This is a genomic window from Cohnella sp. LGH (genome assembly GCF_017671885.1).
Taxonomy (GTDB): Bacteria; Bacillota; Bacilli; order Paenibacillales; family Paenibacillaceae; genus Cohnella; species Cohnella phaseoli.
In genome coordinates, this window is sequence record NZ_CP072117.1 from 8643182 (window position 1) to 8700088 (window position 56907).

61 protein-coding genes and 1 pseudogene (2 of these 62 only partly in view) are annotated in these 56907 nt (G+C 48.9%); 26 read left to right on the top strand and 36 right to left on the bottom strand.

Features of this window, described 5'->3' with window-relative positions; all coding sequences use genetic code 11:
- Positions 1-798, bottom strand: partial view of an ABC transporter permease gene (locus tag J4772_RS35615; protein ID WP_209073511.1) — the 5' portion only. Its footprint begins 147 nt before the window's first position; 798 of the gene's 945 nt are visible here — the first part of the coding sequence; it begins with the start codon at positions 796-798; the stop codon falls past the left edge of the window.
- Between the two features lie 327 nt (positions 799-1125).
- Between J4772_RS35615 and J4772_RS35620 the strand changes: the two genes are divergently transcribed.
- A complete protein-coding gene (locus J4772_RS35620) occupies positions 1126-1356 on the top strand; it encodes a hypothetical protein (RefSeq protein ID WP_209073512.1) in 231 nt (76 codons plus the stop codon).
- A 168-nt stretch (positions 1357-1524) separates the two neighbouring features.
- Here the strand turns inward: J4772_RS35620 and J4772_RS35625 are convergent, their stop codons facing one another.
- From J4772_RS35625 to J4772_RS35655, 7 genes are all read right to left on the bottom strand, one after another.
- A complete protein-coding gene (locus tag J4772_RS35625) occupies positions 1525-2604 on the bottom strand; it encodes an NAD(P)H-dependent flavin oxidoreductase (RefSeq protein WP_209073513.1) in 1080 nt (359 codons plus the stop codon).
- A 21-nt stretch (positions 2605-2625) separates the two neighbouring features.
- Complete coding sequence (locus J4772_RS35630) at positions 2626-3252, bottom strand: DUF4304 domain-containing protein (RefSeq protein WP_209073514.1); 627 nt, start codon at positions 3250-3252, stop codon at positions 2626-2628.
- A gap of 167 nt (positions 3253-3419) precedes the next feature.
- Entirely contained in the window at positions 3420-4121 is a 702-nt protein-coding gene (locus tag J4772_RS35635) for a hypothetical protein (protein WP_209073515.1), read from the bottom strand.
- The gene (locus J4772_RS35640) at positions 4121-4672 is read right to left on the bottom strand and encodes an Imm44 family immunity protein (RefSeq protein ID WP_209073516.1); all 552 of its coding nucleotides are present in this window, start codon (positions 4670-4672) and stop codon (positions 4121-4123) included. The genes J4772_RS35635 and J4772_RS35640 overlap by 1 nt, the downstream gene beginning before the upstream one ends.
- Positions 4673-4897: 225 nt before the next feature.
- A complete protein-coding gene (locus J4772_RS35645; RefSeq protein ID WP_209073517.1) occupies positions 4898-5500 on the bottom strand; it encodes a class I SAM-dependent methyltransferase in 603 nt (200 codons plus the stop codon).
- A complete protein-coding gene (locus tag J4772_RS35650; RefSeq protein ID WP_209073518.1) occupies positions 5484-6332 on the bottom strand; it encodes a hypothetical protein in 849 nt (282 codons plus the stop codon). Before J4772_RS35650 ends, J4772_RS35645 begins: the two co-directional genes overlap by 17 nt.
- A 67-nt stretch (positions 6333-6399) precedes the next feature.
- A complete protein-coding gene (locus tag J4772_RS35655; protein WP_116065468.1) occupies positions 6400-7707 on the bottom strand; it encodes a vWA domain-containing protein in 1308 nt (435 codons plus the stop codon).
- Positions 7708-7960: 253 nt separating this feature from the next.
- Here J4772_RS35655 and J4772_RS35660 point away from each other — a divergent pair, with 253 nt between their 5' ends.
- The gene (locus tag J4772_RS35660; protein WP_209073519.1) at positions 7961-8368 is read left to right on the top strand and encodes a hypothetical protein; all 408 of its coding nucleotides are present in this window, start codon (positions 7961-7963) and stop codon (positions 8366-8368) included.
- A 121-nt stretch (positions 8369-8489) separates the two neighbouring features.
- Here the strand turns inward: J4772_RS35660 and J4772_RS35665 are convergent, their stop codons facing one another.
- The 10 genes from J4772_RS35665 to J4772_RS35710 form a co-directional block, all read right to left on the bottom strand.
- Complete coding sequence (locus tag J4772_RS35665) at positions 8490-8933, bottom strand: SMI1/KNR4 family protein (protein WP_209073520.1); 444 nt, start codon at positions 8931-8933, stop codon at positions 8490-8492.
- Between the two features lie 79 nt (positions 8934-9012).
- Positions 9013-9399 (bottom strand): hypothetical protein, encoded by a 387-nt coding sequence (locus J4772_RS35670; RefSeq protein ID WP_209073521.1) that lies wholly within the window; start codon positions 9397-9399, stop codon positions 9013-9015.
- A gap of 20 nt (positions 9400-9419) precedes the next feature.
- Complete coding sequence (locus J4772_RS35675; RefSeq protein ID WP_209073522.1) at positions 9420-10628, bottom strand: hypothetical protein; 1209 nt, start codon at positions 10626-10628, stop codon at positions 9420-9422.
- Between the two features lie 153 nt (positions 10629-10781).
- Entirely contained in the window at positions 10782-12359 is a 1578-nt protein-coding gene (locus J4772_RS35680) for a sigma-70 family RNA polymerase sigma factor (RefSeq protein WP_209073523.1), read from the bottom strand.
- 152 nt (positions 12360-12511) lie between these two features.
- Positions 12512-13111, bottom strand: coding sequence for a PBECR4 domain-containing protein (locus J4772_RS35685; protein ID WP_209073524.1), 600 nt, complete (start codon positions 13109-13111; stop codon positions 12512-12514).
- Positions 13112-13499: 388 nt separating this feature from the next.
- A complete protein-coding gene (locus J4772_RS35690) occupies positions 13500-14438 on the bottom strand; it encodes a VanZ family protein (protein ID WP_209073525.1) in 939 nt (312 codons plus the stop codon).
- Positions 14439-14448: 10 nt separating this feature from the next.
- On the bottom strand, positions 14449-17037 hold the full coding sequence (locus J4772_RS35695; protein WP_209073526.1) for an ABC transporter permease: 2589 nt from the start codon (positions 17035-17037) through the stop codon (positions 14449-14451).
- Positions 17034-17717, bottom strand: coding sequence for an ABC transporter ATP-binding protein (locus J4772_RS35700; RefSeq protein WP_116060773.1), 684 nt, complete (start codon positions 17715-17717; stop codon positions 17034-17036). The genes J4772_RS35695 and J4772_RS35700 overlap by 4 nt, the downstream gene beginning before the upstream one ends.
- A gap of 100 nt (positions 17718-17817) precedes the next feature.
- Positions 17818-18819 (bottom strand): sensor histidine kinase, encoded by a 1002-nt coding sequence (locus J4772_RS35705; protein WP_209073527.1) that lies wholly within the window; start codon positions 18817-18819, stop codon positions 17818-17820.
- Positions 18820-19503, bottom strand: coding sequence for a response regulator transcription factor (locus J4772_RS35710; protein ID WP_209073528.1), 684 nt, complete (start codon positions 19501-19503; stop codon positions 18820-18822).
- A 154-nt stretch (positions 19504-19657) separates the two neighbouring features.
- On the opposite strand from J4772_RS35710, the gene J4772_RS35715 reads away from it, so the two are divergent.
- Positions 19658-20911: a DUF5050 domain-containing protein gene (locus J4772_RS35715; protein WP_209073529.1), complete on the top strand. Its 1254-nt coding sequence runs from the start codon at positions 19658-19660 to the stop codon at positions 20909-20911.
- A 146-nt stretch (positions 20912-21057) separates the two neighbouring features.
- Here the strand turns inward: J4772_RS35715 and J4772_RS35720 are convergent, their stop codons facing one another.
- Together J4772_RS35720 and J4772_RS35725 are read right to left on the bottom strand one after the other, a co-directional pair.
- Positions 21058-21921 carry an aldo/keto reductase gene (locus J4772_RS35720; protein WP_209073530.1) on the bottom strand — a complete coding sequence of 288 codons (864 nt, stop codon included), beginning with the start codon at positions 21919-21921 and terminating at the stop codon, positions 21058-21060.
- Positions 21922-22070: 149 nt separating this feature from the next.
- Positions 22071-22619, bottom strand: a complete 549-nt coding sequence (locus tag J4772_RS35725) for a pyridoxamine 5'-phosphate oxidase family protein (protein WP_209073531.1) — start codon at positions 22617-22619, stop codon at positions 22071-22073.
- Positions 22620-22808: 189 nt separating this feature from the next.
- Between J4772_RS35725 and J4772_RS35730 the strand changes: the two genes are divergently transcribed.
- Positions 22809-23744 (top strand): ATP-dependent DNA ligase, encoded by a 936-nt coding sequence (locus J4772_RS35730; protein ID WP_209073532.1) that lies wholly within the window; start codon positions 22809-22811, stop codon positions 23742-23744.
- 39 nt (positions 23745-23783) lie between these two features.
- Here the strand turns inward: J4772_RS35730 and J4772_RS35735 are convergent, their stop codons facing one another.
- The 3 genes from J4772_RS35735 to J4772_RS35745 form a co-directional block, all read right to left on the bottom strand.
- Complete coding sequence (locus J4772_RS35735; protein WP_209073533.1) at positions 23784-24350, bottom strand: hypothetical protein; 567 nt, start codon at positions 24348-24350, stop codon at positions 23784-23786.
- A gap of 63 nt (positions 24351-24413) precedes the next feature.
- Positions 24414-25226 (bottom strand): AAC(3) family N-acetyltransferase, encoded by an 813-nt coding sequence (locus J4772_RS35740; RefSeq protein WP_209073534.1) that lies wholly within the window; start codon positions 25224-25226, stop codon positions 24414-24416.
- A 392-nt stretch (positions 25227-25618) separates the two neighbouring features.
- Positions 25619-26302 (bottom strand): TetR/AcrR family transcriptional regulator, encoded by a 684-nt coding sequence (locus tag J4772_RS35745; RefSeq protein ID WP_209073535.1) that lies wholly within the window; start codon positions 26300-26302, stop codon positions 25619-25621.
- A 132-nt stretch (positions 26303-26434) separates the two neighbouring features.
- Between J4772_RS35745 and J4772_RS35750 the strand changes: the two genes are divergently transcribed.
- The 7 genes from J4772_RS35750 to J4772_RS35780 all read left to right on the top strand — a co-directional run bounded on the left by J4772_RS35750 (position 26435) and on the right by J4772_RS35780 (position 31897).
- Positions 26435-27787 carry an MATE family efflux transporter gene (locus J4772_RS35750; protein WP_209073536.1) on the top strand — a complete coding sequence of 451 codons (1353 nt, stop codon included), beginning with the start codon at positions 26435-26437 and terminating at the stop codon, positions 27785-27787.
- A 129-nt stretch (positions 27788-27916) separates the two neighbouring features.
- Positions 27917-28363: a DUF2178 domain-containing protein gene (locus tag J4772_RS35755; RefSeq protein ID WP_209073537.1), complete on the top strand. Its 447-nt coding sequence runs from the start codon at positions 27917-27919 to the stop codon at positions 28361-28363.
- Between the two features lies 1 nt (position 28364).
- Complete coding sequence (locus tag J4772_RS35760) at positions 28365-28583, top strand: helix-turn-helix transcriptional regulator (RefSeq protein ID WP_209073538.1); 219 nt, start codon at positions 28365-28367, stop codon at positions 28581-28583.
- 55 nt (positions 28584-28638) lie between these two features.
- Positions 28639-29322 (top strand): DUF4386 domain-containing protein, encoded by a 684-nt coding sequence (locus tag J4772_RS35765; protein WP_247740943.1) that lies wholly within the window; start codon positions 28639-28641, stop codon positions 29320-29322.
- An 18-nt stretch (positions 29323-29340) separates the two neighbouring features.
- On the top strand, positions 29341-29961 hold the full coding sequence (locus tag J4772_RS35770) for a class I SAM-dependent methyltransferase (RefSeq protein WP_209073540.1): 621 nt from the start codon (positions 29341-29343) through the stop codon (positions 29959-29961).
- A gap of 153 nt (positions 29962-30114) precedes the next feature.
- Complete coding sequence (locus J4772_RS35775; RefSeq protein WP_209073541.1) at positions 30115-31032, top strand: PadR family transcriptional regulator; 918 nt, start codon at positions 30115-30117, stop codon at positions 31030-31032.
- Between the two features lie 172 nt (positions 31033-31204).
- Positions 31205-31897 (top strand): YetF domain-containing protein, encoded by a 693-nt coding sequence (locus J4772_RS35780; protein ID WP_209073542.1) that lies wholly within the window; start codon positions 31205-31207, stop codon positions 31895-31897.
- A gap of 7 nt (positions 31898-31904) precedes the next feature.
- Here the strand turns inward: J4772_RS35780 and J4772_RS35785 are convergent, their stop codons facing one another.
- The 8 genes from J4772_RS35785 to J4772_RS35820 all read right to left on the bottom strand — a co-directional run bounded on the left by J4772_RS35785 (position 31905) and on the right by J4772_RS35820 (position 40789).
- The gene (locus J4772_RS35785) at positions 31905-32486 is read right to left on the bottom strand and encodes a YkoP family protein (RefSeq protein WP_247740944.1); all 582 of its coding nucleotides are present in this window, start codon (positions 32484-32486) and stop codon (positions 31905-31907) included.
- Between the two features lie 22 nt (positions 32487-32508).
- Positions 32509-33195 (bottom strand): ABC transporter permease, encoded by a 687-nt coding sequence (locus J4772_RS35790; RefSeq protein WP_209073543.1) that lies wholly within the window; start codon positions 33193-33195, stop codon positions 32509-32511.
- Entirely contained in the window at positions 33188-34111 is a 924-nt protein-coding gene (locus J4772_RS35795; RefSeq protein ID WP_209073544.1) for an ABC transporter ATP-binding protein, read from the bottom strand. The genes J4772_RS35790 and J4772_RS35795 overlap by 8 nt, the downstream gene beginning before the upstream one ends.
- Positions 34112-34273: 162 nt before the next feature.
- Entirely contained in the window at positions 34274-35065 is a 792-nt protein-coding gene (locus J4772_RS35800) for a sensor histidine kinase (protein WP_371822808.1), read from the bottom strand.
- Positions 35066-35208: 143 nt separating this feature from the next.
- A complete protein-coding gene (locus tag J4772_RS35805; RefSeq protein WP_305827840.1) occupies positions 35209-35919 on the bottom strand; it encodes a response regulator transcription factor in 711 nt (236 codons plus the stop codon).
- 317 nt (positions 35920-36236) lie between these two features.
- Entirely contained in the window at positions 36237-36974 is a 738-nt protein-coding gene (locus tag J4772_RS35810) for a hypothetical protein (RefSeq protein WP_209073545.1), read from the bottom strand.
- 107 nt (positions 36975-37081) lie between these two features.
- Entirely contained in the window at positions 37082-39349 is a 2268-nt protein-coding gene (locus tag J4772_RS35815; RefSeq protein WP_209073546.1) for a glycoside hydrolase family 3 N-terminal domain-containing protein, read from the bottom strand.
- A 129-nt stretch (positions 39350-39478) separates the two neighbouring features.
- Entirely contained in the window at positions 39479-40789 is a 1311-nt protein-coding gene (locus J4772_RS35820) for an ISL3 family transposase (RefSeq protein ID WP_247740839.1), read from the bottom strand.
- Positions 40790-41090: 301 nt separating this feature from the next.
- Here J4772_RS35820 and J4772_RS37275 point away from each other — a divergent pair, with 301 nt between their 5' ends.
- The 4 genes from J4772_RS37275 to J4772_RS35840 all read left to right on the top strand — a co-directional run bounded on the left by J4772_RS37275 (position 41091) and on the right by J4772_RS35840 (position 43707).
- Positions 41091-41330, top strand: a complete 240-nt coding sequence (locus J4772_RS37275; protein ID WP_256442666.1) for a YciI family protein — start codon at positions 41091-41093, stop codon at positions 41328-41330.
- Positions 41331-41337: 7 nt separating this feature from the next.
- Positions 41338-42552 carry an RNA polymerase sigma factor gene (locus J4772_RS35830; protein ID WP_209073547.1) on the top strand — a complete coding sequence of 405 codons (1215 nt, stop codon included), beginning with the start codon at positions 41338-41340 and terminating at the stop codon, positions 42550-42552.
- Between the two features lie 105 nt (positions 42553-42657).
- A complete protein-coding gene (locus J4772_RS35835) occupies positions 42658-43239 on the top strand; it encodes an SUKH-4 family immunity protein (RefSeq protein ID WP_209073548.1) in 582 nt (193 codons plus the stop codon).
- 111 nt (positions 43240-43350) lie between these two features.
- The gene (locus J4772_RS35840) at positions 43351-43707 is read left to right on the top strand and encodes a YrdB family protein (RefSeq protein ID WP_247740946.1); all 357 of its coding nucleotides are present in this window, start codon (positions 43351-43353) and stop codon (positions 43705-43707) included.
- Here the strand turns inward: J4772_RS35840 and J4772_RS35845 are convergent.
- From J4772_RS35845 to J4772_RS35855, 3 genes are all read right to left on the bottom strand, one after another.
- Complete coding sequence (locus J4772_RS35845) at positions 43676-44161, bottom strand: EVE domain-containing protein (RefSeq protein WP_247740947.1); 486 nt, start codon at positions 44159-44161, stop codon at positions 43676-43678. The two genes, J4772_RS35840 and J4772_RS35845, sit on opposite strands and share 32 nt — an antisense overlap.
- Positions 44162-44191: 30 nt before the next feature.
- A complete protein-coding gene (locus tag J4772_RS35850; RefSeq protein WP_371822927.1) occupies positions 44192-44734 on the bottom strand; it encodes a DinB family protein in 543 nt (180 codons plus the stop codon).
- 67 nt (positions 44735-44801) lie between these two features.
- Positions 44802-45749 carry a helix-turn-helix transcriptional regulator gene (locus J4772_RS35855; RefSeq protein WP_209073551.1) on the bottom strand — a complete coding sequence of 316 codons (948 nt, stop codon included), beginning with the start codon at positions 45747-45749 and terminating at the stop codon, positions 44802-44804.
- Between the two features lie 368 nt (positions 45750-46117).
- Here J4772_RS35855 and J4772_RS35860 point away from each other — a divergent pair, with 368 nt between their 5' ends.
- From J4772_RS35860 to J4772_RS35875, 4 genes and pseudogenes are all read left to right on the top strand, one after another.
- Positions 46118-46687, top strand: coding sequence for a dihydrofolate reductase family protein (locus J4772_RS35860; protein ID WP_209073552.1), 570 nt, complete (start codon positions 46118-46120; stop codon positions 46685-46687).
- A gap of 357 nt (positions 46688-47044) precedes the next feature.
- Positions 47045-47716: a GNAT family N-acetyltransferase gene (locus J4772_RS35865; protein ID WP_247740948.1), complete on the top strand. Its 672-nt coding sequence runs from the start codon at positions 47045-47047 to the stop codon at positions 47714-47716.
- A 59-nt stretch (positions 47717-47775) separates the two neighbouring features.
- Positions 47776-48102 (top strand): annotated as a pseudogene (locus J4772_RS35870) (DUF2441 domain-containing protein); the annotation flags it as partial.
- 14 nt (positions 48103-48116) lie between these two features.
- The gene (locus J4772_RS35875) at positions 48117-49097 is read left to right on the top strand and encodes a HEAT repeat domain-containing protein (RefSeq protein ID WP_209073554.1); all 981 of its coding nucleotides are present in this window, start codon (positions 48117-48119) and stop codon (positions 49095-49097) included.
- A gap of 57 nt (positions 49098-49154) precedes the next feature.
- Here J4772_RS35875 and J4772_RS35880 read toward each other — a convergent pair whose 3' ends face one another.
- Positions 49155-49862, bottom strand: coding sequence for a MerR family DNA-binding transcriptional regulator (locus J4772_RS35880; RefSeq protein WP_209073555.1), 708 nt, complete (start codon positions 49860-49862; stop codon positions 49155-49157).
- Between the two features lie 151 nt (positions 49863-50013).
- Between J4772_RS35880 and J4772_RS35885 the strand changes: the two genes are divergently transcribed.
- From J4772_RS35885 to J4772_RS35910, 6 genes are all read left to right on the top strand, one after another.
- Positions 50014-50514, top strand: coding sequence for a DUF6022 family protein (locus J4772_RS35885; protein ID WP_209073556.1), 501 nt, complete (start codon positions 50014-50016; stop codon positions 50512-50514).
- 134 nt (positions 50515-50648) lie between these two features.
- The gene (locus J4772_RS35890; RefSeq protein WP_209073557.1) at positions 50649-51560 is read left to right on the top strand and encodes a hypothetical protein; all 912 of its coding nucleotides are present in this window, start codon (positions 50649-50651) and stop codon (positions 51558-51560) included.
- Positions 51557-52189: a DUF4129 domain-containing protein gene (locus J4772_RS35895; protein WP_209073558.1), complete on the top strand. Its 633-nt coding sequence runs from the start codon at positions 51557-51559 to the stop codon at positions 52187-52189. Before J4772_RS35890 ends, J4772_RS35895 begins: the two co-directional genes overlap by 4 nt.
- Before the next feature lies 1 nt (position 52190).
- Positions 52191-53336 (top strand): DUF4350 domain-containing protein, encoded by a 1146-nt coding sequence (locus J4772_RS35900; RefSeq protein ID WP_209073559.1) that lies wholly within the window; start codon positions 52191-52193, stop codon positions 53334-53336.
- Between the two features lie 17 nt (positions 53337-53353).
- Positions 53354-54274 carry an AAA family ATPase gene (locus tag J4772_RS35905; protein ID WP_116060996.1) on the top strand — a complete coding sequence of 307 codons (921 nt, stop codon included), beginning with the start codon at positions 53354-53356 and terminating at the stop codon, positions 54272-54274.
- Positions 54225-55643: a DUF58 domain-containing protein gene (locus tag J4772_RS35910; protein WP_209073560.1), complete on the top strand. Its 1419-nt coding sequence runs from the start codon at positions 54225-54227 to the stop codon at positions 55641-55643. Before J4772_RS35905 ends, J4772_RS35910 begins: the two co-directional genes overlap by 50 nt.
- Here the strand turns inward: J4772_RS35910 and J4772_RS35915 are convergent.
- Positions 55603-56580, bottom strand: a complete 978-nt coding sequence (locus tag J4772_RS35915) for a stage II sporulation protein M (RefSeq protein ID WP_209073561.1) — start codon at positions 56578-56580, stop codon at positions 55603-55605. The two genes, J4772_RS35910 and J4772_RS35915, sit on opposite strands and share 41 nt — an antisense overlap.
- Before the next feature lie 61 nt (positions 56581-56641).
- On the opposite strand from J4772_RS35915, the gene J4772_RS35920 reads away from it, so the two are divergent.
- Positions 56642-56907: the 5' end (the start) of an RDD family protein gene (locus J4772_RS35920; RefSeq protein WP_209073562.1), read on the top strand. Its footprint extends 502 nt past the window's final position; only the first 266 of its 768 coding nucleotides appear in the window; its start codon is at positions 56642-56644; its stop codon lies off the right edge, out of view.

The window sequence follows — 56907 nt, forward strand, 5'->3', positions numbered from 1 at the left end:
AATGGTCGTCGCGACATTGAACAACGAGTTGGAATCCCGCGGAACTTGGAAGAACAAGCCGAAATCGGTGTAGAAGATGCGGCCTACGGCCAAGATAAACATCATAACGATGACCAGCTTCATGAGCGGCAGCGTAATAAATCGCGCTTGCTGCCACTTGGAAGCGCCGTCAATGACGGCCGCCTCGTAATACGTGCTGTCGATGCCTGTGATGGTGGCTAGATAGACGACCATTCCGTAGCCAAGCCCCTTCCACACATTCATGAAGATAAGAAAGTAAGGCCAATATTTAGGCTCCATATACCAGTTCACGGGGTCCGAACCCAGGCCGGCCAGGAATTGATTGATGATCCCTTTATCGAAGCTTAGGAACGACCACACAATAGCGGAAACGACGACCCAAGACAGGAAATACGGCAGAAACATCAACGTCTGATAGATTTTGCCGGCCTTGCCGCTGTGCAGTTGACCGATCATCAAGGCCAAGATGACGGGAATGACGATGCCCAGCACGATAAAGATCATATTGTAGCCCAACGTATTGCGGATCACGACCCAGGCGTCGTTCGACTTGAACAGAAATTCGAAGTTTTTGAATCCGGTCCATTTGCTGTGGATGACGTTGCTTAGGAACCCCCCGTGAATCTTGAAATTCTTAAAAGCAATCACGAGACCGAACATCGGCAGGAAACAGAACAAGATATACCAGATCGTTGTCGGCAAGGCTAGAAGCGTTAGCTCGGTATCCTGTGTGCGCCAGCGCGTTCTCACGCGTTTTCTTCCGCTCTTCATGTCCATGTTAGCCACCCCTTGCAATTGATCGCGGTCCATTTGTACACGCTTTCAGCGTTTTCGTAAACGCATTCATTTTACCTCTGCTTCATCCGATTGATGCCATTGTATAGAAAATCCCCGACCCCGTTCTAGACAACAAACATAAGAACGTAGTCAACAAACGTTAGATTGCTTGAATTAAGAGGAGGGCGAGTGCTCGGTTTTGGCGCGGGAGGGTCTGGCAGGCCGTTAGAGGAGGGGGATTAAGAAAAGTTGGGGATGTCCATGAGAGGGGTTACTTGAGGCGGTCGATAAAAATGAAGGAGATGTCCATGAGAGGGGTTGCTTGTGATGATCGATATGAAGAAGAGGGATGTGCCTCCCGGAGACCTAATCATGATTCACAACGTTTCCACTGGATTGGAAGTTAGCCGGAAAATCATACAAAGCAACTCAAATAAGAAGCAAACGGCGGATGCTGTTCGAAAAATCGTACAAATTGACCCGAATCAGGCTCAAACGACGGAAATTTGTAGGGGAAATCGTACAAAACGACCAAAAAAAGGGGTGTATGTCACTTGAGCGTCTTCGATGATTATAAGGGTAACTACTGGTATCTATTTGGGGTTTTTATGGGGCATGATCAGCCCGGAGATTGCCTCATACGCTCCTGAAATTACCTTTAAGTGGGTGTTCCCTTCCAGGATTTCAGGAGCGTATAGCATCGGAGGGAGGCACATACCTCTTGCTTCAGACTCCCCGACCCAGATCCCCGATGACGATGCGGGCTTGTTCAACCGTTTGCTTCACGATTTCGGCAGCGGCTTGCTGTTCCTTCGCTAATCTAAGGCCTTGGCCCGCCCAGAGCGACATGAACTCCGGATTGTTCGCTCTGGTCGCCGCTTGGCGAATGTCCCTTGTTAATACGTTTTGAATTGGATAATCGGGGATCGTTCCTTCGTAAAAACGCATGTCGTCCATAAACTCCGTGCGAATGCCGCGTGCGGCCTTGCCCGAATAAGCGAACGTGACCTCGGTGGCATCCTCCGTCGAGGTTACGATCTTCTGCTTGTGCGCCGCATGAGCTCCGCTCTCGGCGCTGGTTAGAAACGCAGTGCCCATCTGTACGGCGGAAGCTCCCAAGACAAGGCTCGCTGCCAGTCCTCGTCCGTCCATGATTCCCCCCGATGCGATGACCGGGATCGACAGAGCGTCGACTATTTGAGGAACAAGGGCCATGGTGCCGATCAGCGCATCCGCGGCGTTCGTGGCGAAAGTTCCGCGATGTCCTCCCGCTTCGCTTCCCTGCGCCACAACCGCATCTACCCCGGCCTCCTCCAGCCGAATTCCCTCCTCAACCGTCGTCGCCGTGCCAATCACAATGGTCCCTTGTCTCTTGAAGGCTTGAATCACCCCAGTCGACGGTATCCCGAAGGTGAAACTGAATACCGGGATATTTTCTTCCAGCAATACGTTTACTTGCTCCTCGAAGGACTCCGCAAGCTGAGGAATCGGCGGGCTTGAGGCGATCCCCAGCTCCGCTCGGTATTTGTTCAAATAATCGTTCATACCTTCGATATCGTCATTCAAAGGATTCGGTTCCTCGAATACGAATACGTTCACACCGAACGGACGATCCGTCAGCCGTCTAATTTCCTTGATCGCAATCCGGATTTGATCGGGCGATAAGTAACCCGCTCCCAAGCTGCCCATTCCGCCGGCGTTCGATACGGCTGCCACCAATTCAGGAGTCGTAGGCCCGCCCGCCATTGGAGCTTGAATAAGCGGATATTGAACCTTAAGCTTGCGCGTTAACTTTGTCTCCAGCAATGTCTAACCTCCTACACAGCATCAAGTTTGTCTGTTAACTAATGAATACTCAAATTCCACTCCATATTGTTGGAAGATGGCTCTATATTTATTTTCAAATATCGTCCAGCGATTTTCCGCCCCGTGCTTTTCCTGCAAAGCCTTCAAGTAACGTTTAGCCGCTGCCGCATCGTTGGACTGCAAGAGCAACTTAAAGCTCTCCTCGCCTAGATGCAAATAGGGGCCTGCAGTATAGTAATCCACAATCGATCTGGCGCTGTTCATCGTACCGTAAAAATGAATAACTTCCTCTAATCCACTAAGCAGCGTCGTCCTCAACTCTTCCATATTCGTGTCGGGAGTGACGGCAAACCGATCCGGCGCAGACGTCGCAATCTCACCTATTCGCGCTCGAAAATGACAGTCCACTTCTTGGGGCGCTGTCAGAATCTCTTTCGATTGTATCCGCGCCAGTTCCCCCGCATAAATCCCGCAGTTCACGTAAAACATGACATTGTCGGAAGAGTTGCCAGCCGATTTTTGAAAATTAATGATATAGATAAGGTCGCCTTCCGGCTTGCTAAAACTCAGACTCTTCTTGGCAAAGCCATGCTTGGATAGAAGCGGCTTTACATCCTGTTTGATTAGATCGTTAAAAAGCTGCTGCATTTTCATTCCTCCGTTGTATTTCCTAGTTTACTTTATCTCAGGCTGAGCTAGCAGCACCCGGACACGGTCGATCTCATAATCCGGAGCATCGCCCGTTCCACGTTCCAGACAACGCTCGCCCTGTTCCATTTTGCCTGCATCCAAGTATCTTAGCGCCTTCAGCCGATTTAGTCGGGTTTAATCCTCCGCAGCTTAATCGAAGACATATCCGCATTCTTCAAGACTGCAGCTAGATCGTCGCCGTTAGACCCTAACCACAGGTCGCCGTAGCGCTCCATCACCAGCACGTCCCCGCACCGATAGAACGCATGGGTAGGTCCCGCTTCTTTGAGGCCCGTGTAGTATCCGTTAAGCCATACGTCTTCAAGCGGGGTATTAAACAGCGACCTTATTTGATCCATTTGTCCTTCTGCTACGTTCAGATGCTTGCAGCCAAAAACGACCTCCTGTAAACAAAAGCTTTTCAGAAAATGATACAAAGATTCATTCACGAGGAGATGTCCCTCTGCCTGATCATCCCATAGCATGCCTTCGTCGCAATAAACCGGAGAATTGTCGTTGCCCGCCTCCGCTTGGCAGGTCCAGTTGGCTTGATTTTCCTCGAGGAACGTAATCCGATCCCTCTCTCTCTTCAGTCTCTCCGCCGAATAGAGACAGTCCTGCTGCTGAAAAATTTCGGGCGAGTTCTCAAGATGCTCGTCCGTGCCATCCTTCCAGCGACCCGCGAACGCATATAATTCATGCAGTGCCGTAGGTAGGTCTGACGGAAGCTCGTCCGTCGGTACTCCGTAGGAGCTATCGTATTTGCCGTACCAGTCGATCAGAAACTCTTTGAGATCGTCCAGTTGATCGGTATCTTTTAGCGTCATTATAGGCCTCCCGCTATGATATTGTCGGGATGAATGTCCTTTGGCTCATGGCCATTCATGAGAAGAAGGATATACTCGATCTCATCCAATGGCATCCGCAATTGCTGGCTCACTTCATAAAGTCCCGCATTCTGCGCAAGGAGCTCCTTTGCTTTGCCGATCTTGCCATCCAACCAATCGTTTTCGGTCATCCATTTTTTGAGTTGAACTAAGAGTTGATCCTGGTCAACCCGATCTGCATGCTTTTTATACTTGGCAATGGACTCCGACAAATAGCGATAAATAAAATCGCCCAGAGCTTCGCGTTGTTCATTTTTGGACATGCATAAATACTGCTCGTAAACGATGCTGATGTCTAAATAGAGAGCATGATCTTTGCTGTCGAAACGTCTGAATGTTTTTCGGCCGTAGCTGTCGGGTAAGACGCGAAATACAAAATGAATGTCATAGGGAAACTGCCAAGTTGCCGCTAATTCTTCTAACGGCAGCAGTTCGTCTCTCAATTGGGCTACACACGTTCCATAAGTATCTACTAGAAAAGCGAGTTCCATTCAAGCCTCCTTAGTTAACAGCAAGTCGGGACTTATACAGCCTGTTATTTCCAGTATAGTGGACGTTTTTTCTGAGTCTTCCTACTTTTCTCCTGAATTTGGGAATCGTTTTTTGGCAAAAGAAAAGAGATGCCCCTTAGTCCATCTAGGACTTGGGACACCTTCTTGGGAAACTGCTCTGCGTTTGTCTTCGGCGAAGTTGTGCAGGCTGTCTGCACGGCAAGTTTACTTCCGAGCATCCAGAATAAACATCGATGCATCTTGCCCCATGAATATTCGACTCCCATGGTGAAAAGTTTTAGACTGAACGTCCCTGTACCCTATTTTCGTCATTTTAGCGGTTAGCTCATCTTGATTAAATCCGTTGTGAACGAGATCCGAAACGATATTTTCGTTTTTATTGAAGTCAACGATGAGCAAATGTCCCCCTTCATTGAGAACTTCGAACAGCCTCGATAGGACGAATTCAATATCGGGAATATGAAGCAGAACCTGAGCCATGAAGATATAGTCGGCGCGAAGCTCCGATAAACCTTCCTGTTCAAAATCAAAGCATAAGGTATCGGCATTCGGAATATGGCGGTCGGCAATTTTTTGCTTAATTTGTTGAATCATACTCGGCGAGGTATCCAGAAAAAGCACGGACTGAAACTCGTCTATCAAGCTCATCCCGACAAGTCCGGTTCCGCACCCGAAATCGACAGCCTTCTTGCCTTTAGCATCGAATACATATTCCCGAATGGCGTCCGAGGATACTTTGGCGATTAGGATTCTTTCCGGGGTGTCGTAAGTATTCGCGATCATTTCGAACTTATCCGTGTTTCCCATCTTCAACTCTCCTTAAATACTGATAGACTTCGTCTTTGGACAAATCCCACTCATATTTGGATTTAGGAATATTAGCGAGCGGGGTCGCCAGCAAAGGGTGTTCAGCTTGAACGTTTGTTAATCCTTGCTCTTGTCTGATTTTTTCGATGAGCCGTACATCGTATGGAATATAATTCAAGGATAGAATTTCCGAAAACTTATTTTTCAAATCCAACGAGCTATAGATATGATGATCGCAAATTTCTAGAATCAGACTTCCCAGCAGTTCGGCATCTGTGGCGTCCCAATGATCAAGGAGCTTTCTATATCCACTCTGCTCCGGCAATACAGCATACAGCTCGGGATTGATTTGCCCGGTATGGGATAAGTCGTACAACAGCGCCATGAACAGATGGTGAGTTTCTTTTTGAGCGTAATGCTCCTTATTGCCGTCAAATAGGATTTGGAAATATTCTCTCGATCTCCGGGATAAATCATTCATCCCCCACAACATGGATAAACCTATCATACCTCCTATCGTTCTCGAAGAAACCTCTTTATAATCAAACAGCTTCTGCAAAATATGTTCCTGCCACAAAAGAAACCGAGTAATATATTTCCACCCGTCATTGTCCCCGGTTAAAATTAAATTTTTCGGATGATCTCCGGCATGTACGCCTATTCCAAGAGTTAAGTTTCTCGCTATCGTCTCTTTGTATCCGTCTTTAAGATCGTTTTGAATACTTTCTTTGATTAAATCGTGCCATTCCTTAATCTCATCATCGCTAATCGCGTTGTTTTTTATTTTATCTATCTCTTTCTTGAATGCGCCAATTAATTTTTTGTGCTCCATTTTTGCCACTCCCGAATACAAATACAGCTCTGATGGACGAGAATCAGAGCCGGTTGCGCATCTACAGTTAGCCTTTAAGAATGCCTTTGCTCCGCGCATCGCGAAGCCAGGACGGAAATTCATTGAACAGTCGGTCGTAGAGCTCCCGGTCGGACACCTCGTCAAGGTCGTCCAACGCGAAGAAGTTACAATTATCGACGACTCGGCCTGACAACGTATCAAACTCCTCCAAAATCCCATAGTCTGCCTCGCCTAAACCGACGAATTGCCAGAAAAGATTGTGCTTGGAGCTTTGAATAATCAGCTTGGCAATTCGATCCGAATAGTAAACGCCGCCATCGCTGAAAAATACGATAAAGACCGGGAGACGATCATCCGGCGATTCAACGGTATATTTGCGTATAATGTCTTTCATGACGTCGGGTTCGTTGTTGCCGCATCCCAGCTCATCCTGGAAGTCCTCGTCCGAAAAATAATAACGATCGACATACCCTTCGAACTGATCGGCTCTCACGCTTGGCGTTCTGGCCGATTCGTCGGCGAAAAACCAGACGTCCAGCTCTCCATCGTCATCCATACTGGCGGCGACCGCAAGCACCCGCTCGAAAGCGCGCTGTATCGTTCCCTCATCATATAAGTGATACATGGAACCGGAAGCGTCAAACACGACAGCGACTCTGGCCTTCTGCGAGCCAATCCCCTTCTTCTCTAGCGAAACCCGTACTTCTTTTTTGAGTAGATCGATTTTGCTCAGATTAATCCTGGGTTCGGATGCCGGCTGCGAAGAGGAGGCTGGCGATTTGACCGGCGCAGAGGCTGCCGCAACCTGTTGTGCAGTCTGACTGGCGTTATCATCGTCTGCAACGTCTACGCCGTGCGCTTCGGCCAACGGCTTCAGACCGCCGTTAAAGCCGCGGCCCACCGCCCGCAGCTTAAACTGCGATTGGTAGCGATACAGCTCGACGAATACTAAAGACGTCTCGCGAGTCGCTTCCTTAATTTCATATACAACGGTCTGTCCGCCAATACGCGCGGTCACGGAGCAGCCGGATACGTCCGCGAACGTGCCGGGACCATCCAGGGTAGCTGCAAACACGCATTTCGCTACAGCCGACGACAGCTTGTCCAAGCGGATCGTAAAGGTCGTCGAACGAGAGGAAGTCGAGCTTAATTTGACATGTCCGTGAGGATCGGACGGCTGATTGTAGAATACAAAATAATCGTCGGAAGCCACTTTGCCGTTAGCACCCACAATAAAGCAGCTTACATCCAGATCAGCGGGTGCGGAATTCCATGAGACAGTAATCTGCAGCTCATTCCCGGGATTCAGCGACACGTTACCGCCAGTCACGAGCGTGGATGTCGAAAGGGTCATATACGCAGCTCCTCTTAGCCTATATTCATATTCCAACATTATACAACACAATGTGCTAGATCAGAGAAGTAAAAAAAGATGCACCTCTCTCGAGATGCATCTTGGTCGCATTAGTTGATCTATCTCCGTTTCAACCGGAATTAACGAGCGCCCCATCACATACTCTAAAAATGTTCGATGACGTTGGGTCTAATCTAGGAGGTGATGCTTGGCTGAGTCGTAAGTACACGCTTCACAAACTAATGGAGGTGTTATGTTGAAAAGAAGAGCTTTCTCCGTTTTCCTGATTTTCGCCCTATTGCTTTCGTTTGTTCCTTCGGCATCCGCGGCATTTTCCTACACGAGCACCACGTATACGCTTAGCGGCGGTACGATTTATTTCGGCAACGGCGTAATTGTCAATACGGGACAATATTACGATACGCTTACAATCAATGTGTACAGAAAAGATTGCACTGAGACGAAAACCGCATCCGTATCTTCCTGCACGAACGTGTGGGTCGGTTCCAAAACCGTCTCCCTCTCATCACAGCAATACATCTACCCCGGCGTATCGGGAGCTCCGCTGATCCCGATCGCTACTGGAACGTCGGCAGGGCAATACTATTATACTTTGTCCGCTCCCGGCAGTTGGCATGTGATGGCCGGCATTCATAATTAAGCTGGCGTAGTACCGATAGTTTAACTCGAACAGGCCCTTCCGCTGATTTGGCGGAGGGCCTGTTGCACATTTTCGCGAAAGCCGTCGTCATTTATGAACAGCGCTGGTCGAACTGGAAGAATCACCATTCAAAAAAATGATCCTCGATCAGAAGCTCGAACGAATCCGCTAACAGCTTCATCTCCCCGGTATCGTGATAACAGATGAACACCTTGCCTGCCCGATCAATGATAATCGGATCGCCGGATCCATCCATAGAAATGACATAGCTGGTCTCAAGAGCCTCTGCCAGAGGAAGCTCCTTGAACTGCTCCCGAAATTCCAGAGTCAAATCGACAACCGTTTCATTGCCAAGACTGGAGCCATTGGAGAATGCATGTACGGCAAGACCTGCGTAAGCTCCCCCGAACGTGCTGATAAATTGCACGTAGTCCTCATGAAATTGGATATTCAGCCGCCGCTCTGCCTGAGCAATTTCCTCCCGGCTCGCCGGAATGCCTAGCAATGTGCTTTTGTCCTTCTGATGAAGGAAGGTCTTTAATCTCTCCATTAGCGCATCTTTCATGGGTTAATCTCCTTGAACAGAGAGCAGCACGAGTGCTTGTCGCTACGTGTTGCTCCCTTTCTTCTTCAATGACTCTTTATCACTTCTCAATCGTTTCCCATTCCAACTCAACGGATGCATTGGTTAATAGTTGAAGAAGCGCGGATTCGACAAGCTCAAGGTTAACGATGTACATCTGAGGATATTCGCTGGCTTGACCGCCTACTGTAATCTCAACAAAGTCATCTTCTTCTTCCGATGTACCACGAAGGTTGCGAATTGCAGTATTTGTCTCGACTGTAACGATGAACTCGCTACTGCCTCCTCCAACCATGATTGCGTTGTCCTCGTACTGAATCGTGACCAGACTGCACGTGAAGCCGTCCATCCGTCGGATGGCCTCCAGACACTTCTCAAGCGAGGCATGAGAATGCTCGATGGTCTTCGCTATAGCTCCTTGTCGCTGTTCCTCATAAAGGGTGATCACCGGCCAACACTCCTTTGCGTTCAATAATCGCGTGCTGCGTCAAACCAGCGCTGCGCCATCTCCTCTGGAATAGGCTCGCCAATTCGATGATCCGCCTGGCTGAGCTGCCACACCGCTTCACCAAGATCTTCTCGCTCTGAGGTTTCGATGCCTTTAAGAGAATTGAACCGCACGGTAAAAGCGGTAATCGCTGCTTCCGCCTCGGCAAAGCTGCAAGCCTGAGCCAAGTCTGCTTGTGCAGCGTCGTAGGCTTCGTTAGCAAGCTTCGCCATACGCTTAGGCCAGGACGAGAACGGGCGGCCATATTCGGTCGTCCACCATTCGGGTTTGCGAAGCTGACTCACTGAGGCGTGACCGGTCCACGGACGGGCTATAGCGCGTTTTTTCATTTGCTGCTTTAGGCGCTTGCCCGCAGCCTCTTCCACATTAAATGCGATAAACCGATCCAGCATCGGCCATGCGTCCAAGGGTGGCAAGTCGCCCAAGTCCGGCATGAAGCGCAGCTCCAAATTCGTTAACCCGGTTTGACGAGCCAGCAAGTCAAGATCGCAGAAGTTCCCCCATAAGCTTAGCGAGTTCACATTGGGGAAACGACTCAGACACTTCAGCGAGATCGGCTGTCCTAGAGGTGTGTTATGGAGCGTAAGATTCGTTACTTGATGCAGCGCGCCCAGGTCGGGCAGCAAGAAAGGCGCATCGTTCTTGCGTCGACCGGTGCGCGGTGCCAATGTTAAATAAGAGGGTATATCGCCAGTGGCCGAGAAGCGAGATAAATCGCCGGACACGCTTAAGCGGAAATGCCCGTTGGGGAGCTTCAAGCTAAGACGATTCTCGGATAGGTCCATCACGATATGCAAGTTATTCACAATGGACTGGCTGGCATCTACCACGGTGTCAGCAGACAGAATCGGAGTCCACGTCAACTCTTCAATAGGACGTTTCTGAGCCCAGTCGAAGAAACCCGTATCGCTGCCCGTATAATAAAGAAATCTCGGCCAGGGCGAGCCTGCCGGGGTAGCAAAAGCTTCGAATACGGTCCAGTCGATATTCGCATCGGGCGCAGCGTGAAGATCCGCTTTTTTCCCTGACTGCGAAGGTCCGATAGATAAACTGCCCACACCGGGCTGAATGACAAGAGTATGACTGCGAGGGCCTGTCAGGTCGATCGGATACCGACCGGGGGCGCTGACGGATCCGGCAGGGGGACGAGCTTGGCTATCATTTGACATCTCTATCATCCTTTCTTCCCTGCTTAGTCTCTTGACGGTAGAGCCCGCATCGCAGAGTATCGCCCCTATGTTAGTGCATCGCTTCGACCCGAATCAACTGCCAAACGAACTAATGTTCACAGGTCGAATTCATCAGAATTTTACGACCAACCGCTACATCCCAACGCCGTTATCATGAATCGTTTGCCTGGACGAATCCCAGCGCCATCGTGGAGAATGTCCTTGCAGATGTATCCCGCCATACCATTCGTCTACCCCTTGCTTAGAAACCCAGTCTTCTTTTCCCTCCAACACGTTTTGCCCCAAATCGGTCAGACTTACATCACAATTACCAAAGGATACCGATGAATCACGATAATTAGGGAAGGCGGCTTCTGGCCCGTGAATTTGCAGAAGTGGATGCGGGTCCTGCGACATCTTCCGTAAACTATGCCAGTATTGCAGATCGCCCACACCTAACGTGTTGAGCTTGTTCCCGACCTCTTTGAATAAGGCATGCGGAGTGCTTGTTCCAGCAAGGATCATTTCCAGCGTGCTCTGCTCCACGATGCCAAGACCGTTAAATGTAGAAGGAAACCGGGAGAGATGACCTTGGAATGCGTCATGCGCAAATGGCAGTACGGACGTATCTCGACTTAACAACTGCTGCAATGGCTGTGGATTCTGTGCTGCATAAGCTTGCCAGAACGCGCTGCCTAAACTCAGCTCTTCTGCCCCAATAGATTTCCATGTTCCGGACAATGTCTTCATTTGCTCTAAAGAAAGCTGTCCCAAACCTCGAAACAGCTCGATTCCAGGGTACTCTCCAATGCAAAGTAAACTCAGCTTTGTTTTTGATAAAGGCCGTTCTGAAAACCAATGGAGCAAATAGCACAGCATCGTCTGATCGAACAAATCATGCTCGAACCATAAGACGACTTCCTCATATTTGTGCAAATCGGCCAAAACCTTTTCTTGCCTTTCGCTCCCTTCAATATATTCCGAACGAGGGATTCCCATAGTTTGTTTCAAGTATTCTGCTCTTACAGAGCGATTGTCCCCTACAGTTGGGTCTTTAAATACAGGCCCATGCGGATATACCTCTCTCCATACCAAAATGTCGCCCTGCACGATACCTTGCCGCAGCTTCTCCGCTACCGAATCCCCGTTAACAATGTGAAGCACGCCTTCTCCTCCTTCGTACAATTGGTTGTATACCGCGATCAAATCGGCTATAGGCAGCGCACTCTTCAATTTACGACGAGCATCGAAGAGCCGCTTCTTTAATACGGGAATCGAAGTTCCGATAAAACTGGATATTTCCTGAAGGGAGTACCCCTGAAAATAAAATAATTGAACCGCAATTCTCATATTGGACGTTAATACCGCCAGAGAGTCGCGAACCGTTCGCTGCAGTTCTCGCTGTTCAATCCGCTCCGGGACACTCATTAGACTCTCGGCCATCTGAGTAACTTCCTCATAGGGTACGACGCGATGACGCTTCCTACGCGTAATACGGTAACATTGCCGGATCACGATAGCTTTGAACCAGCCGGGGAATGCTTCTGCTGCTTGCAGCTTATTTAAATGTAAATAGGCTTCCGTGAATGCTTCCTGTACGGCATCTTCCGCCAGTTGCAGATCGTGTAGCTTTTCATAGGCAATCGCATTGGCCATTGAGGTATAGTGCCGAACTATGCATTCAAAAGCTTCGCGATCCCCGTGTTTGGCGTTTTCGATAACCTGAAGCATGCTCCCGCTCCTTTCTTCCTTTTCATATAAAAGTGCCGATGAAGACTTTAAAGGTTACCGATTAAGTAATAAGGCTATGAATCAAACCTGACGTGATGCGTTATCAACGCATAAAAAAGACCCCCAAGCGGGGGGGATAATTATTTCTTTTTTTAGGCTCGGGACCCATGAACGTATCCGTCATCGTATCCAAGAATTGCTTTTTGCTGAATGGTTATAGGAACTCTGTTTTTGATTCTACTTGATTCGGCAAATGATACGGGTACGTAAAAATTAGGGTTAGTTATATTTTCGCGGCGTAATTTTAATTCCACAAAATGCTTGTCATGTCCGTTTACAAAGCTAAACTGCGCTCTAACCAGTGATTGATCATGAGGGTCATTTGCAACAATAGTTGGATTCCGTACCAATTGATATACGAATGGGAAGTACAACATGCGATAAAGCTTGTCCTCATACTCACCAAGGTTTGCTTCGCGAAGAGTTTTAAATGTATTGGTGCCGACCATCAGTTTTTCGAAACCTTTTTCCCCTACATTTTCTGATCCTTTAAGGACATAATGAATACCAAGAAGGTGACATAAATCACCGGGCTTAAAACGAAGCCTTAATTCACGTTGACTGTGCCGCAACTCAAAAAAATATTGCATCCCACACAAGTATTTATGATAAAATTCAGCAATTGTTTGTAACGAGATTTCATCAACTTCGGGTTTATTCTGAAGAACAAGAAGATTCTGAACAATTAACACAACATTTGCCCCTAAACGAAATAATCGGCCTTGATAAGAATCAAGGCCGATTTAGAAATTAAAAAACTGGTGGCAACGGCAGGGACAATCTCCCTACGGGACGGACTGTGGTATTATTTTTCACCTCAGCAAGCCGAAGTGCCCCCAAGCGGGTACGCGCGAGTGCCTCTTCCGCGTAGTCGAAGCATCAACAAAGTGTTGTTGCTTACCCATAGTATAATCAAATTTCTCGAAAAAGTACACACCAAGTTGATCCTTTTTTTAATAGCAGGATACATAAATAGCCAATTAAGCTTAATGCATAAATGTGTACCTCTCTGGTAAAAAGGCCGCTCTTATCCTTGCACAATTATAGCCAAACAAAGACCCCGGCGGGGCGTTTTTTATCTCACCAATTCCAGGAATACTTCATCTCCCGAAATCCAACATCCCACACCTTTTCATTTCCCTCAATCGTTATTGTGAGCTCCTTGGCCTGTTCGACATAGAGGCTGGATATCTCCGGCTCTTGACGTTCATCCGCCGCTGATACGGATAGGTACTCCTGTCCATCCACGGAAATGCACAGGCTCCCGCGAAGATTCTCTTGATCGGGGATACCGTAGTTGAGGTAGATATACAGCTCTTTATTGCCTAACGAATACGTGTACGTTTCAAACTGTTTGCCTTCTGCGCTGTATACATTATATTTGGGTTCTACGTCTTGGCCGCCTACTTTGAAGCTGTATGGTTTTGTCTTCGTTGATGGATTTCCGCTGCTGTGTTTCAGTTCGTTTAATGCCACAAAATCGCCCAGCTCCTGAACGAATGCCTTATCAACAATCCCGAAGCTCCCCCAAACTCCGCCTAGCAGGATAACAACGGAAATGCCCGTAACGACTATATTTCTCCTGACATTTGTTGTCCGAAAGCCAATTTTGTACGCTCCGAATCCAATTGCTGCGCCTATGGAGTTTTGAATGACATCGTTAAGATCGAAGCTGCCGAGCATCGTTAGAGCCTGAATGGTTTCAATCGCAAGAATCGACAGGATGAACAAGGCGATGAATCGAATAAAGCTGATCCGATATAACAACGGAATCAATAAGCCAAAAGGGATGAAAGCTGCGACGTTGCCAATACCCACAAGATCCATCACGGTCGGATGCAGAAGCAGCTCGGACAGACTTGGAAGCCTAAAAAAATCGAGCGGGAAGAAAAGAAAGGTGTAGCCGGCCTCTCGATCCACGGTGCCTGTTCTCCCAAAAGCGAGAAGCATAAAATAGAGAATCATAAGGGTATAGCATGCGGTTATGGCTAAAACGATCTTACGTTGTTGTGTGGTCATGGGTCTCTCCTCATATACTTTCCTGCTTCAACGCATCCATCAGGTTTTCTCTTTTCACTTTCGCGGCGGAATAGAGCATCGCGGAGCCGACGATGACGAATACGGCGGCAACGACCGCAACAATGCTCGTCCAAGGCATGGCGAATGCAAAGCCGAATTTGTTCGAAAATGCTTTATAAATCAAAACCATCACGATGAAGCTGACGGGAAGTCCGAACAACAGCGACTTGACCCCATAAAAGATACTTTCGTAGTTAAGCATTTTCGCGAAGCTTTTTGGCGTCATGCCAACAGACTTCAGCATCGCAAATTCCCGTTTGCGCAGGGATACGCCTGTCGAGATCGTATTAAAGATGTTCGCAATGGAAATCGCCGAAATCAATACGATAAAACCGTAAGAAAAGACGGACATCAGTAGAACCTGTTGTTCTTCGCTTTTTCTGGATTGATATAAATTGTAGGTCTGCAGATTGGTCACCTGCATCTCCTCGATTTGCTGCTGCGTTCTCATCGGATCCGCACTTTTCAAATGGAGGAAGGTCTCAATGTTCGCCATGTCCTCTTCGTCTGCCAGGCGATTCATGACGCGCTCCGAAACGATGATATTCAGCCCGCTTACCCCTAACGGGGTCATCCCCATAGGCGCTTGATCCGTCAACGCGGCAACCGTCACACTGCTTCCCTTAGTCTCTTCCCCGGTTTCAAAATCCACATTCGTTAGCTCGATACGTTGGCCGATCTTCGTATAGATCGCCTTCGTCTGAACAAATCTCCCCGTGCCCCTTTCCTCGTAACGAATGGTATCAATCACGATCGCAGCGGGATGCTCCGGGTCCGTCAGTTGTTCGTAATCCGCACCAACCGCTTTGGCGTAGGCTTGCAGACCTGAATCGTTTAAGGCATGAATCTTAATGGTGTAAAGATATTTTCCGTCTTGAACTAAACTTATATCCTCCTTAACCAGCTCTTGCAATTCATCGGCGAGCTGTGCTTCAGCGACCCATGTGTCCTTATAAAGTTCGTCTATCACATTATATTCCGTCACGTCATCTAAGGACGCAATCGAGCGAATCAACTGGTCGTCTAACCTTTGCTTATTGCCGTACGAGACTTCAATATCGTATTTAATGCCTTGCTGAGACAGCTTTAAGGATTGTTTCAAACCCGCGGTAAAAAACGATACCGTTAAAAATAGTACGATGCTGATAACGAGCGAAAATACGATCGTATGATATCTCCGTTTGTTCCTTTTCAAGTTTTTTAATCCGATTTCCGCCTCGATTCCGAACAGCTTACGAATGAACTTCGACGTTTTCACAGATTTAACTGTAAGCTTTACGTCGGAGGTCTGGCGTATCGCGTCCATGGCAGAAATCTTGGATGCTTTGACAGCCGGGAGATACGTGGAAATAAGAATCGTCAGCATCGAAACCGCGCAGGAAATTAGAAGCGATAACGGCGTGACGGCAAGCGCCAGCTTCTCCTTGGTCCATAGCGCCCCTTGTATCATGGGATTCATAAACCAGAAAGTAATCCCAATTCCGGCAAGACCGCATAGGATTCCAACGGGAATGCTGATCAGGCCAATGACGACACCTTCAAAAACCACTGAATTTCTCTTTTGTCTTTTCGTAGCCCCCACGCTCGCCAGCATTCCTAAATGGCGGGAGCGTTCCGAGACGGATATCGCAAAAGCATTATAGATGAGCGAAACCGAGCCGATCATAATCACCGCCATCAGGATCGCCGACAAAGAAATCATCGTGCTGGATGAAGCTCTGCTCTTGGATAAGCCGTAATAATGAAGCAAATCATTATTAAATTGGACCGTTGCGATATGGTTGCTTTCCGCCAATTTTCCCGCATGTGCGAATAGCGATCGATTGACTTTCTGCAGAACGACCGCCGCATTGACTCGTTCATTAGCTCCGATGAGATCTTCGTCGATATAGCTAATAACCGTATATCCCGGAGCCCAAGCCGCTTCCCATACGGGACGCTTGATGAAGCCTACCACCGTATAATCTTGCGTCTCGATGTGCTGCAGGGTTTCGGTCAAGTTGCCTTCTTCCCTGCGGAGCGACTCGGTTTGACCCAGGGGCTGGTCGTTCCCTTGTTCGAATCGTTCGCCGACGCGAAGGGTTAAGCGATCGCCGATTTCGTATTTCACTTTGGCGTTCGTTACGACGGCTTCGGAAATGACGATTTCCTTATCCGTTTGCGGAAGACGCCCCTTGCTCAGTTCAACCTGAAATTGCGCGATCCCTTGTGCATCGTATTGTTGGATGAACAAATACGGCTTATTTGGATTTTCTCCTCCTATTGCGGCATAGCCAAGATCTCTTGTAATCGCAACGGTTTTGGTTGCGTCATCGTCCAGAATCGCCGCAAGCTGATCCTTGTTAACCTCTTGATATTGAACGTGCCATTCCCCTGAATTCGCGATGGTCTGTCTGATCATTAAATCGGAAAAGGAAGAAACAAGCGTAGCGACCGCAGTCACCATGGCTACCGAAATGACGACGCCTATGAGGGTGACAAGCGTTCGTCGCTTGTTCTGCTTCAAATGCCGGATCGTTAATTTATTGACGATGTTCATCGACGGATCACCTCGTCCTTGGCAATCCTTCCGTCTTCGATCGTAATGATCCTGTCGGCTTGCAGGGCGATTCGTTCGTCGTGCGTAATGACGATCAACGTCTGATGATAGGTTTTATTCAACATTTTTAACAAGTCGACGATCTCGCTGCTATTCTTGCTGTCCAGATTTCCGGTCGGTTCGTCCGCCAGCATAATCGCAGGATTGCCTATGACCGCTCGGCCGATTGACACCCGCTGCTGCTGTCCGCCGGATAGCTGATTAGGCAGATGGTTTAAGCGATGCTGCAAATCCAACGTGCTCACAAGACTGTCCAAATGCTTCCGATCTACCTTCTGTTGGTCCAGCAAGAGCGGCAGCGTCATGTTCTCCTCCACCGTCAGGACCGGAATCAGATTGAAGAACTGGTAGACCAGGCCGATCTGTCTGCGGCGAAAAATGGCTAGCTGCGTTTCATTCAAGGCATACATGTCCGTGTCCTCAACCCACACTTTACCGCCTGTCGGCTGATCTACCCCGCCCAGCATATGCAGCAGCGTCGATTTTCCCGAGCCGGACGGACCGATAATCGCGACGAACTCCCCTTTGCGAACGGAGAACGAAACATCGTCAAGCGCCTTCACCGCCGAATCGCCTTGCCCGTATATTTTAGACAGATGCTCGATTTTTAAGATTTCCATTGTCAGACCTCCATAGTGTTGCTGCTGAATATCATTTTATCCGGCTAAAATGACTTTCAAGTGACGATGAAGGTGACAATTTAGTCACTTACAGGTGCCTTTAAATGACTTGCTTATAAAATTTAATCCGGAACTGTGTCCCCGTCTCGCCGTCGCTCGTCACATCGATCACGCCGTTCTGACTGGCCACTATGCTGTGAGCCATCGCGAGACCTATGCCGATGCTCCCTTCGGCAGCGTTCTTTCCTTTGTAGAATCGCTTAAAAATATAGGGCAAATCCTCTTTGGGGATGCCCTTCCCGTTGTCGGCAATGATTACTTCCGTAAATAACGCGTTTTCGGAAAAGGTTATGGCGATAGCCCCGCCTTCGGGCGTGTGCTCCACGCCATTCTTCAAAATATTGATGACCGCCTCGGCAGTCCAGTTGAAATCGCCAATAAACGAGACATTATCGTCGCCCACGATGGAAAGCGTCTGTCCCTTAATATCCATCGGAATCATCACCGGTTCCAGCGCTTTTTGGATCAGATTTTTGACAGGTATGCGATCTTTCTTAAATGGAATCGTCTTCGCGTCGATTTTCGACAGCTTTAACAAGGAGGATACAAGCCAATCTATGCGTTCAAGCTGAACGCGAATATGGTGGGTGAACTCCGATCTCTTGGCCGGAGAGAGGTTAGGGTCGCTTAATAAATCCGCCATCATCGTCATGGACGTGAGCGGCGTTTTGAGCTGATGCGAAATGTCGGAAATGGCGTCCGTCAATTGAACCTTGTCCCGTTGCAGAAGCGAACGATGCTCCGATAACATAAGCGTCACTTTATAAATGTTGTTCTTCAAAATGCTAAGCTCGCCTTCCTGGTTATCGCGGACATCCAGGGAGTCATTGCCGTTGCTGATTTCCCCCAAATAGACGGACAGCTTGTCGAGCTCGCGGTATCTCCATCTAGTGAATAACAAACTGCTGCCCATGAGTAGAAGGGATAGGATGAAAACAAGCAATGTGGAGACAGGTGAAATGAAGGCTGCGACAAGGATCGCCGTTAAGCTGATCGAGCCCATAACAAGCAATAAAAACTGAATCTCCCGATTGCGCAGCATCTAATCACCGACCTTATAGCCTAGACCACGGACCGTCTTAATCAATGTCGGATGCTGCGGATCATCCTCCAGTTTTTCCCGCAGCCGCTTAATGTAAACCGTTAGCGTATTATCGTTTACGAAGTCGCCGGCCACGTCCCAGATTTGCTCTAACAGTTGATTTCTGGTGAGAACCTGTCCCATATGGTTGCCGAAGATCAGCATTAACCGATACTCCAATGCGGTTAACGGAATTTCGACGCCGCTTTTATGCACTTTGCCTTCCAGCGTATGGATTCGCACATTGCCAATGTCTACGATCGCCTTCGTTTGCGGCGACTTCTGGTATCTCCGCAGGACGGTCTTGATCCGGGAGAGCAGCTCGCGAACGCGAAAAGGCTTGGTAATATAATCGTCGGCTCCCATATCCAGCCCCATCACGACATTGACCTCATCGTCGACGGCCGTCAAGAAGATAACCGGAATGTCCCGCCGCTCTTTTACCGTTTTACACAGCTCATAGCCGCTCCCATCCGGAAGCGACAAATCCAACAAGCATAAGTCGATTTGATTGATGTCATCGGCGAGCACCCGCTTGGCCGAAGCGACATCATGACAAAGAACCGTTGCAAAATGCTCCTGCTGCAGCGAATACTCCAGACCGGATGCGATCGTCTTATCATCTTCGACCAATAAAATTTTCATCCTCGGATCATCCTCGCGGTGGAATAAGATTCGTTTCCCCTCTTAGTTTCGGCATTATCACAATTTTTTTCAAGCTGGGTTGAAATTTTTACGACATCAAGCGATTCAAAGTGGTATAAATATAAATATAACCCATAAGCTAAGGAGATCACCTATGAAATCTTGGAAAGAGATAATCGCGGGTTTGCTCCTGATCGCGCTCTTGATCAGTGAGGGCACTGTTTCTGCGCAACAACTGAAGCTTACAGCAAAACAACAGGACGCTATGGCTCAAACGTTGGCGGATGCAGATCAAAACCGTTTAATAGGAGTTTCAGACACCGGATGGGTTTATTACCTAGATAGTGATTTCCGGACGGTGCGCAAACGTTATTTGGATGGATCGCAGGATCAATTGGCTACATCGGAGAAGTTGTTGTACTTCACGCCTCTGAATATTTTTGTGCCTCGCGATAATCGCAATATGAACGTTTTATCGATTCGTGACGACCAGCCCTTTTTGAATAAACTATACGATCATCCAGAGCAATATCATTTTTTCTTTCAATTGGACAAATCCATTGTTTATTGGGAAGGAACGGAGAAAGAAGAGGTAAAATGGGCAGGTAAAACGACCATTACGTATTCGAAAGGGAGTATCAATGTCGCCAATCTTGATGGCAGCGGGGCTAAAACACTTTTCAAAGATAATGGCAATTTAGATTATTATTCAATGGCTATTTATAACGGATATTTATACTATGTACTCCTGAACGAAGATCGCTATGGAGGCGAACTGTTCCGGGTCGACCTGAATGGGCAAGGAACAACTAAAATAACGGATGACTACCTTAGCGGTGTCGAATCGAATGCCGACAACGTTCCCGGAGGCCTGCGTTTTGTTGCAATGATTGGAAAGCGCTATGATCCCGGGCTCATTATTAATAATACGCTCTTCTATCACTCGACTGACCATTCATTCTACCGAATCAATATTGACGGTACGAAAAAGATTAAGCTGTCTGGTAATACGGCAGGGAATATCATCGATGGCGGCTGGATGTATTACAGCACGCCGCTTGATAGTAAATCTGATACGTTAACCTTCAACGGCCCGATTTATAAAGTAAAGCTTGGCGGCGGCAAGCCTATTCAGCTAACTGGAGAAATGACTACCTTTTTAACAGCTAAAGATGGTTGGATTTATTACACGTATGAAGCGAAAAGTGGACAAACCGTGCTGGAACGGAAGAAAGCAGACGGCTCCGGACTCAAACAACGTGTGATGTCTGAGCAGTTCAACCCCTTGTTAGGAGATAAACTTGTTGGAGATTGGTTTGTATACACCCGCAGTGACGGCCTCTTTCGGGTGAAGCTTGATGGCAGCCAAAAAGCGGCTGTTGAGCTCTATCCGAAGGAGAGAAGGTAGTAATAATGCTTTCAAAGGACTATTAGAGGATCGTTGGCCTTTCTCGCAAATCATATTATGGATCGGCTTAACGTGGCTATGGGTCCATAAGGATAAAGGGGCTGCCGAGACAGCTCCTTTATCCAGTAGTTCCCCGTGTGTTCCCACTAGCTAATTCCTCTATTGTCGGCAGGGAAGTGACTCTCAATTTGTTCAAGATCCCCCTGATCTAGCTCCCACCCTAAAGCATTTAGATTATCGGCAATGTGCTCCTTTTTCGCAGCTTTAGGGATTGTAACCAAATCTTCCTGTCTTAACACCCAGTTTAACGCCACTTGATAAGCGGTCTTGCCGTGTTTGGCCCCTATGGATTCCAGGACATGGCGTTCTTGCGATCCAACCTCAGGAAAACCCTTCGCGCCGAATACATGAGGAGCATATCCAAATGGCGAGTACCCCATAATGGTAATCCCGTTCTTCTTTGCAAAGGGCAATATTTCACTCTCTATGGTTCTATCGTTCAGATGATATCCGACTTGATTACAAACCAAGGGTATGCTGCCTAGATGGGATTGAGCCTCCTGCATGAGGCGAGTGGAGAAATTGCTTACTCCCACATATTTGATTAGCCCTTTTTGAACTAATTCCGCCATAGCCCCCATCGTTTCCGAAACCTCATATTGCTCGCTGGGCCAATGCTGTAAATATAGATCGATATAATTTGTCTTTAAACGTTCTAAACTAGCCTCTGCTGCGCTTAGAACGCCTTTGTAAGAGCAATTCTTTGCAGAAACCTTCGTTACCAGAAACACATCGCTTCTAATATCTCGAATGGCCTGACCGACAACTCTCTCCGATCCTCCGTTGCTGTATTCTTCTGCCGTATCAATCAGAGCAAGCCCCTGTTCAATCCCGAAACGCAAAGCCTCGATTTCGTCTTTCTCCGAATGCTGATCTTCGCCAAATTTCCAGGTTCCTTGTCCAATAGCAGGAATACGTACTTCTGTATTGCCTAGCTTGCGACGTAGCATGCAGAATACCTCCCAGAATCGGTATAAGTCTATCCGTATTTATTCGTATTGTAACACTGTTTGTCTGAGAAAACTGTCCATCGCACCTTAAAAGGCCGCCGATGACGGCAGCCTTTGTCATGAACACTCTATATCCATGGTATAGACAGTTAAATCTCTGGTCCGGCATTCATGGCCGTTCTATACATTTTTTCTGCTTCGATCGGACTTTCCTTGGCCGTCACATGATACGGGTTAACCCGGTATACCTGAACCGGTCCGCCGAATACAGCCGATCGATACTTGTCCACATGCTGTTTCGACAAGGGACGGTTATAGTAGCCGGAGACGTATTTATTGATCATTTCCTGAAGAACATGGGTGGCTTCGTCCAGATCCGTGATTGGCTCCGCTTGACCAAAAATCATAACACTCATATACGCTGTATCCGTTTTGGCAGGAACGGGATCCGTAATCGTCCCATATTCCTCGCATACCGTAAAACAAACCTCTGAATTGTCACTCATGATATGATTGCGTCTTCCGCCTCCCGCCCCATGAAAATAAAGTTTGCCCTCCGTCCATACATAATTAAGCGGTACAACATAAGGCAGCTTCCCGTCAACCAGCCCAAGATGTCCAATTCTCGCTTGGCGAAGGAAACTTTCTATTTTCTCTTGATCTCTACATTCCCTGATCTTGTAACGAACCGGATCCATTTCAAACGCTCCATTCACTTGTAGGATACCGGTAGTATATCAACCTATGGATTGTATTAAAACGTCCAAACAATATGAATAAAAACAATCCATAACTGCTTCCGCTCAAGCAATAAATATAAAAAACTAATTACGAACAATCCTTTCCTTTACTCCATTTATTCCTCCAATATTGGTTATCCTACAAGCATGAAACCAATCATCCCATTCGAACCGCTACGCACAGACGTTATCCCGATAGGCGAAAAGTGGATTTACCAGGTCAAGTGGGATGGCGTCCGCATTCTCGCTTACTGCGACGGCGGTGAATTCCAGCTGTACAACCGAAAATTAAACGAACGGACGATGCAGTTTCCCGAGTTGATTAATCGTGGCTATTGCAAGGCATCCTCCTTCATCCTGGACGGTGAAGTTATCGCCTTGGCGGCCGATGGGAAGCCGTCGTTTCACGAGGTCATGCGCCGAGACGGAATTCGCCGACCAGAACACGTATCGGTCGCACAAAAAGAAGTTTCGATCACTTACATGATTTTCGATATCGTTTATTTAAACGGGGAATGGCTTAATAACCGACCTCTCTCTGATCGTCTGGAGCTGCTGCAGGAATTCGTTATACCGACTCCCACCGTGCAACTGGTTGCCTCTCATCCTGACGGGGAGTCCTTGTTCCGTGTCGTCGAACAGAATGGCATGGAAGGCATCGTCTGCAAGGATATAAACAGTACCTACGAAATTGGACGAAAAGACGGGCGATGGGTTAAAGTCAAAAATTACGGGGATGTCGTGGCGGTGATCGGAGGATTTACTTTGCGAGATGGCGTCGTTAACGCAATCTTGGCCGGCCTGTATCATGAAGGAAAACTGGGGTTTATCGGCAAAGTCGGGACCGGAAAACTCACGGCTGAGGACTGGCGGACGCTCACGGTCACGCTGCAGGGGATTGCCACAGCAGAATGCCCCTTTGCCTATCGGCATCCCGACATGCGCGGCGCATACTGGTGCCAACCGATATTAACCGCAAAAGTCCAGTTCACGGAATGGCGGCGGCACGAGGGGAGGAACATGCGGCAGCCAAGCATTCAAGCGTTTGTCAGCGTTCCGCCCCATGAGTGCGTATTCGAATAAAGAGCAGGAGGGACCGCCTCGCTGCTCTTTGGGTTTCTTTCAAAACTCATATTTCTCGAATCGCTGTCTGAGATCTCCCTCGTGCGGAATCCACTCCGCATCGCACCATAATGTCATTTGCACAAGCTCCGACAGCTTATCTACGGCCTGCCACGGGGTCGTAATCGTTATGAACTCGGGCAAATCCTCATTACGGATATCCAACGCTTCACGCAGGTAGTCATCATTAAGACGTTCTTCTGCGAGTTCATACTCTTCCCTCGTCCATTGTTCGCAAAAGATTTTCTCAGCTTGAATGACTCCAGCCGCGAAAACCGACAGCTCGAAAATCTCCTCATTCATATATCCGCCGGTCATGACCGGCTCCTCGATTAGCTGGGAAAGCCTTTTGCCAACCTTCTTCACTGTACCCCAAACAAAATAATCGTTGAGCACGCTGATCCAGTTTTCGTTGCTTTGGCGGCTTATGTACATGACGACCGAGGTCTCTTGAGCCTCTTTTATACCCAATACATCCCCATGCTCTTTGCTTAGCTCTCTTAACGCTTCGATCGTCTTCTCCAGGTTATTCGACTTAATATGCAAATTGGCAAATGATCTTCCCACAGGATAGCCTCCTCACTAGGGCGTGTCTGAAAATCTGCTGCCCTGGGAGTACTCAGACACGCCCTAGCTATTCACTCGATGTTTCTCTAAATATCTTTCGGCATAATCAACCGCTTCCTTTAAATCGAATAAGCCGCATGTCGCATTTCCTATTTTACCACGTTGAACATGGCCACCTGCTTCGAAACTTTCCCCAATCCTTGAAAAATCGTCAGCATCGTACGCAAAGTCCGTAAACCATTCCCACACCCGTTTCCCGTCTTTCAGCATGGTAGTCCCCATCCGCTTTGTCGGCATAGAATTCAGCTTGGCCTCTGCAAGATGAAAGCTCGTGCATGAGTCGAATCCTACACCGAGCAGTAGCACCTTCGCACCGATGCTATAAAGCTTGCCGAGCGGAGAATCATCACCGAATTGCGGGGTTAGCGGGTGGTCAGATGTCACATACTCCGCATATTTCCCATTCGAGCAAAAGGAAACCTGAGGATGCTGCGATCTCAAAGTCCCCGGATAAGTTCTGAATAGCTCCGCGATGCGTCCCATTCCTCTTGTCGGAGTGATCAAAGGATCGAATGCTGGCATTTCATTATAAATCATATTAATCCATTCCTGTGGAACGGGGGGATTCTCCCACTCTCCGGGATCGCTCCAGTCCCCGCTCTGTGCGGGCATGGTCACAGTGCCGCCATCCCCTACTGATTTCAACAAAGCCTGCACAACAGCCTGCGCACCGCCACAAACCCACCCCAGGCTAGACAGTGAGGAATGGACCAGAATATTGTCTTCCTGCCGAATTCCTAGAACCTGCATATCTCGGATCATACTGCTCACAGTCACAGGTATCTGCGTTCGATTAATGATTTCTTTTTCTTTCAAGGCTCGCTCTCCTTCATACTTTAGTAATGGAGGAAAATCAGAGAAAGAGTCGAATAGTAGTAATTAATGTAATATATCAGCCAAGGGAGCGCGGAGATTTTTCCGGCTCCTTTTATTTTTGGAGAGAGATGCTGAAATATTATCTCGCCTATAACGGGAAACGCGTCAATGTACCGCTATCCCGAGATGAGGCATTTAAGCTGCTTATGGAGACTAAGGGGGCTATCAAGGGATTAAGTATTATGGTATACGATGAGAAGGGAAAGTTTATACGGGAAATGGGAAGAGATCGGCACCGATAACTCTCAATCTTCAATTCGATACTCATAGATCCTTGAATATCCCTTACCTATGTACTCCCATTGTGTTCTTGCGCACATCAAATATCTCCATCATTTTTGGGTCTCCTCCTTAATCACCTGCTCAATTCCCAGTAAAATCAGTCTTAAGCCGAATTCAAACGCCACGTCGGTCCCCATCAGCTCAAACAGCCCGTTCGTGAACATCCTCCGGAACAGTCCCGCTTCCTTCTCGCTCATGGAATCCAGAAGGCGAACCATCTCCTCGCCTGGAAGCTCTTTCTGGTCTTTAAGGATAGCAGAGACATTGCGCTCATGCTGATAATCGTCCAGAACGAAGTAGAAGACGTAGTTCACAAGCGTAGTCACCACTTGCATCTTCTGCTCCTGCTTGAGCGGCGTCGATTCCACGCAAAGCAGCATACGGTTAGTGAAGCGGATGATGTCCGGCTCGTGAGGCAGCGTCATCATCATAAGCTGCGTGGAGCAAGGATACCGACTGAGCACACTCCGCACCGTTACCGCCAGCCCCGTCAACTGCTCCTTCCAGTCTCCCTCGGAATGAAACTCCTCCAGAATGATTTTCGATACTTGGTTGGCCAGACGCTGGTAGAGATCTTGCTTGCTTTTGAAATACCAGTACAGAGAGGGAGCCTGAATCCCCAGCCGGTCGGCCAACCGTCTCAAGCTGAACTTCTCGATGCCTTCCGCCCCAAGAAGCTCCCACGAGGCTTCCAAGATCTTATCTTCGGAAATTTGCGGCTGCAGTTTTTTCATCGAATCATCCGCCTTTTTATCTAACAGTGTAAGTTTGTTCTTTACAGGTCCATAGCTTCATGATAACATCTAACACTGTAAGGTTCAATCTAACACTGTTAGACAGATAAAATGAAGAAAGAAGTGATCCGTATGGATGCCCAAAACCTCCATTACTTCGAAAAAGCACCTGTCGCCAAAGCCGTAGCTCACTTCGCTGTACCTATGATGCTGGGTACGTCAATGAGTGTCATCTACTCCATCTTAAATGCCTTTTTCCTTGGTACACTTAACAATACCGCCATGTTGACCGCGCTTGCGCTAACCTTGCCGTTGTTCGCTGTCATTATGGCGCTAGGCAACTTGATTGGCATGGGCAGCGGTACGTTCATCTCCCGCTTATTGGGAGAGAAGCGATATGAGGCAGTAAAGCATGTGTCTTCATTCGCTTTTTGCAGCAGTTTAGTGCTCGGTCTCATCGTAATCGCCGTCGGCCTCCCTCTGCTCGACTCCATCGTTCATAGTCTGGGGGCAACGCCCGATTCCTTCGGATTCACGAAGGACTATGTCACGGTTATGCTGATCGGTTCGCCAATCGTCGTATTATTTTTCACATTGGAAAATATCGTACGCGCAGAGGGTGCGGCCATTACGTCCATGACCGGTATGATTCTTAGCGTTATCGTGAACATTATTCTCGATGCGCTAGTCATCTTCGTTTTCCACTGGGGCGTTATCGGCGTTGCGTCTGCTACCGTAATTTCTAACTTGGCGGCGATTGTATTCTACGCCTTCCACATGGGGTATAAGAGCCAATTTTTAACCGTCTCGGTAAAATGGTTCAAAGCGAATAAAGAAATTCTAAGCAATGTGTTCAAAATCGGGGTTCCCGTCTTTGTTATGAGCATCTTCCTGGGGGCCATGTCGCTGATCTTGAATCATTTCCTTGTCGAATATGGGGATCAGGCTGTGGCGGCTTACGGAATTTCGTCGCGCTTGCTGCAATTTCCCGAGTTTATTCTGATGGGCTTATGCGAAGGAGTCGTGCCGCTGATCGCGTTCTCTTTTACAGCGAATAAATTGCGCATGAAACAAACGATCGGATTCACGATCAAAGCGATTGTCGCGTTAGCGGTCGCGTTCGGCCTCATCGTCTACTTGATTTCCGATCACTTAATTGGGTTATTTACGAATGATCTGCATTTAATTGAAATGGGCAGCTACATTCTGCATGTTACGTTCTTATCCTTGTTCATTACGGGAATGACTACGTTGTTTACGGGGATTTTCCAGGCGACAGCGCAAGGAACCGCCGCCTTTATTATGTCGATTATTCAAGGAATTACTCTGATTCCTGTGCTCTACATCGCCAATCGAATGAATGGTTTCCATGGGGTCGTCTGGTCGCTTGTCATTGCGGATGCTGTCGCGTTCCTGGTGGGGGCTGCCATGCTGTATGTTCTGAGGAACAAGCTGCAGCCGGATTTGGATCATTTAATAGAGTAGAAAATGACTGCACCACACCCGTCTTTATGGACAACTCATTGTAAAATAAACTTGACATTAGATCTAGTTTTAATTACATTATGTATAGTTTACTTTACATCCTGAATAACGATAAATTAGGAGGTCAATATGTCCTATCAAGAAAAAAAAGTTTATGTTTCTATCATCAGCAGTATACTCATATTCACCCTCTACACTTTATACGCGATAAACAATGCCGAGGAGGGTAGCATCACTTCGGCTAGCGACTTCAGTTTCTGGGGTTCCTTCATACTGGTGTTGCTCCCGGTGTCGATCGTAGCGAAAATTATTATTCATATCGTGTTTGTCATCATCAATAAAATCGCGACGAACGAGGATGAGCCTTCTTTTGAAGATGAATTGGATAAGGTCATCGAGTTAAAAGCGGATCGGATTTCGTTGCATGTGTTTTTCTTCGGGTTTATATTATCCATGATTCCGCTCGTTACGGATCTTCCGACTTACTTAACGTTTCTTGCGTTGATCTGCTTCGGTTTCTTATCCGATCTCCTGGGACGTATCGCTCAATTATACTTTTATAGAAGAGGAGTTTGACATGGGAAAGGATGCGATCAGCAATCAGATTCGGAATCTTCGCTTTCATCATAACGAGATGACCCAGCAGCAATTAGCGGATCAGGCCGGGGTCACCAGACAAACCATTGTCGCTATTGAGAAGGGCAACTACTCGCCTTCCTTGGAGCTAGCTTTTCGCATCGCGCGTGTATTCGGAAAATCCATTGAAGAGGTCTTTCAATATGAAGATAATTCTTAAAATTTGTCTCGCTAACGCCACCAATCGCGGGTATTGATGAGGAGGCTTATGGGTGATGCGGAGGAGTATTCTATCCGACAGAAGGCCTGCAGTAATTACCGGGGTGTTACTATTAGTCGGGCTGGTTGCAGGCCTGTTTAGCGTTGTTCCTGTTATCGATGGAGCAGACTACTTGGCCAAAGCTTCAACGCATGAAAATCAGGTGCTGATAGGAGCGTTATCCCAACTGTTAATGGTGGTTGCATATGTGGGTACTCCCATTGTGTTGTATCCGTTATTAAGTAAGCATCATAAAGGCGTAGCTCTTGGATCCGTCGCTTTCGGCATCATTGCCGGTGTGTTCATTATAATGGGGGTAATCATTCTTCTGTTGTTATTGACATTAAGTCATGAATTTTCAAACCTTGGGGCTTCCAATGGCTCGTATGTTCAGACTCTGGGAGGACTGTTAAGGGAAGGACGCGATCTGGTAAACCATGTGGCCACGACGCTGGCATTTGTATTAGCTATGCTTTTGTTTAACCTCATATTTCACCAAACAAAAATCATTCCTCGGTGGTTGTCCGTTTTGGGCCTTCTCGGCTCTACGTTATCCATATTGGCTAGCTTATTATTTATGATTCGCCTCATCGGTCTGGATGCTAGCTACATGACGTTGAACGTTCCAATCGCCATACAGCAATTGGTGCTGGCTATATGGCTAATCCTTAAAGGATTCAACCGGACGGAAGCTATATAAAAAGGTGGTGTAACGACAATGAATAATTCGGAACGGTTCTGGGACAAAACCGCAAGCCAATACGACCAGATCGAGATGAAGGATGGACAGACTTATCTCCAAATCATACAAAGGACGAAAGCGTATCTCGAAATAAGCAATGTGGTGCTCGATTACGGCTGTGGAACAGGATCAATCTCCAATGAAATTTCCGAAGACGTGAAGGAAATCCATGCGATCGATCTATCTTCAAATATGATCGCCATTGCCGAAAAAAAGGCCAACGAGCGAAACGTCGCAAATATCCACTATACACATACGACCATTTTTGATGAACGGTATAAGGCAGGGTCACTTGATGTCATCTTGGCCTTTCATGTTCTGCATTTATTGGAGGATGAGCAGATCGTTCTACAAAGAATAAACGAACTGTTGAAACCGGGAGGATTATTCATTTCTGCAACCCCATGCGTGGGTGAAAAGATACTTCTAAGAAACTTGTTATTCCTTGCGGGCAGAGTTGGTTTGATGCCGAGTATAAGATCATTTAACATACGCAATTTGATCAACACAATCGAGAATGGGAATTTCTCCATTGTGGAATCGGAGTGCTTAAAGAAAAGCTCTAGGGAGTATTTCGTTGTGGCCAGGAAGGCTTGATATTATTGCCTTCACCGATAATTACAACTCATCCTTTCTCCCAAAGCTCGACCAATCGACCGTCAGGATCGGGATGTAGCGCTGACGTTCTCGTTTACATATATATTAACATATGTTACCGTTAACCTATGTTAATTATAACGAGGTGTTGCTATGTCGATCCAATTAGCCATATTAGGCATACTAAGTTGGAAATCCTCAACAGGCTATGAACTTAAAAAAATCTTCGAGGATTCCTCCTTCATGTACTGGTCCGGTAATAATAATCAAATTTACAAAGCTTTAATGAGTCTGGAGAATGAAGATCTTGTTACCAGTGAGGTGATCCATCAGGATAACTCCCCTTCCAAAAAAATATATACCCTAACAGAAGAAGGGCTTACAGAACTCAGAAATTGGCTGGTGTCATCACCGGAAGCTCCCGAGATCAAAAAAACATTTTTGGTACAGCTTGCATGGTCGGATCTGCTAAGTAATCAAGAATTAAGCGAGATGCTCACCAAATATGAAAATGAAGTCAAACTTCAATTGATTATGCAGAAGGAAAAATACAGACGCGCTCTTCATTCGCCTAATCGAAGTCCAAGGGAAAGCTTAATATGGGAGATGATTTCGGAAAACATTATTTCAACGTACAACAATGAGCTTAATTGGGTCCGTGAAACCCGCCAGAGGTTGTTTGAAAATGAAACTATAGAGGAGAAGGATAGAATGAACTATCAAATAAGAGAAGTAGAGGGTAAAAAATATATTGAACTGATTTCTGCTACTGAGCCTTTAAGCACAGAAACTCAAGCGCTTGATCTGATCTCTTTATGCTGGGAGCACGATATAACTGCGATTATGATACACTATGCGGCCTTGTCGGAAGACTTCTTCAAACTTAAAACCAAAGTGGCCGGTAATATGATTCAGAAATTTATTAACTACGGCATACAAACTGCTGCTATTATTCCTCAGGAGGCAATTGGAAAAGGCAGATTTAAAGAAATGGCTATGGAAATGAACACAGGCAATCATTTTAGATTGTATGAAAGTAAAGAAGAAGCTGAAAGTTGGCTCATGAAGTAGAAAGAAGGGAAATTATGGAAAATTGATATAAGTCGGATGCAGGCAACCAGGGAGTGTTAGGACATTACCGACAAATTCTTATTCGTGCTTTAAATTTAAGTTCCTTTTTCAAGTATAGGAAATGGAAAGGAGGACCAATTTAAGAATATCTGTTAGGCAAGGAGCCCTGCACATGACGTATGGAGAAATTCTATTTCGTACGGCAACGTCCTTTGTTGTTCTACTCGTTTTGACGCGACTGCTCGGTAAAAAACAAGTCGGACATCTCACATTTTTTAATTATGTTACAGGGATCACCTTCGGCTCCACTACTGCCGAGATTATCGTCAACAAACACATCACTCTGCTGCAGGGAATATCCAGCCTGGTCCTATGGTCGCTCTTGGCCTTCATCCTCGCCTCGATGGGATTACGCTCCGTCAAAGCGCGTGAGCTTCTCGACGGCCAGCCTACAATCCTCATCAAGCAAGGAGAGATTCTGGAAAAAGCATTGGCAAAACAACACCTCAACGTCGACGATTTAATTATGCTTCTTCGGAACAAGGATGTCTTCTCACCCGAAGAAGTCGAATTTGCAATACTGGAGCCTGACGGTCAACTCAGCGTGCTAAGAAAAGAAGAACTTCTGCCTGCAACAAAAAAAGATATACAGGCACCCGTCACGCCCATTCACAGAATCCCGACTGAACTTATCGTTGATGGTAAAATCGTAGAAAAAAATCTTGAGAAAATAGATGTCTCTGTCGTCTGGCTCAAACAACAATTAAAGAAAGCCAGCATTCATTCTTTGGACCAAGTATTTTACGCAGAGCTCCAATTGGACGGGACGCTGTATATCGACAATTACCAGGACTCTGTCCCATAAAGTTTGGTTAATGATCTAAGAAATTATATTTCGCCACAAGAACGCCTCGGCTGAGCAATAGCATTCTGGGGACCAGCTTTTGCTCATTCCTATCGGCAGAAAGAAATCCATCCGGATGGAGCGCTCTTCGCAACAACCGCAAATAGCGAGTTACAATCCATCGGGTGCCCTTGGATTCAAGCGGGTGCACTTCAAAGCCCAGCCCGTGAATAATGCCGCGGTGGAGCAAAGTGATCCCGGTAAGCGCCTTAACCTGAGAGAGCTCGGGGTCGTTTTGTAACGCCTCACTGATCAGCTTCATGGATTTTCGCAGTTTTCTGGCGGTGAGAAGCCCCGCCCGATCGGCGCCAACCTCACTGGAAAGCTGCAGCACTTGCCAATTATCCAGATGCAGCTCACCGATCCAATCGCCGGCATCGATTCGCTGCCCATCCTGACAAATGAGACCTTTTCCGTGATACCGTCGAAGTACCAGTTTGCAGATGCCATATTTTTTGACGCATTTGCTTCGTAGTTTCATAATATGGTCCAAAAACCCTTCCCACGCCATCCAGGTTTGTTGAACGGCTTTTGACACGAAAACACTCATGATATGGTGATTCCTTTCTGTTCTAGACAATGTCCTTATCGTTTATGTTCCGTATCGAGAGGTAGGCGATCGCAATTCCGAGTGCCGCTAATAGGAGAGGAACGAACACAATCGAGCTCAGCGTAAAATCATTTCCGGCATTGGAATTGAGCAACGCGCCGATAAAAATCGCCGATACGATCGTGGTTACGGTCGAGTGCTTGCGCATGCCGAAGAAGAGCGGGATGAGTGCGATGAAACTGGTCATGGCGGAATTGATCAATATTTTAACACTTTGTTCCATCCACGAAATCTGGCTTAAATCGTTCGGAATGAACTGAGCAAAATGATTAAACAGGTAGAATCCGGAGACGGACAACACCCTAGTCAGTACGCCGAACGCGAACGTGAACAGAACGACGATCGCAAGTTTAGCAACAAGCAGCTTTTTGCGTTCGATCGGGTACATGAACAGCACCGTAATCGATTTGCTCTTAAATTCGTCTATGATCAGCTTGGATAGCAGTACTGCCGCAAAGATTGTAAATGTAACCGAAGCCAATATATCAGCAACCTTAAACGCATCCCCGTAATTGGCTACCGCCTGATCGGCCGAATCTATACTCATGAGAATCATAAAAGCCGTAATAATGAGGATGGCGATAAAACCGCCGATAATGTTCCCTCTGAATTTATACTTTTTCATTTCCAGCTTCATCAAGCTAAGCATTGAGGCTGCCTCCGTTCAATAAAGAAATAAAATATTCCTCAAGCGAACTGTTCTTTTTGGTGATCGACTCGATCATGCATCCGTTGATGATCAAAGCTTTAGTCATCTCGTTCTGCGACTTTTGGACATCGTATACGCGCAGCAAATGATCATCGATGACCTTAAAGTTCGTCAGATTCAATTCATTGGATAGAATGAATGCCGCCTTCTTGCTATCGCTGACGGCGAGTTCCACATACTCGGTGTTTCTATCCCTCACCATTTGCATGGAAACCTCCTCCACCAACCTCCCATGATTGATTACGCCGATTGTATCAACCATTTGCTCCATCTCGCCCAGAATATGACTCGACACTAGAAGCGTCATCCCGTATTCATTGGACAGCATTTTGAAAATATCCCGCATTTCTCTGATCCCTACAGGGTCCAATCCGTTAATTGGCTCATCAAGAATCAACAGCTCGGGTTTCGTTAGAATAGCTCTAGCAATGCCTAGCCGTTGCTTCATTCCCAGCGAAAGATCCTTAACCGGCTTTTTGTCCATGTTCGTCAATTTGACCAGCTCAAGCACGTCGTCGATTTTCTTTTTGTTGTAATACCCCATATATTCACAGTGCAGCTCCAAGTTTTCCCGCGCCTGCAATCGGTCGTAAAAAACCGGATATTCAATAATCGACCCCATTCGGCCCAACAGATGATAAGATTGCTTTGTCAGCTTTTCGCCAAAAATTTCAATCTCTCCGCTGGTTGGCTTCACTAAATTCGTGAGCATTTTCATAATCGTCGTCTTGCCTGCCCCGTTCGGACCCAAAAATCCGTAGATTTCCCCTTGCTTGATATTCATATTAACGTCGGTGACTACCTCTTTGCCTTGAAACACCTTGGTTAATCCAATCGTTCTCACTACATAGTCCATACCGATTACTCCTTCGTTCATCATGTCTTATAATCCCATTATAAAAGCCAATCCCGTCTTATCTATTTCTCGATTCTTACTTCTTTCTTACATGGAGCATTGAAAAAAGCCTACAAAACGCAGCTCCTCCTGCATCTCATAAGCTTCTCCGCTTCATGGCGATTAATATCGGAACGGCCTCAGTCGAACCGTGAAGATGGTTTTCTCATAGGGCTTGCTGTATAACCGAATATCCCCGCCTTGGCTTTGCGCCAATCTCTTCGAAATCGTTAAACCTAGCCCGCTGCCTTGAAACGATCTACTCCGGGAATCCTCCAACGTGTATAAGCGTTCGAATACCCGGCTCTGATGCATTTCACCGATTCCTTTGCCTCGATCCCATACATCCATGCAGATTGCATCCGGCTCCTGCCGCAAGGTCAATCCAACAATGTTCCCGTCCTTGCCGTAGCGGATCGCATTGGAAATCAGATTATGCAGGATCCGGTTAATTGCTTCCTCGTTCGCATAAGCATAGATCGGCTCTTCGGAAATTTCAATATCGACTGCAAAGCCTGCGTTTGTTAACACCTCGTAAAAATCCAACATGTTTCGGCGACAAACCTCATTGAGATGTACGCGGGTCAGCGGCATCGGTTGATCCTCCGATTCCAGCTTGGCGAGATCAAAAAATTGCCGAATCAAGTCCATAGCCTCGTTCGTCTTGCGCTGAACCTTAATAAGCATTTCGGCGCGATCCTCCGCCTTCATGTCGGGATCTAAATTAAGCGTTTCAATATAGCCGAGAACGACGGTTAGCGGGGTTCTCAAGTCGTGGGAGGCGTTGGACAGCATCCGCCGTATGGATTTCTCCGTTCCTGACCGTTCTGCCCGGATTCGCTGGTTGTGCTCCAGTACTCGATTAATATGTACCAGGAGCAGCCTCAGCTCGGCATCCTCCGTAAACAGCAGCATCTTTTCACTCGTATTTTGCGCTAGAATCATGTCCAGTTTGGCATGAGCTCGCCTAAGCTGGGCGCTCCGCCTTGCGTTCTTTCTCCGCTCTCGGATTAAAGCGCCTGCTAAGAGAATAATAAGGCACGTCAGCACATAAGCCATCACGCGTTGCCTTCCCACTTGTAGCCGATGCCCCATAGAGTCTTTAAGTATTTCGGCGAGGACGGCTCCTCCTCGACTTTCTCCCGCAGCCGGCGGATCTGCACATTAATGACATTCTCATCGCCCATATAATCGTCGTTCCAGATCAAATTATAAATTTGCGCCTTCGTGAATACCCGGTTCGGATTTTTAAGGAACAGCCTTAAAATCTCCGCTTCCTTGGCAGTTAGTTTGCATTCTTCGTTGCCCTTGAGGACCCTGTAGTTGTCCAGATCGACCACGACATTGCCGAACTGCATTTGGGTGCCGGAATTGGCTTTCTTATCGGGCTCGCGCTGAGCATATATCGTGGCTCTACGAATCGCAGCTTTGATCCGGGCCGTAATTTCGACCAGCGAGAAGGGTTTGGCAATATAATCATCCGCTCCAAAACCGAGACCTATCGCTTTATCGACATCGTTGTCATTCGCCGACATGATCAGAATCGGGACCGAGCTGGTCTCCCGCACCCTCTTGATGACCTCGATTCCGTCCAGCTTAGGCATCATAATATCCACTACCAGCAAATCGAAGCTATCCCTATTGAATAATGCAAGACCGGCTTCGCCGTTATCGGCCGACTGGACGATATAGCCTGCCTTCTTCAAGTGTCCCTCCAGCATCTCTACGATGGAGGCATCGTCTTCAATCAACAAAATCTTGTGCGACATCGTTCATTCACCTCTCAGGTTGAGTCCATTATACTATTTAACAGAAGAGAGGGCATCAAGATTGAACCACAACGTTTCCAATTGATTGAAAATTTAACTTTTGCGGCGGATTTATTTGCACACAAAAGTTTACGCAGGGAAGTTAGTCGGAAAATCGTACAAAGCTGCTCGGATCTGGCTCAAGTAGCGGGCGTTTGTTCGAAAAATCGCATAAAACTGCTCTGCTCAGGCCCAAACGACGAACGATTGTAGGAAAAACCGTATAAATACATCAAGATCAGGGATGGTGTCACTAAAGCGTCTTCGACGATTATATGCTAGCTCCTCGCTTCGCACCCCTTCGACAAGAGCCATTGCTCTATAACGGCAGAAGCCGGTTGTGCTTCCTGTTCATAGAAGACGGCCACCTCTTGCTGATTGGCGTAATTCAGTCGTACATAGCCACCTAGTTGCTGATAGAAAAGGAAACAGGTATAGGGGGTCTCAATGGACAAGTCCGGTGAAAAACTTGCTTTGCACGCTTCGGCCAGTTCGGGTAGCGTAAGCTGATTCTCCCTTGGTGGCAAACGTAAAAAGAGATGGCTCCGAGTGCCCGTCCACGGTTCGTAATAGACGGGTCCCTCTTGGCTCTTTCCATACATCTGAAGGTATATTTCATCCAGCACCAAGGCGTATTTGCTTTCAGCTTCCGGCTCTCGTGCCTTCAGGGAAATCGCCTTTACGTGCTCTGCATGCCGGGGCAGCCAGAGCAGCCCAGCCGTCTGGGGGTGTACAGCCAGGAAATCGCCGTCTACCGTTGTGCCTATAGCAATACACTCGCCGATCTGTTCCTCAGTAATAGGACTATCTTCGTCATGCTCCCATAAACCGTACTCGGCAAACGGTTTTAGCACCTCGGTATCGGGCAGTTGGACATTCATCCACCCTCTGTAAGTCCCTTCCCCAAATTGCCGCAAATATTGAAAGTAGCCTGGCGGATAAATAGCGGCTTCTTCCATCGCAAGCCCTCGGTTTTGACCGTCAGACAGCGACTTAGGCTGAGATACGATATACATGAATACTCCCCCGTTTCAGTCATCCGTACATATTTTACACAAAATAGGAATCCTTAAACTCAATAACATCGTCCGTATACGAAAAGAGGTCGTCGGTCCGGAGTCTACTACAGAGTAATCGGCAGCTTGCCACGAGCCTCGTTCTGACCTAGAATCACCCTTAAACCTGCCGTAAGGTTCGGCTCCTGGGCACCATAGACCGCGATTGCATTGTTCACCCCGCGAAGATGCAGCAGCTCATATGGATTGCCCAGGGAAAGAAGAACATACCGTGTCGAGCGCGTGTTCAAGTCATCTATAATCGCTTGGTAACCCGCCCAATCGTAGCTGCCCTGAGCAGTTCGGGAAAGATTAGACGACACGATTACAAAATCGGCTTTGGAGGTTGCTTGCGCAATTTCCTCACGGCTTAATTCGCCTTGGACAACCGTCTTCACGCTAACCTGTTGCGGCAATCCGAGCGCCTTCAATTGGCTCTCAATCAGTTGCGCCTGTGCGGATGTCGAGGCGACAACGCCAATGATGCGATCAGTCGTCGCCAGGGACGGGAGCTGGCCGTCGTCGGCCCTTATTAAGGTAACGGCCTTCTCCGCGATCTCCCGCTCCACCGCAAGGTGCGGTTTCGAACCGACAGTTCGCTTGGCCTGCTCAAGCTTAGCCTGTAACGATCGGGACGGCTCAAACAACCCATAGGCTTGCTTCAACTGTAAAATGCGCTTTACGGACCTGTCTATTTGCTGTGAACTGAGCTCCCCTTCATTAACGGCCTGCACGATTGCATCGTGTGCTCCGGTTATATTCTTCGGCATCAGTACGATATCTACGCCCGCGGATACAGCGCGCACTACGGCTTCCTCCTCGCCGAAGTGCTCCGCAATGGCCTTCATCGTAAAAGCATCGGATACCACGACGCCCTGGAAGCCCATCTCTTCTTTTAATAATCCGGTAATGATTTTCTTCGAGAGCGTGGCCGGAAGAACGACTTTTGAACCGTCTTTCTTGGAGACGACCGTTGCGTTATCCAGAGCCGGGAAGGCGATATGACCGATCATAATCATGTCTACTCCCTGCTTAATCGCTTCGCGAAACGGCCGCAATTCTATTTGTTCCAAACGCTGGCGGTCGTGGGCCACAACGGGCAACCCCAGATGGGAATCCACATCCGTATCCCCGTGTCCAGGAAAATGCTTGGCCGTAGCAATGACGCCCTCTTGCTGCAATCCTTTCATAAGCGCCGTCCCCAGCTCCGAGACAAGTCCAGCCTCCGAACCGAAAGAGCGAATGCCGATAACCGGGTTGTCGGGATTAACGTTCACATCCAGCACCGGCGCGAAATTCAAATTCACGCCAAGTGTTTTGAGTTCAGCTCCAGTGACTTTCCCCGCTTCCAACGATAATGCCGAGTCCGCTACAGCGCCAAGCGCCATGGCACCGGGAAGATTGGTACCTCCAGGTATTCTTCCGACGCTGCCGCCTTCCTGATCGATGCTCAGAAATAAGGGGATATCGCCGGCAAGCGCCTGCAACTGATGATTAAACGTCGTCAACTGCTCTGTACTCTCAATATTTTTATTGAATAAAATAAGTCCTCCCAGCTTGTGGTCCTGGACCGTTGACGTAATACCGGCGTTAATTGTAGTTGTAGGTTTGTTCTGCCACATGCGGATGTCAGGCATCAGCATTTGGCCCGCTTTCTCCTCCAAGGTCATCAACGACAACAAGGTATCCCAATTCTCTCCCTCGATGGCCTGCCTTCTCTTAAACTGGATGACTCTGGATAGGAAAACGGCATACTCCGCCCGATTAACGGAGCGGTTCGGCTTGAAGGTTCCGTCGGGGTATCCCCCTGCCAAGCCGTTGGATGCCAGCCTTTGAATGGAACCTTCAGCCCAGTGTTCTCGAACGTCCAGTAATTTCGTCTGAAGATTCCCGGCCGCAAGCGAATAGGCGCGGGTCAGCATCGCAGCGGTCTCCGCACGGCTAATCGGCTCATCCGGCCTGAACGAGCCGTCCGGGAGCCCCCCGACCAAGCCCATGTCCGAAGCGATGCCGATCTCTCGTTGGAACATATGGGACTTCGGCACATCCGTAAAGCTTTTTTGATAAGTCGGAGAGGTTTCCGGATATAATTCGCGCACCAAATAAGTAGCCGCCTGCGCCCTGGTAATGGAAAGCAAGGGTTTAAATCTTCCGGCGCCATAGCCGGCCACCGTTCCCCGATCGGCCAAATAGCCGATGCCATCGGTTGCCCACTTGGCTCCTCCCAAATCCGTAAAACGCTGCTCTGCCGCTGCCTCGCCGGGATTTGTATGGGTTGCAACCAGAAGTATACTCGTGAACCCTAATACTAGACTAAGCCTGCGCCAACCTTTCAATGCTGTCATCCTTTCCAGTTGTATGTCGGCTGCGATAATTTCTACTAAGTAACTGATATATATGTGGACGTCAAATTTTCTCAAAAGTTACTGGGGATTAGATGGCTCAACCTCAAAATCAGTGCTTGATTAATAGCTTAACATCCGATGGCGGTTACATTCGATCAGAATGCCCGCTTTATAGCGACTGCGATTCCTTGTGAAATAATGGCGGCGTTGAAAGGCTTTAATACGATTATGGCGGCCTTCTACGGTTGCGTTTGTCCATCGGCATTGATGGTAATTCACGATTTCTTCCTGCCAATTGCGCATGGTCTTTAGCGCACTTTGGACGGCAGCGTGGTCGATCTGATCGCCTTGCGTACACCAACGCTCAAATCCCAGCTTGGCAACAGTATAGTTTGGCGAGCAGTCATACCAAGTCGTGAACGCTTCTTTCCATTCCCACATGCTGCGTAGCAGCGGGGAGTAATTCAGCATCGTGTCCAACTTCTTTGCACTTTCTTCACTCAGTGATTCGGCAGGCGGATTTAGCAGACGGTGGTTTGCTTTTAGATAAGTTTTGGCTCGCGGAGATAACGTTGGCTGAACAGTTTTACGAACTTCCTGTACGCTTTCAATCACATAACCGTGAACATGGAAACGGTCTGCGATGCGAATCGCTTTCGGGAAACACTCGCTGATCCAGGTGTGATACGCCTGAGCCAAATCCATGACCACTGCCTTCGGATCAAGCCGAAGGAACTCAGGGTGCGCCTGAGCGTACGCACGCAGCGCTTCCAGCTTTCGGCCCGGCAACAGGTCCAGCATCGTCTCGCCTTTGAGGTTGTGAATGCCGGTGTTATACGTATGACCCTTCTTGATCGCGAAGTCATCGACACCCAGAACCAGTTCAGCTGTTTCTTTTGCTTCTTCCCACACTTGTTTGTAAAGCGCATCGCAAAGAGCAGGGACCGCCTCGTTATGCATACGTTGTACGGTACTCGCCGGCGCTTGCTGTATCCGAGCGCCATGCGCGGCCGTGGACCCAAGCGCCTGTTCGACCGTATGGGAGCGGAAAAGCCTGCTGTAGCGCTGTTTGGGACCGACGAAATCGTATGCCCATACAAATCCGGCTTCACAGTTACTGCAAAACATACGAATGGTCGGCACGTGCAGATAGGTTTTCTTCTCAAAAACGGATAGATGTCGGACGGTTCGCATCCCATTGCTTCCCTTCCGAATCACTGCTTGATCTGAATCGCAGCATGGGCAGATTTGCTTGTCGTCTAGCGGCAAGGCTTCTATGTGAACTTCATCGTCATGAATGGATAACAGTTGATGAATCTTTAGCTCTGGTATGTCGAGCCATTCATTGATATACTGAGTTTGCATCTGTCTATTCCTTTTTGTTGTTGGGTAGGACTTACAACAATACAGGAGTAGCAGATGTTTTTCCATTTCTATCCTCAATTCATTTCGTCAAGCACTCATTTCGGTTTTGATCCCTAATTTCAGGGAAAAATTTATAGGCTGTTTGAAAGAATTAAATTTGCCGGATGATTATTTTGATTGAGATGTAGAAATCGGAACGGTTGGTACGACATTATAACGAAACCAAATTATATTAAGGATTAAAGGGAGGAGCTTTACAATGAATTACACCTTGATGTTTTACGAAAGTCAGGAGGACTTTGCAGCAAGAACGGATCCGGCCCGAAAACAAGAATACTTGGCTAGCTAGACGCACTATGTACATGCATTGCGGCAAGCTGGAATAGTGGTATTCGGTTCAGGTCTCTATGCTCCCGAGACAGCTGCTACGGTGAAACGTCGTGGTGGTGAGATGGTAGTTCAGGATGGACCGTTCCCTGAGACGAAAGAGCAGCTCGGCGGGATATTCGTGATTGATGTTCCGGACTTAGACACCTCATTAGAATGGGCTGCTCGAGGGCCTGTCGATGTGGTTGAGGTCAGACAGAACATTCCCGCGTTGAAATAGTCGCTCTATGGAAACCAGTCAGATCATTGAAGAAACGGCTCGCGCTGCTTATGGTCGATTACTCTCCTACTTGGCTGTAAATTGGCGGGATTTGCAGGCTGTTGAGGATGCTATTGGAGATGCTTTTCTCGCCGCGCTGGAGGCCTGGCCCAAGATCGGCATTCCGGATAAGCCAGAAGCATGGCTGACTACGGCCGCTCGTAGACGGCTTATCGACCAAACCCGCCGTGCTCGTATTTCTGAAAACGCGCTGCCGACACTCCTTGCCATATCGGAGGATGCACAGCGTCTGTCTTCTTCAAACGATGTCTTTCCGGACGAACGCCTGAGGATGATGTTTCTTTGTGCTCATCCGGCAATTGATCCTGTTATGCGTACACCGCTTATGTTGCAGACGGTGCTTGGGATCGATGCAGCTCGAATTGCGTCTGCATTCATCGTAAAGCCCTCCACTATGAGCCAGCATCTTACGAGGATAAAATCAAAAATCCGTGCCGAGCGCCTCACTTTTGAAATGCCTGGCGCAGAAGAGATCCCGGATCGTCTCGATTCCGTCCTGGAGGCCATCTATGCTGCTTACGGGAGTGGATGGGACGAGGCGGCCATTGCCGATTCGCCCAGAAGAAGATTGGCGGAGGAAGCAATCTATCTAGGAAAGCTGCTTCTTCAATTGGCTCCTCGCGAACCTGAGGTTTACGGTCTGGTGGCAACTATGCTCTACTGCGAAGCACGACGTGCGGCCCGGTATGATGAGGGGGGGAATTATATTCCCCTCTCCGAGCAGGATTGTTCACGGTGGGAGAAAGGCTTGATCGTAGAGGCGGAGCGTTATCTTCATGCCGCTTCGCAAACTGGGCGAATCGGTCGGTTCCAACTCATCGCCGCGATTCAATCCATACATGCACAACGTCTATGGACCGGAAGCATCGAGTGGGAGGAGATTGCTCTTTTATATGAGGGGCTCATTCAAAAGTCCCCTACATTGGGAGTTTTGGTCGGTCGAGCCGCTGCTATTGCAGAGGCTTATGGAGCGGAACGAGGGCTTACTTTATTGGAGGCTATCTCATCCGAGGAAGTGGTGAACTATCAGCCCTATTGGGCGCTTGCCGGCCACTTGTACAAACGGATGAACCGCAAAGAAGACGCCTATTCTGCTTATAGCCTTGCTATTGGACTAAGCGCGGATGTTTCTGTTCGACAATTTCTAAGCCGCCAGTTATGATGGGAGGAGTTATCACCGACAAGGCCGCCGATTACCTCGGGGGCCTTCCGTGCATGTTGAACGGGCTTAATTATTTACGTTGAAATAAGAGGAGGGATTGGAGCTTTGAAACGTGTTGTCGAGTATGATCCGGATCTCGTCAGATCCGTCAATTTGCCTGAGAAGGTAGAGGCATATTTGCTTAAGGAAGGACTTCCTTTTATCGAGCCCGCGGATACCGCCTTGGGCGTTCGCTTCCAATCGTTCGCGGACATGGGACTTCTGCACGTTGGCGAACGCAAGTTGCTGCCCATCGGATACGAATGGGAGCCGGAAAGCGCCATTCTGGGTTTGGCTCAAGGCTCCGGGCATCTCTATTCCTTCCAACCGGCCTCCGGGGAATCAGGATTCGTTAACTCGGATATTCGTCTGTTTCTGATGTTCTTGTCAAGCGTCCGATCGTTTATAGCAAGTCACTCCGAAGGTGATCAAGCGACGATATGGACGGCGGAAGAAATGAGCGAACGGCTGGCCGCCTTCCGCCGTGGCGAAATCCTCCCGCAGCGTCCGAAACGGCCGGCCTTCGACCGCAAGGCGGAGCTGGCCCGGATGCGGGCTTTGTTTGAAGAGAAGGATGCGGCCAGTCTGGCAGACGAAAACCATTGGTGGAGCTGTGTGCTTGAGCAACTGGAAGACGGCTTGTTATAGGACTTCGCCAATGGACACGTTAAGCTCAGCCCTCCCGATGAATAGTGGCGTGCTAATCGGTACAATGCCGAGGCGCAAAAATAAAGAGGTCGACCTTAGGGGCGGATGGAAATGAAATGGATTGTAGGCAGCATCCTCGCTGTATTTTTTCTGCTGGAGATAGTCGCAATGATTGCATTCGGATATTATGGTTACCATCTCAAGTCAGGGATAGCAGTCAAAATCATATTGGCGGTCGCTTTGCCGCTAGCCGTTGCCATTCTATGGGGGGTGTTTCTCTCCCCGAAGGCTTCAATTCCCGTCTTTTCATTCCCCGTTCGAACGGCATTAAAGTTTGTTGTGTTCGTTCTAGCTTCGGCATCTTTGTACGCAGCTGAGCAGAAAGTGTTCGGGCTTACTTTATTTATGGTGTCATTCCTTATCGTGGCAATTGTCTTTATCTTAAAGTTGCATGAGGTAAAAATGTGAAATCAGAGGGTAGGCAATATAGCATCGCACTGGAAATTGTCATAAAATCCTCCAGACTGATCTCAAAATGACCGTAGCGGAAGGGATACCCCCAATTTCGGTTCCCGCGAGTGAAGCTAAGCTTTTCTAAAAGATCTCTAATCGGTACCACACGGCATGAAGTATAGCGGATATTTCTGCGTAACGGCACAAATGATTCCGACATCTGATATTCGTAGACTATATCATCAGCCACTTCCCCGATAGCGGTGAACGCTTGGAGTGGCGCCCCTTTCCTGATCTCTGTTCGCGGGGAATAGTAGATCAGCCAATCGCCTGCTCGCATCTTACGCAATGGCGCCGACTTGCCGTGACAGAGCTGAGCAAATCCCTCCAGTTCTCCACGCTTTACATGGGATGCGGACACGACACCAATCCAGAAGCGGCTTTGTTGGCTTATTTCATCCATTTGCATACTTCGAAATCCCTCTTTTTTTATAGATGTTTAGGTCGCTTCCCGTACCAATCCTTGTTTTAAGCGGTCCAACTGCAGAAGATGATGACGGTAGTGCATTTCGACAAGTAAAAACCATTCCTCCGCGCACAATCCGCCGAATCTCGGATGGGACACTGTAATTTGTTTGGACACTTTTTCTAGGGTAGGTTCAATGTCCTTCATTCTCTGAATGACAGTGCGTAAGCCTTGAATGAGCTGCTCCTTGCTCTCCGGCTGCTCAGGAGTATATTGCGGGGAAGGCGGCACATGAATACGAATGGGCGGGAAGCTTCCTTGAGAAAATATAGCCGCACCAACCTCGGTTTTTTCCGTTCCAGGCACCATGGAATCTTGGCTGGGCATCAGGCACTGATCAATATTACGAAGCTGCATATAAAGCGCGGAGCTAATGAGATGTTGAAACATCTGTCCGATTGACCACTCGTTGTCGCTTTGCTTTTGCCTCAGCTGCTCCAGACTGAATTGATTCAATTCATGAATATAATGTGTCGCAGTTTCCTCGAAGCGTTGTAATGCGATCTTTGTTGTTATCATTATTTATCATCGCCTCTAATCCTCTTTTTCCTAAGTATAAAAGAACGCTACTGACACCATTATGTCAGTAGCGTTCGAACGTTTTTTTCAGTTCGTGTCTAACCCGATCTCGGAAGGTTTCCGGCTCCAGCACAACCACTCCGCTTCCCCAACCGAGCACCCAATGCAGCAATTCCTCAGGCTGCCGAACACGTAAAGTCACCAGCAACCCTTCCGTATGGTCCTCTATTGTGTGTATATAGAAGTTGTTCGATTCCCTTACTTTATCGGCAATGTCAGGCTGGACCCGAATGCGCACAAGGACGTTGCGATCGTCTGGAGGCTGGTATGCATCTAAAAGGAAATCTGCGGGCAATATAAATCTATCTTCCAGCTCGATAAGCTCCGACATACGGGACAACCGGAAATGACGGATGTTTTGACGCAATTCACACTGCGCAACGAGTACCCATGATCCTTGATGAAGCACAAGTCCATAAGGAGCAACTGTACGAATACTTTGGCGGTTCCCGTCAGCCTCGGCAACTCTTTTGGAATAGCGGAATCTTATTTTTCGTTCCTCCAGTATCGCTCGACGAATCGCTTCCAAGTACGCCTTCTCTTGTATTCGTGCTATATCTTTAGCAGTAGTAAGCAAACGAAAGCTCTTGCGAATCCGGGATGCCTCAGTGCGGATCGGTTCTGGCAGGATGGCTTCAATCTTCCCTCTCGAAGTTCGAGACTTACTGCCATAGTGAACATCAAACCAATGCTCGATAAAATCTGTCCCGATGAGCAACGCCACTGCTTCTTCCACTGTGAAACTGACTGGCGGCAGGAAATACCCCTCCATTAAGGAGTATCCTTGTCCTGGCGCCCCTACCACGGATACGCCAGCTTCACTCAAAGCCTGAATATCCCTGTAGATGGTTCTCACACTTGTTTCAAATATAGCGGCTAAATCCTCGGCTCGTAACACTTTGTTACGCTGCAGCTCAAGCACTATGGCTAACAAACGATCCGTTTTGTTCATGCGCTGCACCCTTTTCCGAGAGATTATTTATCCAGGAGAAATGAGAGGTCATCCTATCACAATACAAGCACCTCCACTGAAAGTATATCACTAGGGTATTCTGCCCGTTAATTCAATCTGACAAACGATAGCACAAAGACGCATGACTGCTGGCAATCGGTAGCCTGTTTCGCTAACGGGCAGGATTGTATCCTATACGCATCCAATATTTATTAACATGAGTATCCATATTTTATTAAGCTGGCGGGATATTCTGCTTGAACCTTACGTAACGTAATGATTTATAGTAAACGTGAAGGCAGGACGAAATACGGGCCAACGGCCAAAAAAAATTGAACAAAAAATTCAAAATCAAAGGAGAAACAGACATGAGAAAACTCGTATTGTTCATGCATGTGTCGCTGGACGGGTATGCGTCGGATTCGAATGGAGGACTGGATTGGATTCCGTATAACGAGGAACTTGAGAAATACGCTGAGGAGGTCGTGGCCGAAGTCGGCTCTCCCGTATACGGACGCACGACGTACCGGATGATGGAGAGCCACTGGCCTACGATGCTGGACAATCCGAATGCGTCGACGCACGATATGGAGCATGCCAAATGGGTGCAGGATGTTAAGAAGATCGTCATCTCCAGCACGATGGACAAGGTGGAATGGAACAATACGACACTGATCAAAGACAATATCGCAGAGCAAATTAAGGCGCTCAAGGAGCAGCCAGGCAAAAATCTTGTTATCTTCGGCAGCCCAGGGGCGGCGAAGACGCTGCTTGAGCTTGGCTTGATCGACGAATTCCTGTTGACGATTTGTCCGGTCATCCTAGGCAGCGGAAAATCGGTATTCGACGGTGCTAGTGAGAAAATCAGGCTCAAGCTGCTATCCAGCCGAACGTTCAATTCAGGTATTATCGCAGCTCGCTATGAGTTGGTGAAATAGCCGTGCTGTACAGGGTGACACCACAAAAAAACGGATTGAAAAGAAGACGCTGCAAACTGTTTCGATGAAATGATATTCTTGTGACAGAATACGGAGAGAGCGAGTGATCGTTGATGATGATTAAAAGCCGGGAAAGGGTGAGCGACTCACAATAGAGGAGGTAATGGTCTGTACAACAATTTAGAACTTATGGACATTCAAGCTGAGGTTCTCTATGTTCATGATTAAGCTGGAAGAATTACAGGAGTTAATGAGCGTGTCCGCCATCCAGCACCCCGGTTTTTTTGGGGGCAAACGAATAATGGGCGAGTAATAAGATTCCGAAATGATATCTCGAATAACGTGATCCGCGACGTCATGAAAATAATGGATAGGTATGACCCAAATGAGCAACTGTCCAATGTGATTAACACATTACAAATGGATAAAGAAATTAGTCGAATATGGATGGGTCCTGCTTACACATTTAATGAGATCGGTACGGATTACACGGATGCTACTCTAGTCACCGAGAATAATAAATTCTACCTGGAACATGGATTTTCCTCACTGTTATCGGAACTTGAGTCTCGAGAACCTTGTTATATGGTGATGGAAAACAACATGGCGGTATCGGTATGCTTTAGCGCAAGAAGTAGCGATAGAGCTGCTGAGGCCGGTGTGGAGACATTGGAGGGCTATCGAGGAAAAGGATATGCAATTCGGGTCGCTTCTTCCTGGGCCCAAGCTATTCGCCAATCTCAAAGAATACCTATGTATAGTACGTCATGGGATAATTACTCGTCGCAGTCCGTTGCAAAGCGTCTTCAGCTTCACCTCTATGGGACAGATATTTTATATACTAGAATCTACAAGACAGTAGGCCAAATTGTAGATCCTTCCGCTTACGAGAGACAATATTCTATCACTAAAAGTGAGGCCACCGATTACTTCGGCGGCCTTTCGTGTATGTTAAAGTTGCTGCAAGTCTCAAGAATGCGAAGAAGCTCAACAGAACTAATGGTTCTTATGAATTCTTTCGATACTTAGCCTGGGTCGATTTCCATTGTGGTAAAATAAGTAATTAATTATGGTGACGGGGGGAGTGCTTGGTGGCTAACGAAATATATGTATATCATATTGTTACTAAGAAAAAAATGTCGCTGGGACAGATGTTATACTTTGATGACAAGCAAAAAAATGTCCTATATCAATTCTTCTTTGAGAAGGAACGCTTGAATTCCAAAGGCGAAGACTTTATTGAGATTCTATACGGTCATTATACAGATGAAGGCTTGAAGCTGAACAAAGAAAATGCCGATGTAGCGATCAGTTATGTAGGGCAAACGATTCGAGCTATTAGAGAAGTTATAGTTGAGATGGTAAGACTGCAAGAATATCCTGACTACCCTTCAAGATTGTCCTGTTTATACGCTAGAGGGGGCTGTTTATGAGTCAAGAGATACAATACATTCGAGACCTGCTGCACCGCATGACCATCAAGACGGATGAGCAAGGGAGAGAAGTTCGGAATTCGGAAGATCAAGTGTCTTGGAAGGCTTTGCGCGAAGCGGAACGGTTGGACGATCCGACCTTGATCGATGTTGCGGCACAGGTCTTGGAGGAAACGCAAGACGATGAAACAAGGGGGAACGCCTGCTTCCTATGGAGCCATCTGGCGAAAAATACAGGGGATGTCAAGGCTGTCCGTCTGATGCTGGACGAGTTTGCGAAAACGAACAAGATGCAAACGAAGTCGCGAATGATGTGGTCGTTCGCGCGCGTACCGGAAGTGCCGGATGCCGAAATGTTCCTTGCATTGTCGGAGTCGAGCGACGATTCGATCCGCAGAGAAGCGCTTCGGGTGCTGGCCCGTTGCCGGCCGGAGGAAGTGAAGGGGCGCTTAATCGAAATCATTCGTCACTCGAACGACCAGTACGATATCGTCTATACGCTGTGGGCACTGAAACAGCTCCGTCTGAGGGAGGCGCTTCCCGACGTGCTGGCGCTCATCGAATCGCCCAACGGCGAGATTCGCAGTCTTGCGATACGTTTTGCCGCCGAATTCGGGGATGTTACTCATGTGCCTTTATTTGTATCGGCGCTTGAAAACGACAGGTCCCCTGATGTGAAATGGAGCGCCATGGAAGCTCTCGACCAATGGGGGGGCGACTCGGAAACGAAAACCGTTTTGAGTCGGGTTAAAACAATTGTGTCTCGTCAACGCAAAGGGGGCGGGCAACATCCAATGAGCGAGCTGATGCATGGCCTATCGTTCCTTTGGAGAGTAGCGCCGGACAAGGAAGAGGTCAACAAACTACTGGCGGCCCTGAGCACCTCGAAAGCGGATAAGCTGTTTGAACATGAGGCGAAATGGTTGGCCGAATTAACGAAAGATTCGTCGGAGATCATGGCGAAGAAGTCGTTTTAGCCAGTGCGGTGATGATTACAGTCGAGCAAATGATAGATGCGTGAACAGAGGAAGGAGTTAGACCGGCGTTTTTATCAATTGAATTAAATTATAGAGTTTGGAAATTCCACATATTTGAGACTCGATCCTCTTATCCAGATAAGTCCGGATATTCTCGGCCAGCTTCATGACGCATTGCAAATCGCTCTGCTCTGCAGCGGCAATTCTATGCTTAGATTTTACGGTTTCTTCGGAATAAACGGAGTTCTGCATGATCTGGATCAACTTCATTTTAAGAAGATGACCTTCATGGTAGCGTCGATAACTGTTTTCCAGGTCCCGGTCCGCGATCACATAACCTGCGTGTTCCCAGTATCGGATCGTTGATTTAGGTATCTTCATTAACGTGGATACTTGATGGATGGTAAGGCGCTCCTTGGCAAATGAAGATGTATTATCGTCCGCTAATTGCCGAATTTCTTCAATCAACCGCTCCAATTTCTCTTTATCCTCGTATAAAACAACTTCCTTTTCCCTGATGACCCATAAAGCGTTATGAATCTCGTCACGCTGAAGATCATGAAGCACCTCCGTCGTCACTTCCATCCCGAATGCAGGGGCCATGGTTTGAATACAAGCCAAGTAGGCTGCATGCAAGTCCGTATAGAAACGATAGCCGTTCTCGGATCTTTCTGCGGGAGGTATGAGGCCTTTAGCTTCATAGTTTCGTAAAGTGCTGGGGCTAATCGTAAATTTTGTCGCCATTTTTTGAGGGCGCATTTTCATAATTGCAGTCTCCTCCTAACATAAAAATTAAAGTTGATTATAAGGTTTTCTATGAAACCATTAGACTTTCCTTGTTTCAATCTGATCATCCTTACAATTGGCTTGCATGTTGTACAATTTTTGCGAAAGGACAAAAAGGAGGAGAAAGTGAATGGAAAAATATTTTCCGAAATTCCGCCAAGACATGACGATAAAAGAGATCGGTGAGGAGGCCAACCGCTATATCGAGTCCAAATGGAAGTCCTTGTACGAATCGATGCATGCAGACTTGACGGCCGCTTTTGCGGAGATAGAAGATGCAGCCTACGGCCTTTATTTGGATCAGCTTATGCCGACTGTATTCGAACAATTGGAAAGCGCCGGATTTAGTGCCATGGTGAAGCTGGAGGAGAACGATTTTGTTATCGCAAAGCGCTTGGTTTTCAGAAACTCCCTTGAGAAATGGGGGACGGAGGATCATAGATCGAGAATATTCTGGAACGTGATTCGCGACAGGCAAGATGACCCGGTAGGTACTTTACTTACGGAAATTCCTCATTCCCATCTGAAATTCGACATTCCTTCAGCACCGATGGTCTTTGTGTTACCTGAGTTTCTCAAGGAAAAGATCGTGCAAGGAGTTAGGGGAATAAAGGAGTCGGAGAGGATATGACTAGCGGGGGGCTTCTGAAATAACGTTTGAAGCGCTCGCTCATCGCCTTTCAATTTTCTTTTTGACTCAGCGACAAGCTTTGCGCATAGTGTAGTATAATGAGAGAAATTTAGAAAAACTTAGGAGGTTTTATTGTGCCTCATGAAGTCCCGAAGCCAATCGGAATCGGTAGAATGATCGATTTAAGCTTTCAATTGTATCGCAAGCATTTTGCGAAACTGATGTCGATTATGTTGATCTGCTATGGCCTATTTTATTTGCTTCAAGCCATGACTCAGGGGCAGACCGTCCAATCGATGTTCAATATGGAAGGAATTGTGAATTATTCTTCCGCAGACGCGGAACCGCTGCTCTCTGAAGGCAGCCATGGGTGGGTCGTTTTTCTCTTTGGCTTAGTCTTTCTGTTTCTGACGCCGGTCGCCGTCGCCTCCGTCGTTTTTCTCGTATACCACGTCATGAAGGGGGAAGAAGCTCCGTCGGCGCTCCAATTGCTGCGGATGTCCTTTAAGAGGTACGGGGGATTGCTCGGCAGTTCGGTCTTATTTGCTCTAATGATGCTCGGCTTTATTATTGCAATCGCGATCGTGACTATGATCTTGGGCATGATTGTCGCCGCGATCTTGGGTGGTGTGGGGATAATCCTTGTTTCGGTTGGGGTCGTGTTCACCTTTTACTATTTCGTAATCCGCTTCATGTACTTTCTTCCGGTGGTCGCACTCCAAGAAGAGTCGGTTGGATTCGGAAGAAGCTGGAGTTTGACGCGTCAAAGCTTCTGGAGACTGTTCGGACTGTTTCTGGTCATGATGCTGTTGATCTATTTGTTTAATTTAGTCGCCGGTTTCCTCCTTGCGTTGGTGCCGATGAGCGGCATTGTTTTCGCTCTGCTGCAGATGCTTGTCAATTTGCTGACAGCGCCGATTCTCTATGTGGTGTATGCGGTTAGCTATTTCGATCTTAGGGTTCGCGACGGAATGGGACTTGAAGAGATGATTAACCGGATCGGCCCGAATTTTATGACGCCGCCTCCGCCTCCGGCCGACCAATGAGCGACCGGTCCGAGCTGCTTGAAGACAAACAAAGACTTGGCGAAATTCTGAGCAGGGACGAATTTACGAGATATGTGCATGAACAGACCGCCAGCCCGCGCAAGGGTTGGCTGGAAGCGCTGGTGGACTGGGCGATTGATCGTTTTCCTTCCCTTCATGGGGCAAATAGCGCGGTGATCGTCGGATTGTTCGTGGTGTTGGGCGCGGTGCTGGTAGCACTGTGCTGGGCGATTTACGGGTTCTCCAGGCAGATCGCGTACAATGGGAAAACTCGCCGTCATAAGGCGCCTGTGGGGGCATCGGAGATGGCGTTGACGTATGAGCAGTATGCGGCGATGGCGAAGGCTGCGCATGCCGAAGGGAAAATCCGGGAGAGCATTCGCTGTTCGTACCTGTCGCTGCTGTTCTACTTGGAACGGGCTGGCTGGATTCGCATCGAGAAATGGAAAACGGACTGGGATTATCGAGATGAGCTGGAGCGGAACCGGGCGAATGCGGTGCCGTATTTTCAGCGGAGCGCTCTGCTGTTCGAACGGGTATGGTACGGGCACGAGCCTGCGGACGATGAAAGCTTCCAGGGCTTTCAACGCGATATCGCTGCGTTGATTGCGGAGAGGGAGGCGAGGTAGGATGTCGCCGATCAAGCAGCTGCTGCATCGGAACAAACATGTGATCGGGCTGGCCGTCTGCGTCATGCTCATTGTTGGACTGGGACTGATCGTCGTAAGACCGCAGCCCGAGCGATTAGCGCCTTACGTATCGTTCTCCGCTGACGTGGATGGGACGAAGGGCGTGATCGAGCTGCTTAAGGAGAAGCAGGCTCCGATCAAGACATGGAAGCGCTCGTGGAGCGAGCTGCCCGCGAGCACAGGGCAGACGCTGCTCATTGTCGAGCCCGCCGCGCCGCTTGATGGCGAATGGGCGAAGCTGCTCGAATGGGTGGAGCGAGGGAACGAGCTGCTGCTTTTCAGCCGCAATCTAGGCGCGGGAGATGGATTTCGAACCGAACGCTCGGACGCTTTATCCGGAACCGTCACCGTGATGCGGCAGGAGGGGGAAGCAGTTGTCGAACGAATGGCGGAGGTTGCAATAAAGCAGCGAATTACCTTGGAAGACGGCGATATCGAGCTGCTTCGCGATCCAAGCGGAGTCATCGGGGTGAAAAGACCGCACGGAGAAGGAACGATCGTCGCGGCGGTTGCGCCCGAGTGGCTGACGAATGAAAACGTGCTGAAGCACGATCATTTTGAGCTCGTATGGCCGTGGCTGGTCGGCGACGGGAATCGCACCGTCCTGTGGGTGGACGAGTACCATCACGGTTATGAGGAGACGCCGGGGTTCCTGGCCGTGTATCCGGCGTGGCTCGTCTCCGTCTGCGCAGGGCTGGCCGTCTCGCTGCTGCTCTGGCTGTGGCAGCGCGGCAAGCGCTTCGGCCCGGCCTATACGCCGCGCGCCTGGACGGTGCGCCGCGGCGACGAAACGCTGCGGGCCGTCGCTGCGTGGTACGAGCGCCGCCGCTTCAAGAGCGAGGCGCTCGCGCATCAGGCACGCGCCCTACGTCGTCTGCTGCTGGCGCGCTGGGGGCTGCCCCTTGAAGCCGCGCCGGAAGAGGCGGAGCGGCTGGCAAAAGACCGCTTAAGCGAAGCGCAGGCGGTTAAGCTGGAGCGCCTGCTGCGGCACGCGCAGGCGTTGGAACGCGGCGCGGGAGCGGATGGCGATTTCGTCGAACGGACGCGAGAGTACGGCGAGATGATCGCGTTACTGGAGAAGGAGTGACGAGAATGAGCGCAAGCATGGGGAGACTGCTGACTGCGATGGAGCAGCGGCTGTACGGGCAGAAGACGAATATCCGGCTCATGGCCGCGGCGCTGCTGGCCGGAGGACATGTGCTTCTGGAAGGAGTGCCGGGACTCGGCAAGACGAAGATGGCGCGCACGCTTGCGGCGTTAACGGGGGGCGAGTACCGTCGCATCCAGTTTACGCCGGATTTGATGCCCAGCGATATTACGGGAGGCGTCATCTATCATACGAAGGAAAACGAATTTCAAACGGTCCGCGGACCTGTGTTCGCCAACCTTGTGCTAGCGGACGAGATCAACCGTTCCGGACCGAAAACGCAGGCTGCGTTGCTCGAAGCGATGGAGGAGCGGCAGGTGACGATTAACGGGGCGACGCACCGGCTTCCGGAGCCTTTCCTCGTCGTCGCGACGCAGAACCCGCTCGAATATGAAGGTACATATCCGCTGCCGGAAGCGCAGCTCGACCGCTTTCTGTTCAAGCTGATCCTGGATTACCCGGGGGAAGAGCAGGAACGGCAAATTCTAAGAGGGCACGTCCCGTTCGCGACGGAGCGCGATCAGGCGATCGTTCCAGAGCTTACGCTCGATGAGATTCGGGCAGCCCAGGCGCATGCGGCGGAAGTTGTCGTCGAGGATTCGGTCATCGACTACATTACGGCGGTCATACGCAGAACGCGCGAATCGAAGCGGGTACAGCTCGGAGCAAGCCCGCGCGCCGGAATTGCCATCCTGATGGCGAGCAAAGCCTGGGCTGCTCTCGAAGGCAGAAACTACGTGACGCCGGACGACGTGAAGCTGGTGGCGCGCCCTGCGCTCCGCCATCGGCTGCTGCTGACGCCGCAGGCGGAATTGGAGGGCGGCAGCAGTGACCACATCGTCCAGGAAACGCTCGCGTCTGTTCCGGTTCCTCGATAGACAATTTGGCGATGAGTCGATCGTTCCCACTCGCCGCCTTGTCGCGATTACGGCTATCGGTTCCGTTCTGATCGGGGCCGTCTATGCGCTAGGTTACGGCGCTTATTCGTTCTGGGGATTTTATCTGGTACTGGCGCTGTTCAGCGTCGTCGATCTGCTTCTGCTGCCCTCGCGGAAGCGGTTCTCCGCAGAGAGGACAATACCGGAGGAGGCCGACGTACGCCAATCCTTCAAGGTTCGGCTTTCTCTGCTGGCCGCTCCGGCGTTGGGCTTTTCTCTGAACGTCGAGCTAGCCGATGACATTCCGATTTCCTTCACGGATTACCGCACGCAACGGGAGGACGAGCAGGATGTTCGGATTCCGCAGGAGGTATGGAGAGGCCGCCTGGAGGAAAGCGAGGTCGGTTTCGAATACGACGCCGCAGGGCAGGAGAGGGGAGCTTATACGTTCGGAAGCGCGATGCTTCGCTATTGGGGCGGAGTCGGGCTGTGGAAGAAGCAGACGAGGCTGACATGCCGAAGCGAAGTTCGGATCGTGCCGGACCTCTCGCGAGTGCGCGGCATCCTGGCTGCAGCTCAGGATTCTCTGGTGCTTGATGGCAGCAGGCTGGCAAGGCCCCATCTGTCCGGCACGGACTTCGATTCGATCCGCAGCTACGCGCAGGGAGACGATCCGAGGCGGGTGAACTGGCGAGCGACGGCCCGCAGCGGAAAGCTGATGACGAACATTCTCCGGCCCGAGAAAGGCAAAGTCGTCACGATTGTACTCGACTGCGGAAGAATGATGGGAGTCGAGCTTGAGCATCAGACTAAGCTGGACCGCACGCTCGAAGCTGCGCTCGTTCTGGCCGCGGTCGCGTTGAAGCAGGGGGATTACGTCGCGCTGCTCGCTTTCTCCGACCGAATCAAGACGTACGTCCCCCCGGGGCGCGGCCTCCCGCATTTGCGCCAACTGACGCTGGCCGCTTACGACCTGAAATCCGATTTCGTCGAACCCGGATTCGGTTTGGCTTTGTCGCATGTGCTGCGGCAGACCAAGAAACGATCGTTCGTCGTGTTGTTCTCCGATATGGAGAGCTATCTGTACGACCAGGAGCTGCCCGTCTACGCGCGTCGACTGCGCAGAAGCCATGTGCCGCTTCTCGTCTCCTTGAACGATCCTTTGCTGCAAGAATGGGCGCGAACCGAGCCGGTGAACCAGCGGACTGCTTATATTCAGAGTCTGGCGCATAAATTCCGTCTCGATCGCAGCGAATACGTGAGTCAAATGGCCGGCTTGGGCATCCAGGTGATGGATGTGCCGGCCGACCGATTGGCGCTTAGCGCGGTCAACGAATACCTGGATTTGAAAGCGCGGAACGGGCTCTGAACTGGCCGTAAACGTAATAGAGAACGAGCAGCAGCAGCGTGCCGCCGGCAGCGGCATATTTGACGCCCAACGGCAGCTGCGATGGCGTGACGTATCCTTCGATGACGCCCGCGATCACGAATAGCGGAATTGTGCCGAGCAGCAGCTGCACGGACTCTTTAGCAGCCTGGAGGAACTGCCGCTTGCGCGGGTACGCGCCCGGTACGAAAAAGCGGTACCCCATATATAGGCCGGCTCCGCCGGCGATGAAGATCGCGGTCAGCTCGATAATGCCGTGGGGGAGAATATACGCCCAGAAAACATAGCTTTCGCCGGCCTGCATGAAGACGGCCGCGAGAGCTCCGACGATCAAGCCGTTGTAGGCAAGCAAATACACGGTGCCAATCCCCAGCGTCACTCCGCTTACGAAGATCAGCATGGCAACGCGTATGTTGTTGATGAAGATTTCCGTCGAGACGAGCGGGCTGTGAAGATCGCCGCGAGGAGCGTTCGTCGCAGCGGGATCGATCGCGTTGGCGATATTCGCAGGCAGCACCAGATATAGGTTAAGCGGGTCCGACCCCACCGCTGCGAATCCGGCGATCATGCCGAGAAGAAACAGCGCTCCCGCAATCAGAATGAATGGCTGCCTCCGGCTAATTAAGGACGGAAAGTACGTGCCCAAGAAGCGTCCGATGCGGCTTGCGCCTTTGTCGGATTGCTTGTACAGGACATGGTGCGCTCTGGCGACAAGATGGTTTAAGTAAGTCGCGGTCGGGTCGTTCGGCCATTGCGTACGCATGGCTGACAAATGTGCCGCCGCCGATTTGTACAACGCGGTCAAACGGTCGATATCGCCAGCGCTAATCGGTCGGCGGATGTGATTTAACGCGTCGAGCAGCCGCTCGAGCTCGGACCAATCCTCTTTGTATCGCTGAATTCGCTGTGCGGGATCCATCGCTCAGACCTCCTATTTTTTATTATCCTACCATAAATTCCCGGAAACGAGGAGCATAAGAATGAGCTATCCGTTGGAAAAAGAAGTGTCGATCGTAACGCCCGAGCAGGTCCGGTTGGAATTCCCTACGGCGGGAGTGGGGATGCGGGCCATTGCGCAATTGATCGACATGCTGATTCTGGTCGCCGTCTATATCGCTCTTGCTTTCGCTTCTATATTCTTCGAAAACAGCGATTACGCGATCGCGGCGCTGCTCATTATCGGAGCGGTTGGCACGGGCGGTTATTATGTCGGGTGCGAATACTACATGGGTGGGCAGACTGTTGG

Bases quoted from the DNA above. Each gene is read 5' to 3' on its own strand.
- J4772_RS35750 (WP_209073536.1), top strand. From the start codon at position 26,435: ATGGATGCCCAAAACCTCCATTACTTCGAAAAAGCACCTGTCGCCAAA.
- J4772_RS35885 (WP_209073556.1), top strand. From the start codon at position 50,014: ATGGAAAAATATTTTCCGAAATTCCGCCAAGACATGACGATAAAAGAG.
- J4772_RS35755 (WP_209073537.1), top strand. From the start codon at position 27,917: ATGTCCTATCAAGAAAAAAAAGTTTATGTTTCTATCATCAGCAGTATA.
- J4772_RS35895 (WP_209073558.1), top strand. From the start codon at position 51,557: ATGAGCGACCGGTCCGAGCTGCTTGAAGACAAACAAAGACTTGGCGAA.
- J4772_RS35905 (WP_116060996.1), top strand. From the start codon at position 53,354: ATGGGGAGACTGCTGACTGCGATGGAGCAGCGGCTGTACGGGCAGAAG.
- J4772_RS35800 (WP_371822808.1), bottom strand. From the start codon at position 35,065: ATGCTGCTGTTTACGGAGGATGCCGAGCTGAGGCTGCTCCTGGTACAT.
- J4772_RS35715 (WP_209073529.1), top strand. From the start codon at position 19,658: ATGAAATCTTGGAAAGAGATAATCGCGGGTTTGCTCCTGATCGCGCTC.
- J4772_RS35655 (WP_116065468.1), bottom strand. From the start codon at position 7,707: ATGACCCTTTCGACATCCACGCTCGTGACTGGCGGTAACGTGTCGCTG.
- J4772_RS35780 (WP_209073542.1), top strand. From the start codon at position 31,205: ATGACGTATGGAGAAATTCTATTTCGTACGGCAACGTCCTTTGTTGTT.
- J4772_RS35805 (WP_305827840.1), bottom strand. From the start codon at position 35,919: ATGTCGCACAAGATTTTGTTGATTGAAGACGATGCCTCCATCGTAGAG.
- J4772_RS35650 (WP_209073518.1), bottom strand. From the start codon at position 6,332: ATGGAGCACAAAAAATTAATTGGCGCATTCAAGAAAGAGATAGATAAA.
- J4772_RS35765 (WP_247740943.1), top strand. From the start codon at position 28,639: ATGCGGAGGAGTATTCTATCCGACAGAAGGCCTGCAGTAATTACCGGG.
- J4772_RS35635 (WP_209073515.1), bottom strand. From the start codon at position 4,121: ATGACGCTAAAAGATACCGATCAACTGGACGATCTCAAAGAGTTTCTG.
- J4772_RS35705 (WP_209073527.1), bottom strand. From the start codon at position 18,819: ATGCTGCGCAATCGGGAGATTCAGTTTTTATTGCTTGTTATGGGCTCG.
- J4772_RS35725 (WP_209073531.1), bottom strand. From the start codon at position 22,619: ATGGATCCGGTTCGTTACAAGATCAGGGAATGTAGAGATCAAGAGAAA.
- J4772_RS35880 (WP_209073555.1), bottom strand. From the start codon at position 49,862: ATGAAAATGCGCCCTCAAAAAATGGCGACAAAATTTACGATTAGCCCC.
- J4772_RS35785 (WP_247740944.1), bottom strand. From the start codon at position 32,486: ATGAGTGTTTTCGTGTCAAAAGCCGTTCAACAAACCTGGATGGCGTGG.
- J4772_RS35720 (WP_209073530.1), bottom strand. From the start codon at position 21,921: ATGCTACGTCGCAAGCTAGGCAATACAGAAGTACGTATTCCTGCTATT.
- J4772_RS35795 (WP_209073544.1), bottom strand. From the start codon at position 34,111: ATGGACTATGTAGTGAGAACGATTGGATTAACCAAGGTGTTTCAAGGC.
- J4772_RS35690 (WP_209073525.1), bottom strand. From the start codon at position 14,438: ATGACCACACAACAACGTAAGATCGTTTTAGCCATAACCGCATGCTAT.
- J4772_RS35865 (WP_247740948.1), top strand. From the start codon at position 47,045: ATGAAAATAATGGATAGGTATGACCCAAATGAGCAACTGTCCAATGTG.
- J4772_RS35645 (WP_209073517.1), bottom strand. From the start codon at position 5,500: ATGGGAAACACGGATAAGTTCGAAATGATCGCGAATACTTACGACACC.
- J4772_RS35660 (WP_209073519.1), top strand. From the start codon at position 7,961: ATGTTGAAAAGAAGAGCTTTCTCCGTTTTCCTGATTTTCGCCCTATTG.
- J4772_RS35710 (WP_209073528.1), bottom strand. From the start codon at position 19,503: ATGAAAATTTTATTGGTCGAAGATGATAAGACGATCGCATCCGGTCTG.
- J4772_RS35675 (WP_209073522.1), bottom strand. From the start codon at position 10,628: ATGTCAAATGATAGCCAAGCTCGTCCCCCTGCCGGATCCGTCAGCGCC.
- J4772_RS35745 (WP_209073535.1), bottom strand. From the start codon at position 26,302: ATGAAAAAACTGCAGCCGCAAATTTCCGAAGATAAGATCTTGGAAGCC.
- J4772_RS35680 (WP_209073523.1), bottom strand. From the start codon at position 12,359: ATGCTTCAGGTTATCGAAAACGCCAAACACGGGGATCGCGAAGCTTTT.
- J4772_RS35845 (WP_247740947.1), bottom strand. From the start codon at position 44,161: ATGCAAATGGATGAAATAAGCCAACAAAGCCGCTTCTGGATTGGTGTC.
- J4772_RS35810 (WP_209073545.1), bottom strand. From the start codon at position 36,974: ATGTATATCGTATCTCAGCCTAAGTCGCTGTCTGACGGTCAAAACCGA.
- J4772_RS35730 (WP_209073532.1), top strand. From the start codon at position 22,809: ATGAAACCAATCATCCCATTCGAACCGCTACGCACAGACGTTATCCCG.
- J4772_RS35900 (WP_209073559.1), top strand. From the start codon at position 52,191: ATGTCGCCGATCAAGCAGCTGCTGCATCGGAACAAACATGTGATCGGG.
- J4772_RS35640 (WP_209073516.1), bottom strand. From the start codon at position 4,672: ATGGAACTCGCTTTTCTAGTAGATACTTATGGAACGTGTGTAGCCCAA.
- J4772_RS35790 (WP_209073543.1), bottom strand. From the start codon at position 33,195: ATGCTTAGCTTGATGAAGCTGGAAATGAAAAAGTATAAATTCAGAGGG.
- J4772_RS35875 (WP_209073554.1), top strand. From the start codon at position 48,117: ATGAGTCAAGAGATACAATACATTCGAGACCTGCTGCACCGCATGACC.
- J4772_RS35775 (WP_209073541.1), top strand. From the start codon at position 30,115: ATGTCGATCCAATTAGCCATATTAGGCATACTAAGTTGGAAATCCTCA.
- J4772_RS35915 (WP_209073561.1), bottom strand. From the start codon at position 56,580: ATGGATCCCGCACAGCGAATTCAGCGATACAAAGAGGATTGGTCCGAG.
- J4772_RS35770 (WP_209073540.1), top strand. From the start codon at position 29,341: ATGAATAATTCGGAACGGTTCTGGGACAAAACCGCAAGCCAATACGAC.
- J4772_RS35620 (WP_209073512.1), top strand. From the start codon at position 1,126: ATGATCGATATGAAGAAGAGGGATGTGCCTCCCGGAGACCTAATCATG.
- J4772_RS35630 (WP_209073514.1), bottom strand. From the start codon at position 3,252: ATGCAGCAGCTTTTTAACGATCTAATCAAACAGGATGTAAAGCCGCTT.
- J4772_RS35860 (WP_209073552.1), top strand. From the start codon at position 46,118: ATGAGAAAACTCGTATTGTTCATGCATGTGTCGCTGGACGGGTATGCG.
- J4772_RS35760 (WP_209073538.1), top strand. From the start codon at position 28,365: ATGGGAAAGGATGCGATCAGCAATCAGATTCGGAATCTTCGCTTTCAT.
- J4772_RS35665 (WP_209073520.1), bottom strand. From the start codon at position 8,933: ATGAAAGATGCGCTAATGGAGAGATTAAAGACCTTCCTTCATCAGAAG.
- J4772_RS35830 (WP_209073547.1), top strand. From the start codon at position 41,338: ATGGAAACCAGTCAGATCATTGAAGAAACGGCTCGCGCTGCTTATGGT.
- J4772_RS35840 (WP_247740946.1), top strand. From the start codon at position 43,351: ATGAAATGGATTGTAGGCAGCATCCTCGCTGTATTTTTTCTGCTGGAG.
- J4772_RS35820 (WP_247740839.1), bottom strand. From the start codon at position 40,789: ATGGAAAAACATCTGCTACTCCTGTATTGTTGTAAGTCCTACCCAACA.
- J4772_RS35700 (WP_116060773.1), bottom strand. From the start codon at position 17,717: ATGGAAATCTTAAAAATCGAGCATCTGTCTAAAATATACGGGCAAGGC.
- J4772_RS35695 (WP_209073526.1), bottom strand. From the start codon at position 17,037: ATGAACATCGTCAATAAATTAACGATCCGGCATTTGAAGCAGAACAAG.
- J4772_RS35855 (WP_209073551.1), bottom strand. From the start codon at position 45,749: ATGAACAAAACGGATCGTTTGTTAGCCATAGTGCTTGAGCTGCAGCGT.